The 57,049-nt window shown below is 38.3% G+C and carries 59 protein-coding genes, 3 tRNA genes and 1 pseudogene (2 of these 63 only partly in view); 44 read left to right on the forward strand and 19 right to left on the reverse strand.

Annotated features, from left to right (window positions below):
• A protein-coding gene (locus MSG95_RS00655; RefSeq protein WP_001197739.1) for a Cro/CI family transcriptional regulator crosses the window boundary here: on the reverse strand, positions 1-20 show its 5' end (the start). 163 nt of this gene lie to the left of the window's left edge; the window shows 20 of its 183 coding nt (coding positions 1-20); the start codon lies at positions 18-20; its stop codon lies beyond the left edge, outside the window.
• 111 nt (positions 21-131) lie between these two features.
• Here MSG95_RS00655 and MSG95_RS00660 point away from each other — a divergent pair, with 111 nt between their 5' ends.
• The 15 genes from MSG95_RS00660 to MSG95_RS00730 all read left to right on the forward strand — a co-directional run bounded on the left by MSG95_RS00660 (position 132) and on the right by MSG95_RS00730 (position 6,802).
• Complete coding sequence (locus MSG95_RS00660; RefSeq protein ID WP_000096815.1) at positions 132-815, forward strand: S24 family peptidase; 684 nt, start codon at positions 132-134, stop codon at positions 813-815.
• Positions 812-1,453, forward strand: coding sequence for a hypothetical protein (locus MSG95_RS00665; RefSeq protein WP_001013793.1), 642 nt, complete (start codon positions 812-814; stop codon positions 1,451-1,453). The genes MSG95_RS00660 and MSG95_RS00665 overlap by 4 nt, the downstream gene beginning before the upstream one ends.
• A 200-nt stretch (positions 1,454-1,653) precedes the next feature.
• Positions 1,654-1,845, forward strand: coding sequence for a hypothetical protein (locus MSG95_RS00670; protein WP_057690512.1), 192 nt, complete (start codon positions 1,654-1,656; stop codon positions 1,843-1,845).
• Positions 1,845-2,138 carry a hypothetical protein gene (locus MSG95_RS00675; RefSeq protein ID WP_324644917.1) on the forward strand — a complete coding sequence of 98 codons (294 nt, stop codon included), beginning with the start codon at positions 1,845-1,847 and terminating at the stop codon, positions 2,136-2,138. The genes MSG95_RS00670 and MSG95_RS00675 overlap by 1 nt, the downstream gene beginning before the upstream one ends.
• Positions 2,131-2,367: a hypothetical protein gene (locus MSG95_RS00680; RefSeq protein ID WP_212259737.1), complete on the forward strand. Its 237-nt coding sequence runs from the start codon at positions 2,131-2,133 to the stop codon at positions 2,365-2,367. Before MSG95_RS00675 ends, MSG95_RS00680 begins: the two co-directional genes overlap by 8 nt.
• Positions 2,364-2,744 (forward strand): hypothetical protein, encoded by a 381-nt coding sequence (locus tag MSG95_RS00685; protein WP_309004351.1) that lies wholly within the window; start codon positions 2,364-2,366, stop codon positions 2,742-2,744. Before MSG95_RS00680 ends, MSG95_RS00685 begins: the two co-directional genes overlap by 4 nt.
• A complete protein-coding gene (locus MSG95_RS00690) occupies positions 2,744-2,926 on the forward strand; it encodes a hypothetical protein (protein ID WP_324644935.1) in 183 nt (60 codons plus the stop codon). The genes MSG95_RS00685 and MSG95_RS00690 overlap by 1 nt, the downstream gene beginning before the upstream one ends.
• 16 nt (positions 2,927-2,942) lie before the next feature.
• Positions 2,943-4,001 (forward strand): hypothetical protein, encoded by a 1,059-nt coding sequence (locus tag MSG95_RS00695; protein WP_324644921.1) that lies wholly within the window; start codon positions 2,943-2,945, stop codon positions 3,999-4,001.
• Between the two features lie 10 nt (positions 4,002-4,011).
• A complete protein-coding gene (locus tag MSG95_RS00700; protein WP_324644923.1) occupies positions 4,012-4,809 on the forward strand; it encodes a RecT family recombinase in 798 nt (265 codons plus the stop codon).
• Complete coding sequence (locus MSG95_RS00705; protein WP_324644924.1) at positions 4,796-5,434, forward strand: hypothetical protein; 639 nt, start codon at positions 4,796-4,798, stop codon at positions 5,432-5,434. Before MSG95_RS00700 ends, MSG95_RS00705 begins: the two co-directional genes overlap by 14 nt.
• Positions 5,431-5,688: a hypothetical protein gene (locus tag MSG95_RS00710; RefSeq protein WP_270916417.1), complete on the forward strand. Its 258-nt coding sequence runs from the start codon at positions 5,431-5,433 to the stop codon at positions 5,686-5,688. The genes MSG95_RS00705 and MSG95_RS00710 overlap by 4 nt, the downstream gene beginning before the upstream one ends.
• Positions 5,685-6,017, forward strand: coding sequence for a hypothetical protein (locus tag MSG95_RS00715; RefSeq protein WP_324644928.1), 333 nt, complete (start codon positions 5,685-5,687; stop codon positions 6,015-6,017). The genes MSG95_RS00710 and MSG95_RS00715 overlap by 4 nt, the downstream gene beginning before the upstream one ends.
• Positions 6,014-6,223 (forward strand): hypothetical protein, encoded by a 210-nt coding sequence (locus MSG95_RS00720; RefSeq protein WP_034120613.1) that lies wholly within the window; start codon positions 6,014-6,016, stop codon positions 6,221-6,223. The genes MSG95_RS00715 and MSG95_RS00720 overlap by 4 nt, the downstream gene beginning before the upstream one ends.
• On the forward strand, positions 6,220-6,531 hold the full coding sequence (locus MSG95_RS00725; RefSeq protein WP_324644930.1) for a hypothetical protein: 312 nt from the start codon (positions 6,220-6,222) through the stop codon (positions 6,529-6,531). Before MSG95_RS00720 ends, MSG95_RS00725 begins: the two co-directional genes overlap by 4 nt.
• A gap of 1 nt (position 6,532) precedes the next feature.
• Positions 6,533-6,802, forward strand: a complete 270-nt coding sequence (locus MSG95_RS00730) for a helix-turn-helix transcriptional regulator (protein WP_000123991.1) — start codon at positions 6,533-6,535, stop codon at positions 6,800-6,802.
• On the opposite strand, the gene MSG95_RS00735 is transcribed toward MSG95_RS00730, so the two are convergent.
• The gene (locus tag MSG95_RS00735; RefSeq protein ID WP_324624574.1) at positions 6,799-7,785 is read right to left on the reverse strand and encodes a tyrosine-type recombinase/integrase; all 987 of its coding nucleotides are present in this window, start codon (positions 7,783-7,785) and stop codon (positions 6,799-6,801) included. The genes MSG95_RS00730 and MSG95_RS00735 overlap by 4 nt on opposite strands.
• A 297-nt stretch (positions 7,786-8,082) precedes the next feature.
• Between MSG95_RS00735 and MSG95_RS00740 the strand changes: the two genes are divergently transcribed.
• The 8 genes from MSG95_RS00740 to MSG95_RS00775 all read left to right on the forward strand — a co-directional run bounded on the left by MSG95_RS00740 (position 8,083) and on the right by MSG95_RS00775 (position 15,508).
• A complete protein-coding gene (locus MSG95_RS00740) occupies positions 8,083-9,018 on the forward strand; it encodes an ABC transporter ATP-binding protein (RefSeq protein ID WP_004700452.1) in 936 nt (311 codons plus the stop codon).
• Positions 9,015-9,788 (forward strand): ABC transporter permease, encoded by a 774-nt coding sequence (locus MSG95_RS00745; protein ID WP_077165428.1) that lies wholly within the window; start codon positions 9,015-9,017, stop codon positions 9,786-9,788. Before MSG95_RS00740 ends, MSG95_RS00745 begins: the two co-directional genes overlap by 4 nt.
• On the forward strand, positions 9,785-10,597 hold the full coding sequence (queF, locus tag MSG95_RS00750) for an NADPH-dependent 7-cyano-7-deazaguanine reductase QueF (RefSeq protein ID WP_004700447.1): 813 nt from the start codon (positions 9,785-9,787) through the stop codon (positions 10,595-10,597). The genes MSG95_RS00745 and queF overlap by 4 nt, the downstream gene beginning before the upstream one ends.
• Before the next feature lie 23 nt (positions 10,598-10,620).
• On the forward strand, positions 10,621-11,271 hold the full coding sequence (locus MSG95_RS00755) for a hypothetical protein (protein ID WP_004700442.1): 651 nt from the start codon (positions 10,621-10,623) through the stop codon (positions 11,269-11,271).
• Between the two features lie 126 nt (positions 11,272-11,397).
• Complete coding sequence (gene rodA, locus MSG95_RS00760) at positions 11,398-12,540, forward strand: rod shape-determining protein RodA (RefSeq protein WP_004700437.1); 1,143 nt, start codon at positions 11,398-11,400, stop codon at positions 12,538-12,540.
• A 19-nt stretch (positions 12,541-12,559) separates the two neighbouring features.
• A complete protein-coding gene (mltB, locus tag MSG95_RS00765) occupies positions 12,560-13,561 on the forward strand; it encodes a lytic murein transglycosylase B (RefSeq protein ID WP_019457156.1) in 1,002 nt (333 codons plus the stop codon).
• Between the two features lie 290 nt (positions 13,562-13,851).
• Positions 13,852-14,469 (forward strand): septal ring lytic transglycosylase RlpA family protein, encoded by a 618-nt coding sequence (locus MSG95_RS00770; protein ID WP_002052473.1) that lies wholly within the window; start codon positions 13,852-13,854, stop codon positions 14,467-14,469.
• Positions 14,470-15,055: 586 nt separating this feature from the next.
• Positions 15,056-15,508: a DUF962 domain-containing protein gene (locus MSG95_RS00775; RefSeq protein WP_004700432.1), complete on the forward strand. Its 453-nt coding sequence runs from the start codon at positions 15,056-15,058 to the stop codon at positions 15,506-15,508.
• 38 nt (positions 15,509-15,546) lie between these two features.
• On the opposite strand, the gene MSG95_RS00780 is transcribed toward MSG95_RS00775, so the two are convergent.
• The 6 genes from MSG95_RS00780 to rpsB all read right to left on the reverse strand — a co-directional run bounded on the left by MSG95_RS00780 (position 15,547) and on the right by rpsB (position 19,912).
• Positions 15,547-15,864, reverse strand: coding sequence for an AzlD domain-containing protein (locus MSG95_RS00780; protein ID WP_004700429.1), 318 nt, complete (start codon positions 15,862-15,864; stop codon positions 15,547-15,549).
• A 1-nt stretch (position 15,865) separates the two neighbouring features.
• Positions 15,866-16,582, reverse strand: coding sequence for an AzlC family ABC transporter permease (locus MSG95_RS00785; protein ID WP_004700427.1), 717 nt, complete (start codon positions 16,580-16,582; stop codon positions 15,866-15,868).
• Between the two features lie 94 nt (positions 16,583-16,676).
• The gene (locus tag MSG95_RS00790) at positions 16,677-17,501 is read right to left on the reverse strand and encodes a helix-turn-helix transcriptional regulator (protein ID WP_004700426.1); all 825 of its coding nucleotides are present in this window, start codon (positions 17,499-17,501) and stop codon (positions 16,677-16,679) included.
• Between the two features lie 96 nt (positions 17,502-17,597).
• Positions 17,598-18,080, reverse strand: coding sequence for a DUF3465 domain-containing protein (locus MSG95_RS00795; protein WP_004700425.1), 483 nt, complete (start codon positions 18,078-18,080; stop codon positions 17,598-17,600).
• A 66-nt stretch (positions 18,081-18,146) separates the two neighbouring features.
• Complete coding sequence (gene tsf / locus MSG95_RS00800) at positions 18,147-19,022, reverse strand: translation elongation factor Ts (protein ID WP_019457162.1); 876 nt, start codon at positions 19,020-19,022, stop codon at positions 18,147-18,149.
• Between the two features lie 137 nt (positions 19,023-19,159).
• Positions 19,160-19,912 carry a 30S ribosomal protein S2 gene (rpsB, locus tag MSG95_RS00805; RefSeq protein ID WP_001982118.1) on the reverse strand — a complete coding sequence of 251 codons (753 nt, stop codon included), beginning with the start codon at positions 19,910-19,912 and terminating at the stop codon, positions 19,160-19,162.
• A 210-nt stretch (positions 19,913-20,122) separates the two neighbouring features.
• Between rpsB and map the strand changes: the two genes are divergently transcribed.
• The 4 genes from map to MSG95_RS00825 all read left to right on the forward strand — a co-directional run bounded on the left by map (position 20,123) and on the right by MSG95_RS00825 (position 25,349).
• Positions 20,123-20,947, forward strand: a complete 825-nt coding sequence (gene map, locus MSG95_RS00810; RefSeq protein ID WP_004700423.1) for a type I methionyl aminopeptidase — start codon at positions 20,123-20,125, stop codon at positions 20,945-20,947.
• 205 nt (positions 20,948-21,152) lie between these two features.
• A complete protein-coding gene (locus MSG95_RS00815; protein ID WP_004700422.1) occupies positions 21,153-22,208 on the forward strand; it encodes an OmpW/AlkL family protein in 1,056 nt (351 codons plus the stop codon).
• Positions 22,209-22,618: 410 nt separating this feature from the next.
• Positions 22,619-23,965, forward strand: a complete 1,347-nt coding sequence (locus tag MSG95_RS00820; RefSeq protein ID WP_004700421.1) for an MFS transporter — start codon at positions 22,619-22,621, stop codon at positions 23,963-23,965.
• A gap of 169 nt (positions 23,966-24,134) precedes the next feature.
• The gene (locus MSG95_RS00825; RefSeq protein ID WP_324624565.1) at positions 24,135-25,349 is read left to right on the forward strand and encodes an MFS transporter; all 1,215 of its coding nucleotides are present in this window, start codon (positions 24,135-24,137) and stop codon (positions 25,347-25,349) included.
• A gap of 243 nt (positions 25,350-25,592) precedes the next feature.
• Here MSG95_RS00825 and sthA read toward each other — a convergent pair whose 3' ends face one another.
• Positions 25,593-27,005 carry a Si-specific NAD(P)(+) transhydrogenase gene (gene sthA, locus MSG95_RS00830; RefSeq protein WP_004700414.1) on the reverse strand — a complete coding sequence of 471 codons (1,413 nt, stop codon included), beginning with the start codon at positions 27,003-27,005 and terminating at the stop codon, positions 25,593-25,595.
• Between the two features lie 202 nt (positions 27,006-27,207).
• Between sthA and lipA the strand changes: the two genes are divergently transcribed.
• The 3 genes from lipA to MSG95_RS00845 all read left to right on the forward strand — a co-directional run bounded on the left by lipA (position 27,208) and on the right by MSG95_RS00845 (position 31,453).
• Positions 27,208-28,221 (forward strand): lipoyl synthase, encoded by a 1,014-nt coding sequence (gene lipA / locus MSG95_RS00835; protein WP_004700412.1) that lies wholly within the window; start codon positions 27,208-27,210, stop codon positions 28,219-28,221.
• A 279-nt stretch (positions 28,222-28,500) separates the two neighbouring features.
• A complete protein-coding gene (locus MSG95_RS00840; protein ID WP_004700411.1) occupies positions 28,501-30,966 on the forward strand; it encodes an acyl-CoA dehydrogenase in 2,466 nt (821 codons plus the stop codon).
• Between the two features lie 103 nt (positions 30,967-31,069).
• Entirely contained in the window at positions 31,070-31,453 is a 384-nt protein-coding gene (locus MSG95_RS00845) for a carboxymuconolactone decarboxylase family protein (RefSeq protein WP_000043120.1), read from the forward strand.
• Positions 31,454-31,491: 38 nt separating this feature from the next.
• On the opposite strand, the gene MSG95_RS00850 is transcribed toward MSG95_RS00845, so the two are convergent.
• Positions 31,492-32,028, reverse strand: coding sequence for a cysteine peptidase family C39 domain-containing protein (locus MSG95_RS00850; protein WP_004700408.1), 537 nt, complete (start codon positions 32,026-32,028; stop codon positions 31,492-31,494).
• A gap of 221 nt (positions 32,029-32,249) precedes the next feature.
• On the opposite strand from MSG95_RS00850, the gene ahcY reads away from it, so the two are divergent.
• The 6 genes from ahcY to MSG95_RS00880 all read left to right on the forward strand — a co-directional run bounded on the left by ahcY (position 32,250) and on the right by MSG95_RS00880 (position 42,104).
• On the forward strand, positions 32,250-33,632 hold the full coding sequence (gene ahcY, locus MSG95_RS00855; protein WP_004700407.1) for an adenosylhomocysteinase: 1,383 nt from the start codon (positions 32,250-32,252) through the stop codon (positions 33,630-33,632).
• A 70-nt stretch (positions 33,633-33,702) separates the two neighbouring features.
• A complete protein-coding gene (metF, locus tag MSG95_RS00860) occupies positions 33,703-34,539 on the forward strand; it encodes a methylenetetrahydrofolate reductase [NAD(P)H] (RefSeq protein WP_004700404.1) in 837 nt (278 codons plus the stop codon).
• An 18-nt stretch (positions 34,540-34,557) separates the two neighbouring features.
• Entirely contained in the window at positions 34,558-35,280 is a 723-nt protein-coding gene (locus tag MSG95_RS00865) for a 16S rRNA (uracil(1498)-N(3))-methyltransferase (protein ID WP_004700403.1), read from the forward strand.
• A gap of 134 nt (positions 35,281-35,414) precedes the next feature.
• Positions 35,415-38,267, forward strand: a complete 2,853-nt coding sequence (locus tag MSG95_RS00870; protein ID WP_324624566.1) for a putative bifunctional diguanylate cyclase/phosphodiesterase — start codon at positions 35,415-35,417, stop codon at positions 38,265-38,267.
• A 236-nt stretch (positions 38,268-38,503) separates the two neighbouring features.
• Positions 38,504-40,774 carry an NADP-dependent malic enzyme gene (locus tag MSG95_RS00875; protein ID WP_004700400.1) on the forward strand — a complete coding sequence of 757 codons (2,271 nt, stop codon included), beginning with the start codon at positions 38,504-38,506 and terminating at the stop codon, positions 40,772-40,774.
• A gap of 91 nt (positions 40,775-40,865) precedes the next feature.
• Positions 40,866-42,104, forward strand: a complete 1,239-nt coding sequence (locus MSG95_RS00880; protein ID WP_004700397.1) for a multifunctional CCA addition/repair protein — start codon at positions 40,866-40,868, stop codon at positions 42,102-42,104.
• Positions 42,105-42,153: 49 nt separating this feature from the next.
• On the opposite strand, the gene MSG95_RS00885 is transcribed toward MSG95_RS00880, so the two are convergent.
• Positions 42,154-43,329, reverse strand: coding sequence for a S1C family serine protease (locus MSG95_RS00885; RefSeq protein WP_004700395.1), 1,176 nt, complete (start codon positions 43,327-43,329; stop codon positions 42,154-42,156).
• A 194-nt stretch (positions 43,330-43,523) separates the two neighbouring features.
• On the opposite strand from MSG95_RS00885, the gene MSG95_RS00890 reads away from it, so the two are divergent.
• From MSG95_RS00890 to MSG95_RS00915, 6 genes are all read left to right on the forward strand, one after another.
• On the forward strand, positions 43,524-44,282 hold the full coding sequence (locus MSG95_RS00890; RefSeq protein WP_004700393.1) for a Nif3-like dinuclear metal center hexameric protein: 759 nt from the start codon (positions 43,524-43,526) through the stop codon (positions 44,280-44,282).
• A 145-nt stretch (positions 44,283-44,427) separates the two neighbouring features.
• The gene (locus MSG95_RS00895; protein ID WP_004700390.1) at positions 44,428-45,054 is read left to right on the forward strand and encodes a superoxide dismutase; all 627 of its coding nucleotides are present in this window, start codon (positions 44,428-44,430) and stop codon (positions 45,052-45,054) included.
• Between the two features lie 146 nt (positions 45,055-45,200).
• Positions 45,201-45,276: transfer RNA gene (locus tag MSG95_RS00900), tRNA-Asn, on the forward strand.
• An 8-nt stretch (positions 45,277-45,284) separates the two neighbouring features.
• Positions 45,285-45,360 (forward strand) — tRNA-Asn (locus MSG95_RS00905).
• A 181-nt stretch (positions 45,361-45,541) separates the two neighbouring features.
• Positions 45,542-45,617: transfer RNA gene (locus tag MSG95_RS00910), tRNA-Asn, on the forward strand.
• Positions 45,618-45,673: 56 nt separating this feature from the next.
• Positions 45,674-46,117 carry a DUF2726 domain-containing protein gene (locus tag MSG95_RS00915; RefSeq protein ID WP_004700388.1) on the forward strand — a complete coding sequence of 148 codons (444 nt, stop codon included), beginning with the start codon at positions 45,674-45,676 and terminating at the stop codon, positions 46,115-46,117.
• A gap of 11 nt (positions 46,118-46,128) precedes the next feature.
• Here MSG95_RS00915 and MSG95_RS00920 read toward each other — a convergent pair whose 3' ends face one another.
• From MSG95_RS00920 to glnA, 5 genes are all read right to left on the reverse strand, one after another.
• Entirely contained in the window at positions 46,129-46,329 is a 201-nt protein-coding gene (locus tag MSG95_RS00920) for a hypothetical protein (protein ID WP_004700385.1), read from the reverse strand.
• Between the two features lie 103 nt (positions 46,330-46,432).
• Positions 46,433-47,740 carry an alpha/beta hydrolase family protein gene (locus MSG95_RS00925; RefSeq protein ID WP_324624567.1) on the reverse strand — a complete coding sequence of 436 codons (1,308 nt, stop codon included), beginning with the start codon at positions 47,738-47,740 and terminating at the stop codon, positions 46,433-46,435.
• Positions 47,741-47,850: 110 nt separating this feature from the next.
• Positions 47,851-48,729 (reverse strand): 4-hydroxybenzoate octaprenyltransferase, encoded by an 879-nt coding sequence (gene ubiA / locus MSG95_RS00930; protein WP_004700380.1) that lies wholly within the window; start codon positions 48,727-48,729, stop codon positions 47,851-47,853.
• On the reverse strand, positions 48,726-49,235 hold the full coding sequence (locus MSG95_RS00935) for a chorismate--pyruvate lyase family protein (protein ID WP_004700378.1): 510 nt from the start codon (positions 49,233-49,235) through the stop codon (positions 48,726-48,728). The genes ubiA and MSG95_RS00935 overlap by 4 nt, the downstream gene beginning before the upstream one ends.
• 125 nt (positions 49,236-49,360) lie before the next feature.
• The gene (gene glnA / locus MSG95_RS00940; protein ID WP_171057781.1) at positions 49,361-50,776 is read right to left on the reverse strand and encodes a type I glutamate--ammonia ligase; all 1,416 of its coding nucleotides are present in this window, start codon (positions 50,774-50,776) and stop codon (positions 49,361-49,363) included.
• 702 nt (positions 50,777-51,478) lie between these two features.
• Between glnA and MSG95_RS00945 the strand changes: the two are divergent.
• Positions 51,479-53,040: pseudogene (locus MSG95_RS00945) on the forward strand (peptide MFS transporter).
• Positions 53,037-54,839 (forward strand): aminopeptidase P family protein, encoded by a 1,803-nt coding sequence (locus tag MSG95_RS00950; RefSeq protein WP_004700372.1) that lies wholly within the window; start codon positions 53,037-53,039, stop codon positions 54,837-54,839. Before MSG95_RS00945 ends, MSG95_RS00950 begins: the two are co-directional and overlap by 4 nt.
• 127 nt (positions 54,840-54,966) lie before the next feature.
• On the opposite strand, the gene MSG95_RS00955 is transcribed toward MSG95_RS00950, so the two are convergent.
• The 3 genes in view from MSG95_RS00955 to MSG95_RS00965 are tightly spaced (at most 2 nt apart) and all read right to left on the reverse strand, a layout consistent with a single transcriptional unit that may run on beyond the window.
• The gene (locus tag MSG95_RS00955; protein ID WP_004700369.1) at positions 54,967-55,446 is read right to left on the reverse strand and encodes a hypothetical protein; all 480 of its coding nucleotides are present in this window, start codon (positions 55,444-55,446) and stop codon (positions 54,967-54,969) included.
• Positions 55,436-56,752 (reverse strand): LysM peptidoglycan-binding domain-containing protein, encoded by a 1,317-nt coding sequence (locus MSG95_RS00960; protein WP_004700368.1) that lies wholly within the window; start codon positions 56,750-56,752, stop codon positions 55,436-55,438. Before MSG95_RS00960 ends, MSG95_RS00955 begins: the two co-directional genes overlap by 11 nt.
• A 2-nt stretch (positions 56,753-56,754) precedes the next feature.
• Positions 56,755-57,049 carry the 3' portion of a hypothetical protein gene (locus tag MSG95_RS00965; protein ID WP_004700366.1) on the reverse strand. The gene runs 146 nt beyond the window's last position, so the window shows 295 of its 441 coding nt (coding positions 147-441); the start codon falls outside the window, past its right edge; its stop codon occupies positions 56,755-56,757.

A 57,049-nucleotide genomic window follows, 5' to 3' on the forward strand; every position in this document is an offset into this window, starting at 1 on the left:
TTCTTCATCAGTACTTGCACTTTCTTTACTCCAGTAAACAAAGACAAGTAAAGCATACTTTACTTAACGAAATCAAGCAAACTTTACTTATAAAAAGTTAAGCTAGCTTTACTAATTTGGGAATTTTTATTATGTCTTCGCTTCAAGAACGCATGCATCAAGCCAAAAAACACTACGAATCAACTCGTAATAAAAAACTAAAAAACACAGAAATGGCTGAATTCTGTAAAGTAAGTAAAGCAAGTGTTGGTCAGTGGTTTAATGGACCAACAAAAGAACTGGATGGCAGTAACTTGACTCTTGCAGCAGAATTCTTAGGTGTTAACCATAAATGGCTTGCTGGCGAACGTGCCCCAATGCTGCTAGATAAAAAATCAGATGCGAATGTAGTATTTAATAATGATGAAATTAGCAAAATTCCTGTACTAGATTATGTACAAGCTGGCCTTTTTAACTCTGTTGGTTACGATGGGGTAAATCCAATAGGTGAAACTTATACGACTTATAAATCAGCAAAAGAAAAAAGTGTATTTAGTCTTACCGTTCAGGGTGACAGTATGTTGCCAGACTTTAAACCAGGTGATCTTTTAACAATCGACACAGCATTAATGCCTCAGCCCGGTTCTTTTGTGGTAGCTCAAAACGGTGATTACGAGGCAACTTTCAAGAAGTATCGAGTAATTGGATATGATGATTTTGGAAGGGAAATTTTTGAATTAGTTCCTTTAAATCCAGACTACCCAACACTTTCATCACTTAATCACAATATATCAATTATAGGTGTGATGGTCTTACACATGAGGAAATATAAGTGAATGGATTAAATAAAATATGGGAATTTGGCTCGAAAGAGCCAATTCAGAGGATAGGCATCTTATTTTTAACAGTAGGGATTATTTCTTTATTATCGTGGGTTTATAAAGAGAACTTAGATTTAAACCAAATACTAAATCCTGAATATTTTCCTCAAAAAAGAGATGGCTTTTTCTTTCATTTATTTTTGTATTTTCTACCGATTGGCTTTCTGCTTTCTTGGGGGTATTTCTTATTATTAAAAATTAAAAGGTGGGTCTTTTATAAAAAACCATCTGGGGAAAAATTAATTTTTAAGGACAATCTGTCAGCCTTTTCTTTTGCAACTACCATCCACAAGCCTTTATTTGAAAAAAATCAAATGAGTTTCGGGATAATTCAAGAAGTTATTCATAATAATAACTCTATCCAAGGTTTTTTAGTTCAATTGGCAAATAGTGAAGGTACAACTTTAGTTGCTGGAATTAATGATAAGTATCAAAACTCATTAGGTAAAAATGACTTAGTTTATTGGGGGTTTGTCAGTCCATCAAAAGAACATTTTAAATTTGAGGCGTCAGGTTATATTTTGGCTTTATTAGAGCCTGAATATGATGTAGATAAAAAAGAATGGTTAATTGCAAAAGACTTAACTAAATAAATTCTAAATCGCTTCGTCCGAACCACTATGCATATAGTGGTTTTTTATTGCCCATACAAAAAAGTAAAGTGTACTTAAAAATAATTAGTAAAGTAGGCTTTACAATGTCTACAAGGTAAAGTATGCTTTACTAACCTTATAAACAAAAACCGCCATAGGGGTCAGAGTCTAGGCGGTTTGCATCTAATGCGGAGATAAGTATGAATCAAAGAATTGAAAAGTACAAGTTTAGCCAAGCCTTCCGGGATGGCTCGAAAGCATTCATAGCTTTCTGGGTTATCACCTTCATTGTATTTGCATTCCTAAAAGGCTGTGCCGACGAGCAATACGCCAACGAACTCAAAGCAAAACAGAACATGTATGTGCGTGTGCAGGTTGAGGGGGTGAAGTGATGGAAATTCGTATCGGTAAAGAATGGGTTATTCAGTCTTCTGGAAATGCAATGAATATCATTCTTGCAAAAGTTCCTAAGGACTTGCAGGACAGTACAGATCCAATTGACCCTATCCGTCTAAGTCAGAAGTTTTACTATTCAACCATTTTTGGCGCTATTACAGGTGTTTTTAAACTTGGCATAGCTGACTCAGAAGCTCGCACATTCCAAGACTTAGAGAAAGAAATACATCGCATAGCAAAGGAATGTCAGAAGGCATTTGACGCAGCTAAGGAGCCCTCTCATGGATAACTTCCACGAAATTATTGATAAATTGGTAGAAGAAAGTCGTGTTCAGATTGCTCACACAGCTGGTCATCTTGCTGTGGCTCATCAATCACTTGCAAATGACTATCTTCTTAATGTCGCTAATCAAGCTTTATTCATGCTTGGCACCACGCTTACTGCTGAAGAATTTGAGACGGAAATTGATGGCTTGAGAAAGCATTTGGTTGAGTCTCTGAGAGGTACTAACTCATGAATATGTTAGCCCTTAAACCCGAGCTGCTATGCCCTTCTTTCCCTTACTTAGACATGTCTACTGACATTCAAGTTGAAGGCGAAACGGTCTATTTCGATCTAACTTACGGCTGCAATGTTCTTAACTGCCAGATTAAAGCTGAAACGACTCATGACACTCGTGAAGTAACTGATCAGTCCAGTGGTTGTGCCCGTGACCAAGAATATGAAGTGCTTGTAGTAGATACAAAAACTCATGCTGTAGTGACTGATAAAGACGGTATTGAGTCACCGATTGGCTTACGTTTCAAGCTTACAGACGCACAAGCACACAGCTTAAACGAGCAGCTTAAATACTACGCCGAAGAATTGGCAGATGAAGAAGCGGGAGTGGTGTGATGCATGTACATGAGAAAAGAAAACTACTTGAAGCCATTGATGTGCTTATTCGTCGTCCTGCTTCAGCAACAGAGACAACAATTGCTGAGGCAATGGCCTACTTCAAGATGCTAATTGAGGAGTCTACACAAGGACAAATTGAAGTCCGGTATTCAGACACTACTCAGCAGTTGCTATTTTAAAAATTAGGAGAAGATTATGAATGCGCCAGTAAATACACAAGTTAATGAATTACAAGTATTAGAACAAAACGTAATTGTAGCGGCTTTCGCTAAACATGGTGGTACAGATGAATTGTATGAACGTATTGCTCAAGAAGTTCGTTCTCATGTGCCAGATGTAAGCACTAAGAAAGGCCGTGATGCGATTGGTTCGCTTGCTTTGAAAATCAGTAAGTCAAAAACTCTTATTGAGAAATGTGGAAAAGAATTAGTAGCTGAACAAAAAGCTCAAATCAAAGTGATTGATGATGATCGAATCTCAATTGTTAAGAAGTTTGATTTATTACGTGATGAGGTTTTAGCGCCTCGTGATGCTTGGGAGCAAGCTGAGAAAGACCGTGTAGCGAAGCATAGCCAGTTTATTTCAAATATCAAAGTTATGTATGGTCTTTGTTTTGATCTTCCATCACTGGAAATCAAAAAAGCTATCGACTCCCTAGAGAGTTTAGTTGTTGACTCATCTCTTGATGAATATGAGCAGGAAGCAAAACTTGCAAAGCTTGAAACATTAGAAAAGTTACGCGCTGCCCTTTCTACACGTGAAAAATATGAAGCTGAACAGTCTGAATTGGAACGTTTACGCAAAGCTGAACACGAACGTTTACAACGCGAACATGAAGAACGCATTGCACATGAAGCTGCTGAAAAAGCCCGTCTTGAAGCTGAGCGTAAAGCTAAAGAAGAAGCTGAACGTGTAGAGCGTGAAAAACAAGAAGCTATTGCAAAAGCAGAGTGCGAAAAACGTGAAGCTGCTGAGCGTGAAGCTCGTTTAGTTGCTGAAAAAGAAGCTGCTGAATTACGTGCGCAACATGCAGCCGAAGCAGAACGTAAACGTATTGAAGCCGAACAAGCTGTGAAGCTAGAAGCAGAACGCAAGACTGAGGAAGCGCGCCAAGCAAACCAAGCACATCGTAAAAAAATCTGTAATGAAGCTCTAAAAGGCTTATTGGCTTTAGGTATTGATAAAGCAAAAGGAAAAGAGATTTTGCAAGCAATCAATAAGGGCTTAGTTCCACACGTATCTATTAAGTTTTGAGGATTAGAAGATGAACGCATTAGTAGAAAACCAACCAAACTTACCAATGAATGCTCAGACATCTTCATTGATTCTTGACCCTCAAGCAATGCAAAACATGGTGGCATTTGCTGACTTCATGTGTAAGGCAGTTATCACTGTACCAAAGCATTTACAGGGTAATTCTGGTGACTGTTTGGCAGTAACTATGCAAGCAATGCAATGGGGTATGAACCCTTTTGCAGTTGCTCAAAAGACTCACTTAGTAAATGGCAACTTAGGTTACGAAGCTCAGCTAGTTAATGCTGTGATTATTGCTCGCGCCCCTATCGTTGGTCGTCCTAACTTTGAATGGTATGGCGACTGGTCGAAAGTGGATGGTAAAACCTGCAAAGCTCACGATGTTGGTGTGCGTGTATGGGTAACTATTAAAGGTGAATCAGAGCCACGCATCCATGATGTATCGTTTGCCCAAGTTGGTACGACTCGCAATTCGCCTAACTGGGTAAACGATCCTAAACAGCAAATTGCATACTTGGCTACTAAAAAATTAGCTCGCCTTCACTTCCCTGATGTGATTTTAGGTGTCTATACAGAAGACGAACTATTAGACACTGATGGCGCAGTGGGCTTGCCTCCTAAAGATATTAATGAAACACCAGTAGACACACGACCAGTTCTAACTGAGAAACAGGCAGAAGCTGCTATTAAAAAGCTAAATGCTAAACAGGTAGAGCTTCACCAAATCACTGAACACTACAACGTTTCAGATGAATTATTAAATTACATCAAAGCGAAAACGGAGGTCTTAGAACATGATCCCGTTTAGAGCATCGGGTGTGGGTAAGCTTATGGCTTACCCTGAAAAGGACACCATACCAGAAGGCGCACTATCACATATTTATGAGATAGCAAGCCAGATCCTTTTAGACTGGCAACCTGAATTAAGTACGCCAGAAATTGAGAAAGGGAAAGTTGTAGAAGACCAGAGCATTGCCCTACTTAACCAAGTTACTGGCAACTTCTATGTGAAGAATAAGACGCGTATTACAACCGATTTATTCACAGGGGAATGGGACATAGACGAGCAAGAGGAAGACATCATTATTGATATCAAATCGGCTTATTCAAAAAAGACATTCCCTATTGAGATTAAAGCTGGTGATAAGAAGTTGTATGAGTGGCAATTAGATAACTACATGTTAATCCGAGATCTGAATAGATCAGCAATTGCTTACACACTGGTTGATACACCTGATTATCTGATTAAGAAATACGAGAAGATTGACTGGCACGTTGTTGGTCATATTCCACCAGAAAGACGAGTAACCATGTTTTACAAAGAACGTGATGCAACTCGTGAAAAACAATTAATTAGACGCGCTGAGATTTGCCAAGAATTACTTTGTGAAATCTTAGACAAGAAAGGCTTTAAGTTTGAGGTGGCAGCATGAACGACTGGCAAATATTAAGAAGTCGCTACGGCAGCAACCGAAGTTATAAGAATCGCCTAGCCCTTCTGCCATCTAAGTTTGAGGATTTCTCTAACTGGCTAGTTGACCAAGGTGCTGATGTTTTCAGTAGAACAGAACAAAACGAACTTTTGAGATTTAGATATAAAGGCCAATTAGGTATTTGGTATGAGTCAGGTTCAGGAAACCTACTAATGCATGATTTGGCAGACAAGTATTTGGAGACAGCAGCATGACAGATTTGAATAAGGAAAGAGAGGCTTTTGAGAAGCTTTCAGAAATTGCAGAAATACTGAATGAGGAAAAATCTCATTTTAATGGTGATTTTTACGACTTACCATTCAACTCATGTGCAGAATCATTTATCAATGGAGCTTGGTATGCATGGCAAGAAAAAGCCAAAGCTCAGGCGGTGCCAGAGGGTTATGTTTTGGTGCCGAAAGTTGCAAATAAGAAAATGGTCAATGCTGGATATGAAGCACATGACGGATTCTATACAAATGGTCAGGTGCAAGATGTTTATCAAGCAATGATTAAAGCAATCGAATCGGGAGCTGAACAATGAGCATAACACTTAGCGGTCATCAACTAAAAAGCCTTCTCGAATTTGTAAATCCAGATGGTGAAAATGATTTAGATCAACTTGAAACTGAACTAACTATTAAATTCTTTGAAGATGGGCACAGCGGCAAAGGCTATTACTTTTGGATGAGCGAATATCCAGAGGAAGGCAGCATGTTGTTGGATGTTGAATCGGGAGCTGAGGGATGAGTGAACCAATTCCAAAAGAAGTGATTCGTGAAGAATTGCTTGAGAACTTTAGAAACTTAGCAAGATACTGGGCACAAAGTAAAGGCACTGATTTAGAAAAATGTGAAGGTCTGGTTCATTCGATCTTAACAACTTTTGATGGTCTTTCTGCTTTCCCAGCTATCGATCTGGTTATGCGCCCTCATCCAGATGATAAGCAGTACTTTATAAATAATGGCTGTGACTATATCGAGGATGGAACTGTAATTAATGATGATGTGGTGTTGAACGATTTGTTTTTTAGAAAAGCGGAAAGTATGGAGGGGTGAAATGACAGCAATTGCGAATATAGGTAGTAACTTTGTTGTAGCGTTACCACCTTCGGACATCTGGCTTAATGACTCCCAAGCTGCTGAGTTCTTGGGATATCGAGATGTACATTTTAAGGCAGCAGTTTGCTGCCTGCCAACCTTCCCTAAACCGCGCTATGTTATTAAGTGCGGTCAAGGAAGACGCTGGAACTTGGCAGAGCTATCAAACTGGTTGAATGAACAATCGGATGATGAGCCAAAGAAAGGAAGACCACGCAAACGGGGCTAATCTAGCCTCGTTGCAATTTCACTTGCAGTAGCATTGTAGTAAATCATCAAACTTCTTAAATCTTTGTGCCCAATCATCCGGGCTAAGTCTAAAACTTCTAATTTCCTTGCAAGGCGTGTGCAAGCTTCATGCCGTGTGTCATGAAAGTGCAAGTCAGTGATTTGACATCTATCTCTCAATTTACGCCAAAGCGTATCAAAGCTTTGGGAATTACAAGTAAAGACCTGCTTTTTATCAAGACCTTTTAATAAAGTAAGCAACTCAACTGCACGCTTAGATAGTGGTACATTTCGTTTAGTACCATTCTTTGTTTCATTTAAAACTAAATATCTATCTTTTAAATAAACACGATCCCAAGTCAAGCCAACAATCTCACCAGCGCGCATAGCTGTCTCAATCGCAAAGAGAAAGGCAATTATAATTTGCTGAGTTGAATTTACTGGAACATTATTATCCCAATTTGCTGCAAGACATAATCTATCAATCTCATCTTGAGCAATTCGCCTATCCCGGTGTTTAGAAGGTGGCGGCAAAGTTAAGTCAGCCATTGGAGACTCTTTAATCCATTTCCATTCTTTCCGGGCAACAGTAAATAAAGAAGCTAAAATATTTGCTTCACGTCTGACAGTAGCGCCCTGCACTTCTTTTAAACGAGAATCACGCCATTGCACTAAATCGTCAGTTGTGACTTTGGCCAATTGTTTTTGACATAGCTTTTTATACTCACGCTTAAAGAAAGCCATTCTTTTGACTTCATTCTCATGAGTTTTCTTTTTTATGCTTACTTCATTTAAGTAGCGTTCTATAGCTTCTAAAAAAGAGTGATCTGGTAATTTGCCATGCGATTGTTCGCGTAACTGAGTCTCGCGTTTAGATGCCCAAGCTCTTGCTTGGGCTTTTGTATCAAAGGTTGCACTTTCGCGAATTCCGTTTACACTTATCTCGGCTCGCCATGTATTGTTGCGCTGTCTAAATGAAGCCATAATTTTGTGGCGTAATCTTGGCGTAATTGTGATAACCGAAATAATAGGAAAAAATAAGAAATAATAGAAGTACAGATTATTGACCAATTTGGCATTTGATTGTTTTGTATGAAATAATAAGAAAAGATAAAAAAACCTAAGAAGTTGTTATTTTTGATCAAGTGCCCGCCGGGCGCACCAATTTATATATAATAACTTCATAATTTTATCTCAATTTCATAAAATTCCGACTATTTTACTTGGTTTATTAATCATTATCGCTCAAAATATACCCCTCTTTCATAATGTGAGAATTTCATGACTGATGCTTTGGTATTAAAAGATTTGTCCAAAACATATCGTAATGGTTTTCAGGCGTTAAAAGGTATTAACCTCACTGTGCCTGAAGGTGAATTTTATGCGTTGTTAGGCCCAAATGGTGCCGGCAAATCAACAACCATTGGTATTATCAGTTCCCTCACAAAAAAGACCTCAGGAACAGTTGAGATTTTTGGGCATAATCTCGACACTCACCCATCCTTGGCAAAACAACAGCTTGGCGTTGTCCCTCAAGAATTTAACTTCGGGCAATTTGAAAAAGCCTTCGATATTTTAGTCACTCAAGCTGGCTATTACGGCATTCACAAAAAGATTGCCGAAAAACGTGCCGAACATTATTTAGAAAAACTTGGCTTGTGGGAAAAACGCAATATACAAGCCCGCATGCTATCTGGTGGTATGAAACGCCGTCTAATGATAGCCCGTGCCATGATGCATGAGCCTAAGCTTCTTATTTTAGATGAACCTACTGCGGGTGTAGATATTGAATTACGCCGTTCTATGTGGGATTTTCTAACGGAAATGAACGAAAGTGGCACTTCTATTATTTTAACGACACACTATTTAGAAGAAGCGGAAATGCTCTGTCGTCAAATTGCCATCATTGACCGCGGTGTCATCAAAGAAGACACCAGTATGAAAAGTTTCTTAAACCAGTTGAGTGAAGAATCTTTTATTTTCGATTTAGCAGAACCGATTGCCCCACTCCAGTTAAACATTATTGGAGTGAAGTTCAACTTAATTGATAGTAGCACTTTAGAAGTAACCATGGATAAAGCACATACATTAAATGACTTATTCCAACTTTTAGAGTCACAAGGTATTCGTGTCCGTAGTATGCGAAACAAATCGAATCGCCTTGAAGAGCTATTTGTCAAAATGGTTGAGAAAAATCTTGAAGGAGAGGCAAAATGAACTTTAACCAACTGCAAATTGCCCTCTGGACTTTAGTTCGTAAAGAAGTACGCCGATTTCTTCGCATTTGGCCCCAAACCTTATTACCACCTGCGATTACCATGAGCTTGTATTTTGTCATTTTTGGTAATTTGGTTGGCTCACGTATTGGACAAATGGGCGGCGTAAGCTACATGCAGTTTATTGTGCCTGGCCTAATCATGATGGCTGTTATTACCAACAGTTATGCGAACGTTTCTTCCAGTTTCTTTAGTGTGAAATTCCAAAAAAGCATTGAAGAGCTCATTATGAGCCCTGTGCCATTACATATTATTTTATGGGGCTATGTCATTGGTGGTATTTGTCGTGGTGTTCTAGTTGGGGCCATTGTTACCGCGATGAGTATGTTCTTTACTGACCTTTTTATACATAACTGGTTCGTAACTATATATACAGTCTTAATTACATCTGTTTTATTTTCCTTAGGCGGCTTTATTAATGCGGTCTATGCAAAATCTTTTGATGATATTTCTATTATTCCAACATTTGTACTTACTCCACTCACCTACTTAGGTGGTGTGTTTTATGCCATTAGTGCACTTGGTCCTTTTTGGCAAAAACTTTCTTTAATTAATCCTATTGTGTATATGGTTAATGCTTTCCGTTTCGGCATTTTAGGTCATAGCGACGTGAACGTTACGTTCTCTTTAATCGTTGTGACATTATGTTGTGTTGTACTTTACGGAGTTGCTTACTATTTACTTGCTCGTGGTTCAGGAATGCGTGAATGAGTGTCGAACAGTCTTTATTGGGTAAAGAAACCCAGTATCCAACCAGCTATCAACCCGATGTGTTATTTCCAATCGCACGTGCTCAATCTCGTGAAAACTATTCACATATTGAAGGCATTACCCAAGGTAAAGATTGGTGGCATGTTTTTGAAATCTCTTGGTTAAATTCGCACGGTATTCCACAGGTTGCCATTGGCAGAATTACCCTGCCAGCGTCTTCACCAAATTTGATCGAATCAAAGTCATTAAAACTTTACTTCAATAGTCTTAACTTCACTCAGTTTGACTCTAAAGCGTTATTTATTGAAACAGTTGAAAAAGATTTATCGGCTGCGGCAGGTGCAAAAGTTGAGCTAACGCTATTTCAAGTAGATGATCTCGATATTTCCAAGCCACAAGGCATTTGTATTGATGATCTAACACCTGAACGTTTAGAACAACATCCCGATGCATCGCTTTTAAAACTAGATGAGTCTGACGAAGAAGTTGAAATTGAACTGTATTCTCATCTTTTGAGAAGTAACTGCCCAGTCACGGGACAACCAGATTGGGGGACAGTTTTTATCCGTTTTAAGGGCAAAAAACCTTGTTATCGTAGTGTTTTAGCTTATATTATCTCGTACCGTCAGCATAACGGTTTCCACGAACAGTGTGTTGAGCAAATCTTTGCAGATGTTTGGCAAAATTTGCAGCCTGAAAAGCTGATGGTTTATGCAACTTATACTCGCCGCGGTGGACTTGATATCAATCCTTGCCGAGTATCGGATCTATCATGGATGCCAAAACCGATTCGATTGGCACGACAATAAAACGAATAATTTGAGGATACACCATGCCGTTTTTTGGTTTTACCCCTTCTGAAGGCTTATTGAACGATATGCAGACTGGAATTGCGAATAAAAATTCTAGTGAACCGCTATATCCACTTCGAGACAAAATTGCTTTACAACTCAATGAAGAAATTATTGATAATGTACTGATTCAGTTAGTACAACATTTCCCAGCGAGTGAAAAAAGAGATACTGCCGAAAAACTTGCTGGTTATGTCAAATCTACAGTTGCCGTACTTTTAAAGCAATTACTCAGTAAAGCACCAAATGACGTTGTTAAGCAGTCAGTTGAGTTTTCAGAGAAAAGCTTATTTAAAGATCCACAAGGTCAATATAAAGTTGGCGTAGCTTTAGATGCTAGCTTAGTGACTAATTTGAAGCATAATTTTGCTGAGCTTCAAGCAGGTAATGACATTAATAAAGCAGCATTAGCAGAACTCTATAAACAGTTTGGCGATGCTATGGTTAGACACTTTATGTCTGATTTTAACAAGACATTAGATTTAGGCATGATTAAGCGTAAAGCAGCCGATATTGGCGCTGCTGCTGTGACTAAAGCGGTTCATATCGCGATCGATAAACTCATTCCAAGTTTAAATCGCACTGAATTGAAAGCGATGGCTGAATATCATGATGGTCTATTCTTTAACTAATAAAAAGTAGACTATCGGAAACCTGGCAAACGCCAGGTTTTTTTATTGCAAAATATTGATATACATTGCCATAAATCACGTTTATGTTAGCATGCGCCAAGCACTGATTGACCTAGTTAAAGCCGCATGTCTCCTAGTCCACAATATAAATTTTTACGCCAAGCTCCTCGAGATGGTCTTAGTACTGCCATGCAACCTTCACGTTGGCAGCAACTCCATATTGACCCTTGGTTATGCCTATTTTTATTCCTAAATGCTCTGTTAGGTTTAACGGTACTATATAGTGCATCTGCACAAGATGTCGGCTTAGTCAGTAAACAGGCTATGAGCTTTGGTATTGGCTTTTTAGTCATGATTGGTCTGGCTCAAATTCCTCCAAAGGTTTATCAAGCTTTTTCACCCTACTTTTATTTATTTGCACTATTTTCCTTAATTGGAGTTATGGTCTTTGGTGAAGTTCGTATGGGGGCTAAACGCTGGATTGATATTCCCGGTTTCGGAAGTGTGCAACCCAGTGAGTTCATGAAAATTGGCATGCCAATGATGATTTCATGGTTTTTAGCACGCAAACCACTTCCCCCTAGCTTTTCTCAAGTTATTTTATCATTAATGTTAATTGGTGTTCCTTTTTTACTCATTGCGGAACAACCTGACTTAGGAACATCTCTACTCGTATTAGCCAGTGGTATTTTCGTACTATTTTTAAGTGGTCTATCTTGGCGTATGATCGGCGCAGCAGCAGCCTGTGCCGCTATTGTTATTCCAATTGCATGGGAATTCCTTTTACACGACTATCAACGTCAACGTGTTCTAACGCTACTTGACCCAGAAGCAGATGCATTAGGAACAGGCTGGAACATTATTCAATCTAAAACAGCTATTGGTTCTGGCGGCTTCTCAGGTAAAGGTTTTCTTGAAGGTACACAGTCACATTTACACTTTTTACCAGAAGGTCATACTGACTTTATTATTGCGGCTTATTCCGAAGAATTTGGCCTGATTGGCGTGCTTATATTAGTTATTCTTTATTCAGCTATTATTTTTAGAACATTCCAAATTGGTTTACAGAGCTTTCATAATTATGGACGCTTGGTTGCTGGCGCCTTTGGTTTGTCTTTTTTTGTTTATGTATTTGTAAACGCAGGAATGGTCAGTGGTATTTTACCTGTAGTGGGTGTTCCTTTGCCTTTTATGAGTTATGGCGGTACAGCTATTATTACTTTAATGGCCACTTTTGGTTTAGTCATGTCTATTCATACACATCGATAATTTGGAATTTTAAAAAGATATGTTGTCTCAATTTGTTAATAAAACTTTAAAAGTACTCGCTTTGTGTACTGGTCTAGTGAGCACAAGTCATTTTGCTCAGGCCAATGATTTTGTAAATGATCCTAATTATTTAAATTTTAAACAAAAAGCCATGAATACTTATGGTTTAAGCAGTGTACAAGTAGATGCCGCGATGAGCGGTGCAAAAAATTTACCAAACATTATAAATATTATGACTCGCCCAGGTGAAAGTAAGCCTTGGTATGATTATCGCTCTATGTTTTTGGTTGAAGGCACTATTCAGCGTGGTGTCCGCTTTAAAAACCAATATGCAGATGCACTTAACCGAGCTGAACAGCAATTTGGTGTCTCTCAAGCTGTCATTTTAGGTATTTTAGGTGTTGAAACAGGATATGGAGCCAATAAAGGTTCTTTCATCACTCGTGACGCGCTCGCGACATTAGCATTTGGTTACCCGCGCCGTGCTGATTATTTCAGTGATGAGTTAGCTGCTCTGATTGCATGGACCTATAAAGAAGGCTATCCAACCAATAGTATTGTTGGCTCTTATGCTGGAGCAATTGGCTACCCACAGTTTATGCCAAGCAATATCAGTAAGTATGGAGTCGATTTTGACGGTAATGGACACATTGATCTTCGTAACTCTGCGGAAGATGCAATTGGCTCAATCGCAAACTACTTAGCAAAACAAGGATGGCAACGCGATCAACCGATTGGCTTCATGGCTCGTTATGTTGGCTCAAATCCAGAAAATATCATTGCTAAAGACCTAACTCAGCCCTCTCCATATGGCGTACTCAAAACTCAAGGGATTTCACCATTAAACCCTTTAGTTAAAATTGATGACCTAGATATGGTAAATGTTATTCAATTACAAGACTATAACGGTCCGATTTACTATTTAACCTATCCAAATTTTCAAGTGATTACGACTTATAACAAAAGCCGAATGTATGCGACTGCAGTATGGTTGTTAGGCACAGAAGTAGCTAGCCGATAGGCTAGCTTTTTGATGGGTTTTTGTAAAAGTCAATAAATATTTTTGTTAAATCGATCACAATACACACATTTTAAATATCCTGTTACATATTTGATTATTTTTTAATCTAAAACTGTAAGTTTTTGCCCTTTTTGTAACTATTTCTCGTTAAAGACTAGACACTCTCCGTAAGCGATGAATATTATCCACCCCAATCAAGCAATTGCAAAAGTGAATAATTAGGCATGTTCACTTCAATTTTTAGTCTGCCGGCTAAAAGAAAAAGAGCATGTTCTCAGGAGTTTATATAAATGCAGTTATCGCTGAAATACATTCTTGCACTGACGGCTAGTTTAAGTATGGCCCCGCTGCACGCTGAAATGATGCAGTCATCATCATTAAACAGTGATGTAGATGGTCCAAATGCAAATTTAGCAGCACGTGTATTGAGTAAAGATACTCAAAGCTTTAATTCTCGTTTTTCTAACATTAACAGTCTTTCAATCACTGAACGTTCTGGCGATCAAATTCGCCGTCAAGCTATCGCAGCTAAAATTGAAATCCCTGAAGATGAGCCTTCAGTGATTGAAAAACTTAACACAGTAGCTTCAAATACTGTTCGTAAGTTTAGCCAAACTGGTATGGCATCTTGGTATGGTCGTCAATTTCATGGCCGTAAAACTGCAAGTGGTGAAACATTCGACATGAATGCACTTACTGCTGCTCATCGCAGTCTGCCATTGAACTGTTATATCCGTGTGACAAACAAAGACAATGGTAAAAGTGTGGTAGTAAAAGTAAACGACCGTGGTCCATTCCATGCAAATCGTGTACTTGATTTATCATACGGTGCAGCAAAACGCCTTGGTATTACCAATGCTGGTACTGCAAAAGTAAGTATTGAACGTGTAGACGGTCCTACTTCATAAGCGATTACTCCTAGAGTTCATGAAAAAGCCACAATTTAATTTGTGGCTTTTTAATTTTTAGCCCCCCAATATAAAAATCATGCTCAAAATTTTATGTTTTCACTCTTTTTTTAATTACAAAATTGATTAATTTTTAACCCAAAAACACATCTTTTTAATACCTCTCATTTTTTTCTTCTATTTTTCGATTAGAGCCATTTTAAAAAAATTACGCTACCCTAGTACCACTTTAGTCTAAAAAGGGCTATTTATCGCCTTTTAAGAGCAGTTGAGTTGAGTATTTTTCTGTTATTTTCCGGCTTTTCATAAAAAAGTGCTTTTTTGGGTCATTTCCTGACTTCAAAACCCGCAAATAAGTAGTTCGAGTTTTTTTAAGTACATCTCACTCTTTCTAAGTTCATCTTTTAATTTTTCAAACCTATTTTTATAGATGGTCAGATCTTAAATTTATGCTTATAAGAATATTCAGAATAAATGAATAAACGATAAGGAACATGTACAACTTGTCTTGTCTACTCAGATAACAACAGGCTAAAATATAGGCATAAAAAGAATGATTCAAAATTAGACATGGAGAAAAAGGTCTATGAAATCTATTGGTGAATGGTTTGATGAATACAGTCAAAGCCATCAAAATCCAAAAAACAAGAAAATCCACTGGGTATGCGTCCCAGCTATTTTATTTTCTATTATCGGAATCATTGCCCACTTTAGCGCCTTACTCACTGCTTTACTCATTGTACTGACTCTAATTTTCTATGCTCGACTCGATCTTGTACTTGCAGTAGCAATGGCTGCACTTCTCGTTGTAATGGCTTGGCTTATTTATGTCCTACCTGTTGGTGTCGGGTTTTATATTGCTCTTTTTGTTATTGCTTGGATTGGACAATTTTACGGACATAAAGTTGAAGGGAAAAAACCTTCCTTCTTTAAAGATTTACAATTTTTATTGATTGGTCCAGTTTGGTGTATGGATGCGTATCTTGGAAAAATGTTGCCAAAGTGGAAAAGTCGGCAGAACAAATTGATTACTCAATAATTTATTAAAAAGCTGAATCTTTTAGATTCAGCTTAAATTTACTGATTTATTAGAAAATTTATAAAATAGAAAAATGCTAGGCTGAGTAGAACACTGGGTAAAACTTTTTTTAAATAGAAAGCAATTACAATACAAAATATTGTCGTGTATAAGTAAGGATTATCAAAAATACCTCTTAGTTCATTTCCCTCAAAAAAGATTACTGGTATACAAATAGCAGTTAATAAGCAAGGTGCTGAATAATTTAGCATTTTATTCATCAATACGGGTAATTTTACTTTTACATTGGGTTCTAAAAAATAATAACGATTAAAAAACACAATAGCAGCCAATCCTAAAATCATGAGCCATGACATATTATTTTTCTCCTGTTCTATTTTCTGCAAAAACCGCAATAAGCATTCCCAATAAACCAGAAATTAGAATACCTCCTTCCAAGTTTAAAAATTTGAAAAAAAAGCCAGTAATGCAAGTTGTTAAAACTCCAGCTATGACAGGCTTTTCCTTACACATAGGAATAATCATGGCCACAAAAATAGCAATAATCGAAAAATCTAAATGGTAGGACAATAAATCTGGAATCGCCGTAGCCAATAAAATTCCGGCTAAACTAAAAACCACCCAGAATAAATAAAAACATATACCCGCCCCTAACAAATAATGAGGATGCCTTTTTTCGTTCGGAGCACTTAAAGCAAACAATTCATCTGTTAGCAAAAAACCTAAACTTAATCGCTTTGGCAAAGACAAAATAGAAATGTTATTTCTTAAAGTTAATGCATAAATAAAATGCTGTGCAGTAAGAAAGAAAATCGTGATATAGATTGTTAATAATGATGCACCTTCCATCACCATACTCAAACTGACCAATTGTGCAGCACCAGCAAACACAATTCCTGACATTGCTAATGCTTTATAAAATGATAAACCTGCATGAATTGCCATTGAACCAGCCAAAATAGCCCACGGAATAACCGAAATAGACAATGGCAATATATCTACCGCCCCTCGTAAAAAAAGATAAGGTGGTTGGCCTTTAGAAAATCTTACAGATTGATTTAAGTGAGCATTCATCTCTAGACATCTATAACATTAGGTATTTATAGAGCTTCTTGTATTTCGCCCAAACTCTCTTGAACAAAATTGCGGTTAGAAATGAAAATAAATTTTAGAGATTAAGGCTTGCTACATACTGGGTAGGTGTAACGCCCATTGCCTTTTTAAAGTGACGGTTAAAATGACTTTGATCAGAAAACCCACATTGCTGTGCAACCATCACAATTTGATCACCTTGCTTTAATAGCTGTCTCGCTTTTTGCAAACGTGCCTGTACCAACCACGCATGAGGTGGTAAACCCACATATTTTTTAAATTGTCTTAAAAAATGCCAAGCGCTTAATCCAACCATATCAGCCAATTCCTGCAAAGAAAAATTCTTTTCAGGCATATCTACCAACAAATCTTTAACTTTTAAGATTTTCGAATAAGCTTCTGGTAGCTCACAAAAGGTATGCCGTGATTTACCATGACGCATCATTAAACAAGCCAATGTCGACAGATACATGGTTTCTTTCAGCAAAAAATTATCTTTTTGTTCTAATAAATCAAATAACAAGCAAAGTTGTTGAGACAAACCCAGATCTTGAATAACTGCTTGAGGAAACCAAGGTGCGCCATGACCATTCTCAAAAAAATCCTGGCTCACTTCAGCAAGCATATCTGGTGTGGGATAAATTGCTCTATAACGCCAACCCGATTCGACAGCAGATGAACCTGTATGAATTTCATCTGCATTCACCAAAATAATGTCGCCTTTAGGGGCTACATGTAGCTGTCCCGTCCTAAAAAAAGACTGTGCACCTTCTTCAATCACACCAATACAATACCCTTCGTGGGTATGCTTTGAAAATTGCGTTTGGTGGTAATGTGCTTTTAATAGTTCTAAACCGCCCAACTCTCGCAAATGCAAGTAGTCAGCCTGTTCGCGGTACATATATACATCTCATCTACTTATCTAGAAAAAACATAGCATGTTTTAAAAAGATGCATAGAACAAAATTGCTGTTAGATAGAAATGTATATCCGTTTTCTATTGGTAAATACGCCCATTATGTTTTAGCCAACCATTTTCATGTCGATTTTGTGGATCATGGTGCGTCCAATGCAATACACCACCTTTTTCGTTATATTCATATTCACCATTAAATTCGACAATATCCCCTTTTTGCAAATCTTCAATTTTTGGTGCTAAATCAATATTATGTGCGACCAAAATTGAAAGACCATTTTTTAATACAAGAATAAATTTCTGGTGTCTTGTCCCATCATTATCTTCTCTTAAAATTGCTTTTACTCGACCACTTCCCTGCACTTGAACATTACTTTGTTTACGATCATAAGCAGTTTTTATGGTATCCGCACCATCATTTGAAAGCGCCGTTTCAGTATGCTGAGTGATCGGAGTGGGTGATGATGTTTGATTCTTCTTATGCCCAGATGAATCTAGACCGAAATATGCAGCAATCAATAAGACAATAATGCCGCCAATACTTAGATTTTTTTTATTTGTCATCTTTATATTCCGATTTCAATAGGGATAAAAAAAGCCCCATAGGGGCTTTTTTTATTGTGATACGAATTACTTCGCAGCAGCTTGAGCAGCAGCAACTTCTTCAGCGAAGCTCATTTCTGCTTTTTTCTCGATACCTTCACCAACTTCGAAACGTACGAAGTTAGCAACAGTTGTACCAGTCGCTTTTAATACGTCAGCAACTTTTTTGTCGTTGTCGATAACGTACATTTGACGGTCAAGAGCAACTTCGTTTAAGTATTTCTCAACAGAACCAGTTACCATTTTCTCAACGATGTTTGCTGGCTTACCAGATTCTAACGCTTTCGCTTCAGCAATTTCTTTCTCTTTAGCGATAAGGTCAGCTGGAACAGCTTCAGCGCTTACTGCTACTGGGTTGAATGCAGCAACGTGCATTGCAATACCTTTACCAGTGTCAGCATCACCTGTGTAAGAAACTACAACACCGATTTTTAAACCGTGTTTGTAGATAGCCAAGTTTTCGCCTTCAACGATTTTCGCGCGACGAACTTGGATGTTTTCACCGATTTTTTGAACAAGCGCAATACGAGCTTCTTCAACTGATTGGCCATCAGCCAATTTTAATTCAGCGATTTTAGCAGCATCAGTTTCGCCAGCAGCTAAAGCAGCAGCAGCAACTGCGTGTGCAAAGTTAGAGAAGTTTTCGTCTTTAGCAACGAAGTCAGTTTGACAGTTTACTTCAACTAAGATCGCTTTCTTACCGTCTTGAACGATAGTGATTGCACCGTCAGCAGCAATGTTGCCAGCTTTTTTAGCAGCTTTAGCTTGACCAGATTTACGAAGGTTATCAATAGCAAGTTCGATGTCACCGTTCGCTTCTGTTAATGCTTTTTTGCATTCCATCATTGCAAGACCAGTACGGTCACGTAATTCTTTTACCATGCTTGCAGTAATTGCAGTCATGTTGATCTCCTAAAATCGGTAGAAAATAAATCTTTTCAACAAAAACGGCCCAAAGAAACTCTGGGCCGTTTGCACTCTCGACGCTTAATTTGCCACCATTACATGTCGCAAAAATGACAAGCCTGCGTCAAAACGCATTAAGCCTCAGAAGCGTCTTTCGCAGCGTCATCGCCTTTTGCTTGAGCGTTCGCTTGAGATTGAGCGTATTCTTTACCAGCAAGAATTGCGTCAGCCATAGCTGAAGCATATAAAGTTACTGCACGGATCGCATCGTCGTTACCAGGAATAACGTAATCAACGTTGTCTGGGTTAGAGTTTGTATCAACGATACCGATAACAGGAATACCTAAGTTCTTAGCTTCTTTAATTGCAATCGCTTCGTGATCAACGTCGATTACAAATAATGCGTCAGGTAAACCACCCATGTTTTTAACGCCGCCTAAAGAACGCTCAAGTTTTTCCATCTCACGAGTACGTTCTAAAGCTTCACGTTTAGTAAGCTTAGCAAAAGTACCGTCTTGAGATTGAGTTTGAAGATCTTTTAAACGGTTGATAGATTGGCGAAGTGTTTTCCAGTTCGTCAACATACCACCTAACCAACGGTGGTCTACATATGGTTGACCAGCACGTTGAGCTTGTTCACGGATGATGTTAGAAGCAGCACGTTTTGTACCAACGAACAAAACTTTATTCTTTTTGCTTGCTAATTGGTTAGCGAAGTTCAAAGCATCATTTAACGCAGGAACAGTGTGCTCAAGGTTGATGATGTGAATTTTGTTGCGCGCGCCAAAAATGTATTGACGCATTTTTGGGTTCCAGAAACGAGTTTGGTGACCAAAGTGCGCACCTGCTTGAAGAAGGTCGCGCATGCTTACGTTGTAATCTGCCATTTTCTTTACCTTAAAAGTTGGGTTAGGCCTCCATATATCCGCATTCTCCACCTTTTTACGGGCACCCAGAGTAATGTGACGATATATGTGCGGATTTTTTACTCCATCTATCAAAATTCTTCGTAAAAGATATTCACGAAAAGCATTTGATAAAATGGGCGGCTATTTATACCATAGACGCTTGTAAATTACCAAAAGTTTTTAGAGATCATGAACAGTACTTATACAGCTCCACGTCGATTAATCAAAACTCCAGATGAAATTGAAAAAATGCGCATTGCAGGACGACTGGCGGCTGAAGTTCTAGAGATGATCAAGCCGTATATTAAGGCCGGTGTAAGCACCCTCGAACTTGATACGATTTGCCGTAATCATATTGAAAATGTACAACACGCTATCCCAGCTTGTGTGGGTTATGGCGGTGCTCCAGGACGCCCTGCTTTTCAACATTCTATTTGTACTTCGGTTAACCATGTCGTGTGTCATGGTATTCCTTCTGAAAATAAAATCTTAAAAAACGGCGATATCCTTAACATTGATGTGACCGTAATTAAAGATGGTTATCACGGCGACACCAACATGATGTATGTCGTAGGAGGTGAAACTTCTATTTTGGCAAACCGTTTATGTAAAGTTGCTCAAGAAGCAATGTACCGTGGAATGGCAACAGTTAAAGACGGTTCATACCTAGGTGACATTGGCCATGCTATCCAGAAATATGTTGAGTCAGAACGTTTTAGCGTAGTACGTGAATATTGTGGTCATGGTATTGGTACCGTTTTCCATGACGAACCTCAAGTGTTGCATTATGGACAAGCTGGCACTGGTATGCGCTTAGAAGCAGGTATGACCTTTACGATTGAACCAATGGTCAATGCTGGTGTTTGGCAGACTAAATTACTTGGTGACAAATGGACTGTTGTAACGAAAGACCATAAACTTTCTGCTCAATATGAACACACTATTTTAGTGACTCAAACAGGTATCGAAGTGTTAACTGCTCGTCCTGAAGAAGACCTTTCTCGCTTCAACTAATAATTTAATAAGCATTAACAAAAGGCTACTTTGAGTAGCCTTTTGTTTTTTATTTTGTATTTTTTATTAATAATTCTTTCCAAATATAAACAAATATTTCAAAACAATTACAATTATTAATTTTTATTAAACAATCAATTTAATAAAACGCGCTATGGTGGGCTCAATAAAAATCAGTAAACAAATGTCGGACATGGAGTCCTTTATGATGAAAAAGTCATTATTTTGTATGACAGCTGCCTTTTTTGCTCTGCCAACAGTCACTTTCGCCGCTTCTCCATATTTTAGCTTAAAAGATGGTGATGGTTTTAAACGCTTTTCAGTCTCTGCCGGCTGGTTACATGCAATGCCACAAGGAAGCGCAAATCCAGTCAACATTAATACCAGTGTCGCTGAAGGAACCAGTTCTAAAGTAGGTTCTGTATCAAAACAATCCGTCTTAAATGCGGCGGATCGGAATTCCAATCCCCTCTTATACGATGCAATTAAAATTCTACCTACAGATACATTACCATCCATTCTTACAGGTACTGCAAAAGTAAATGGATTATCAAATTGGCAAAGTGAAGGTACAGGCTTAGAAGCTCAAAGTGTTGATACTCTAGGTATCATGGCAAATTATAATTTTACAGATAATTTATCTCTGGAAATTAAAGCTGGCGTTCCTCCAAAGGTAGATATAAAAGGTAAAGGAAATATTTATGCACCATTATCTGGTTCAGCAAACACAGCTCTTGGTTCAATCGGTCTAAAAGAAGATATTCATATCACTGATCTTACTCAAGGCGGTAAAGCTGCCACAGCACGAGCTTGGTTACCAGCAGTTGAACTGCATTACCAATTTGGTAAATCTGGTGTAAATAAATTTCGTCCATACATTGGTGCAGGTGTGATGTATGCCTATTTTAATGACTTAAAAATGAATTCAGGGATTGAATCAGATTTAATTAAAGCAGGCCATATGATTCAAAATATTCATGATGGTCAAGCGGGTGCAGCATTAGACGGTAAAACGTCTTCAGCTAACCCTATTGTTAAACTTGAAGCGACCGATACTTTCGCACCGATTCTTACGGTTGGAGCGACCTATGACTTCAATCCGAACTGGTTCGCCGTCGGCTCAGTTTCTTATTCAAAAATGAATAATGAGGCAAAAATTTATGTCACAGATCAAAATACAGGTAAAGAGCTAATTAAAGCGAATACCAAAATTGATATCGACCCACTTATTACTTATGTAGGTGTAGGCTACCGTTTCTAATTTTTTAAAACACTCAAGCTATAAAAGCCTTACTGAAGCTTTTATAGCTTTTTACTGGTAAGTTGAATCCTGCTTCTTTTTAAACCAATATGCTAAAAAAATGAGCATTTCTTATTAAATTATTAGGAAAAACTCATGTCCTACCTCCGTAGTTTCCTTTTTTCTTAATTTTATTTTGTTAATTAATTTTATTAAATTCCAACTAACTGAATAAAATTAAAAACTAACATTTTCCTTTTAGTAAAAATTATTTTTTGGCACATCCTTTGCTTTATCTAAAGCATGATGAATCAATGGCGATTCAATGGATAAACCAAGACGGCCAAAGACGTCCGCTCTGATCGGTATGCAAATAGACAATTTATTTTGTCGTGCAAATTAAAAATTCGTTCAGTTCAGAGGGACGGCGTATGTCTTCAAATATCAATCTAGATGCAAAAAAAGCAACTGAGATTAAATTATTCAGCTTCTCAACTCCAGCAATGCGTGCCTTTCACATGTCTTGGCTCGCTTTCTTTGTCTGCTTCTTCGCATGGTTTGCCTGTGCACCTTTAATGCCTGTTATTAAAGGTGAGTTCGGTTTAACTAAAGACCAGATTGCCAATATTAATATTGCCGCCGTTGCAATTACAATTTTAGTGCGACTCGCTGTCGGTCCCCTTTGCGATAAATATGGTCCACGTATTACCTACACAGCCCTTCTCTTACTAGGCAGTATTCCAGTATTTGGTGTTGCTGCTGCCAACAGTTATGAATCATTTCTATTCTTCCGCTTACTGATTGGTGCAATTGGCGCAAGCTTCGTTATTACGCAATATCATACAAGTATTATGTTTGCACCTAATGTTGTAGGTACAGCAAACGCAGCGGCGGCTGGTTGGGGTAATGCTGGCGGCGGTGCAACTCAAGCCTTAATGCCTTTATTACTCGGTGCAATTGTCATGTTCGGTGTTGAGCAAACTATGGGCTGGCGTATTGCTCTTATCGTACCGGGTGTGATGATGGTGATTGTGGGAGTCCTTTACTGGAAGTTAACTCAAGATTGTCCTCAAGGTGATTTTAAAGAAGTTCGTGCACAAGGCATTGATGTTGGCAGCGGCAAAAAAGGTGGTATGGCAATTTTAATGCAGGCTGCGCGTAACTACCGTGTCTGGATTTTATTTCTGGCTTATGGTGCATGCTTTGGTATAGAAATTTTTATTCATAACGTAGCAGCCATGTACTATGTTGATCAATTCAAAATGGATTTAAAAACTGCGGGTTTAACGGCAGGAATATTTGGTCTTCTTGCATTATTTGCACGTGCACTAGGGGGCATTATTTCCGATAAAGTCGCACTTACTAAAGGACTAGATGGACGTACGAAAGTACTTGTACTCATGATTTTAGGCGAAGGTTTATTCTTAGTCCTTTTCTCTCAAATGAATGGTGTCGCCCTCGCTATTCTTTCAATGACTATTTTTGCACTATTTACACACATGGCCTGCGGCGCAACATATGCTCTTGTGCCATTTATTGACCGTAATGCATTAGGCGGTGTAGCAGGAATTATTGGTGCGGGTGGTAATGCAGGTGCAGTTGCAGCTGGCTTTTTATTAAAAGGTGTACTTGATATTCAAACTTGCTTATTTATTTTAGGTGGACTGGTTATGGTTGCAGGTTGTAGCGTGATTTTGATTCGCTTCACAACCGAACACAAAGAAAAAGAACAAGTCCTTTTTGAAGAAGCGCTACTTGAGCGTAATTCTGCAACTTAATTTTTTATAATCAGCAGAAATTAAAATGATTTCTGCTGATTTGCTTTTGTTATAAAGAGACTAGCGTTGTTACCTTTTAATTTTTCTTAAATATTCCACCATCTATATCGATATCTTTCGATACATCTTCTACAATAACTCATCACTTTCCTATAATTTTCCAATCACAATGACTAAAACAGGCAATCAGTTCTCACAGCCACTTATATACATTTTAATTGGTAGCGCTCTTATCTTGGCTCTTTCATTAGGTGTTCGTCATGGTTTCGGCCTTTATTTAGTTCCAATGAGTCATGATTTTGGTTGGGGGCAACATGTTTTTAGTCTTGCAATCGCAATGCAAAATTTAATATGGGGAGCCGTTCAACCTTTTACAGGTGCAATTGCAGATAAATATGGCAGTAAAATTGTGGTTGCTGTTGGTGGGCTGCTTTATACCCTTGGCCTACTGTTAATGGCCTTTAGTTCAAGTGTACTCATTTTGAATTTAAGCTTAGGTCTTATTATTGGTTTAGCTTTATCAGCAACTTCTTTCACAGTTTTACTCAGTGCCGTAGGCCGAGCTGCTCCACCAGAAAAAAGAAGTATGGCAATGGGCATTGCCAGTGCGGCAGGCTCTTTCGGTCAGTTTATTATGCTGCCTTCCACCCTTCTCTTACTTAAAACAGTAGGATGGTCCGCAGCTTTAATGGTGAGTGCTCTCCTTATTGCTCTAATTATTCCTCTAGCATGGATGTTAAAAGGGCCAAGCAACCAAGCCCCAAAAGCAATCGCTCAACCTCAGCTCACCTTTAAACAAGTACTAAATATTGCTAGAAAACATAAGCCGTTCTGGTGGTTAGCTTTAGGTTTTTTAGTATGCGGGTTCCAAGTTGTATTTTTAGGGGTACATTTACCAGGCTATTTAATCGACCATGGCTTTGATGCGGCGACAGGTACAGTGTTTCTGGCTTTAATTGGCTTATTTAATATTGTGGGAACTTATGGGGCGGGTTGGCTGGGAGATCGTTTCTCAAAACCTAAATTATTAATGGCACTTTATGGTAGCAGAGGGATCGCGATCATTGCCTTTCTACTATTACCTTTAAGCACTTATACAGTATATGCTTTTGGCGTCGTTATGGGTCTTCTATGGCTCTCTACTGTTCCCCTCACCAATGGCATTGTCGCAAATATGTTTGGTGTTAAATACCTTTCAATGCTGAGCGGTATTGTGTTTTTCACCCATCAAGTTGGTTCTTTCTTTGGTGGTTGGCTTGGCGGCGTTAACCATGACTTAACAGGTAATTACAATGCGATTTGGCTATGTTCAATAGCTTTGAGTATATTAGGGGTAATTGTACATTTCTTTGTAAATGAGGAGGCTGTTATTCATGACGCATAATGCCTTACTTTTGAAAACAATTATGACTTTCTTCATTGTCGCTCTTTTGGTTCTTTCCATCATTTTATGGAAACAGACACCTGATTTATTTGAATATTTTAATCAAGCATTTTGTGCACACTAGAAAGATGAGGCGCTGAAATCACTCTGTAGATTGTCATAAAAATATAAAAAACGTATGGTCTAATGAAAATAAAAAAGCCCGCAAATTTGCGGGCTTTTTTATTGAAAAATTATTTAAAATCAAAACAAGCGATTCATACCGTTAAGTGCAGCTACACGGTAAGCTTCAGCCATGGTTGGATAGTTAAACGTTGTTTCGACAAAATATTTCAAAGTATTGTTTGGGCTGTGCATAACTGCTTGCCCAATGTGGATAATTTCGGCAGCGTTATTACCAAAACAATGAATACCTAAAATTTCTAAAGTGTCACGATGGAAAAGAATCTTCAATTCACCTACTGTATCACCCGTAATTTGTGCACGAGCTAAATGACGGAAAGAAGCTTGACCTACTTCATACGGAATTTTCTCTTCCGTTAATTCCTGTTCATTTTTACCAATAGATGAAATTTCCGGAATGGTGTAAATACCCGTTGGGATATCACGTACTGGCTTCGCATCTTCACCACTCATGTTTGCACCAGCACAGCGCCCTTGGTCATAAGCAGCAGAAGCAAGTGATGGCCAACCAATCACGTCACCAGCAGCATAGATATTTTCAACTTCAGTTTGATACTGATCATTTACAGAAAGTTGACCACGGTTGTTTGGTACTAACCCAACATTCTCAAGACCTAAGCCTTCTGTATTACCTGAACGGCCATTACACCAAAGGATCGCATCGGCTTTAATCTTTTTACCACTTTGTAAATGTAGTACAACATGGTCATCAAATGTTTCAAGATGATCCATTTGCTCGTTGTGACGAATTAGCACACCCTGTTCACGTAAGTGATAAGACAAAGCATCAGCAATTTCATCATCTAGATAACTTAATAGTTTTTGCTGAGTATTAATCAAGTCAACTTTATGATCTAAACCAATAAAGATCGAAGCATATTCACAGCCAATAACGCCTGCACCGTAAATAATGATTTTTTGAATTGAGTAATCGAGATCAAGAATTTTGTCTGAATCAAATACACGAGGATGGTCAAAGTCGAGACCTTGTGGATGATAAGGACGACTACCTGTCGCAATCACGATTTGCTTACAAATGATTGTTTCTTTAATGCCTTCATGGCTAAAAACTAAAACTGTATTTTTATCTTGAATATATGCACGGCCATGAAATACGCCGATTTTGTTTCGGTCATAAAAGCGTGTATGTGTATCAACCTGTTGTTGAATCACTTTGTGTGCGTTACGCAACACCTGTTTCATGGTGAACTGTTTCCATTCACCTACTTTTTGAAACATCGGGTCACGTTGATAGCGAATAATACTAGAAACTGTTTGACGTAATGCTTTACTTGGAATAGTCCCTACGTGAGCACAGTTACCACCCAGTTGATCACGTACATCTACAATTGCAACACGCTTACCCGCTTTTGCAAGCTTCATTGCCGCGCCTTCACCTGCAGGTCCAGAACCGAGAACTACCGCATCGTACTTAACGAAATTCCCACTAACGACCTCTTTTTTACGTGGCATTGAAAGCTCCTTCCTCTCTTGAATGACCATATTTTATAATAGATTATGACTAATATGCGGTGAATTTATGTATTTCTCAACCCTATATTTCTGAATAACCACATTTATTATATGAATAGTTATTTTCCGCTATTAACCAAAGAACTCGGCTATAATACAATGTCAATGTCAATGTCTCTATAAACGAGTGGAAAAGTTAAATATGTCAGAACACCGTAAACCTGAACAGGGTGTAAAACTTCGTGGCGCAGAAAAAGTCGCAAGAATTCCTGTAAAAGTTGTACCTACGGTTGAAGTGCCGCGTAAACCTGACTGGATTCGTGTCAAGATGACGGCACCAGAAGAAGTTCAGCGTATTAAAACCACTTTACGTGCTCAAAAACTCCATACCGTTTGTGAAGAAGCAGCTTGTCCTAACCTACCAGAATGCTTTGGTGGTGGTACAGCAACATTCATGATTATGGGTGATATTTGTACACGTCGTTGCCCGTTCTGTGATGTCGCACATGGTCGACCAAATGCATTAGACCCTGATGAACCTCGTCACATGGCAGAGACTATTGCCAATCTTAAACTCAAATATGCAGTAATTACTTCGGTTGACCGTGATGACTTACTTGACGGCGGTGCACAACATTTTGTGGACTGTATTAAGGAAGCTCGTGCGCTTAGTCCAAGCACATTACTTGAAATTTTAGTTCCAGACTTCCGTGGACGTATGGATATTGCTTTACGCATTATGACTGAATGTCCGCCAGATGTTTTCAACCATAATATTGAGACTGTACCTCGTCTCTATAAAGCGATGCGTCCAGGTTCAGATTACCAACATTCTTTAAACTTATTGAAAATGTTTAAAGAATACTGCCCTGACATCCCGACAAAATGTGGTTTGATGGTAGGTATTGGTGAAACTGAAGAAGAAGTCATTGCATTGCTTGATGACTTACGTGCTCACGATGTCGACTATGTGACTATTGGTCAATACTTGCAACCTTCAAAACAACACGCACCAATTGACCGCTTTGTAACACCAGAAGAGTTTGAGCGTTATGCAGAGCATGGCCGTAAACTTGGTTTTAGAAACATCTGGTCTGCGCCAATGGTTCGTTCGAGTTACTTTGCTGACCGTCAATATCACGGTGAGCCAGTACCAGAAGTTCGTCGTAAAGTAGATCCAGCTAAAAAAATCGCTGTTCAAGTCGTCGAAGCTTAAAAATTAAATTTCTATAAAAAGCCCTCTAATACTGAGGGCTTTTTATTTGTATAAGAAAATCAATAACATTTCTTGACAAATAGATAAAACAAGCTATTACACTTTCACTCAAAAATATCTTATACCTAAAAGTACGATATATCCCTGCTCTAGCATATAGATCAATTGCGACATAAAAAATCAAATTTAAACAGCATTAAAAATGAGCTAGTTAAGCCTTAAATCTCTCCTCGCCTTTTGTAACGTCTAACTTGAGGGCTTATCTAGCAAGGAGCAAGTATGATTTTCCTACTCTTTGTTTTAAGTATTGTCATTCAGCTTATTGCAATATGGGCAATTTTCTTTTTTAACCTAAATAGAGTCATTGGTAGTGTTATTACGATTGCTGTAGCCATCCTTACTGCACTCATTTTAACGCCATGGTCACTGCTTTTAGGGATTCCTGTTATTGCTCTTAGCATTATTATTTTGTTTAAGCCTTTACGGTTTAGCTTAATTACAAAACCTGCATATAAAACTTTGGCAAACTCAATGCCGAGCATCAGTACCACTGAGCAAGAGGCTTTAGAAGCAGGAACAAGTTGGTGGGAAAAAGAATTATTTATGGGTGCTCCAGATTGGTCGCAATTTGAGAAGTATCCTTACCCGACACTTTCATCAGAAGAACAAAGTTTTATTGATAATGAAGTTGAAGTGCTATGTAGCATGCTCAATGAATGGGAAATTCATCATCAATTAAAAGACCTTCCACCTGAAGTTTGGCAGTTCATTAAAGATAAAGGTTTCTTAGGCCTAATTATTCCAAAATCATTTGGTGGTAAAGAATTTAGCTCATTTGCTCAAAGCCGCATTATGAGCAAAATTGCGTCACGCTCATTAACTGCTGCGGTAAGCTGCATGGTTCCTAATTCCCTAGGACCCGGTGAGCTACTCATGCACTACGGTACAGATGCTCAAAAGCAGCAATATCTACCGGGTCTTGCCAAAGGTGAAGAAATTCCATGCTTTGGTTTAACTAGTCCTGAAGCTGGTTCAGATGCAGGCGCCATTCCAGATTCGGGTGTGGTGTGCTACGGCGAATATGAAGGTGCTCAAGTCCTTGGCCTGCGTATGAATTTCTCTAAACGCTGGATTACACTTGCTCCGATTGCCACAGTAGTTGGCTTAGCATTTAAGCTTTATGATCCTGAAGGTCTACTCGGCGATAAAAATAAAACCGAATACGGTATTACCTGTGCCCTCATTCCTGCAAGCCACGCAGGTGTAAAAATAGGAGCACGCCATTATCCAGGCTCTCCATTTATGAATGGAACAGTTGAGGGGGAAGATGTTTTCATTCCTATCGACTGGATTATTGGTGGACAGGAAAATGCGGGTAAAGGCTGGCGTATGCTGATGGAGTGTTTAGGTGTTGGGCGTGGTATCTCCCTTCCAGCATTAGCTACAGCCGCAGGTGAAATGAGCTATTTAACTGTAGGTGCTTTTGCGAGAATTCGTCAACAGTTCAATATTTCTGTTGGTAAATTTGAAGGTGTGCAAGAAGCAAGCAGTGAAATTGCCAGTGATGCCTATATGCTTGAAGCATTTCGTTATTTAGTAACATGTGGCCTAAATCAAGGTGGAACTCCTGCCGTGATGACTGCCATGGCAAAATACTATGCAACAGAAACTATGCGTAAAGTCATTAATCACGGTATGGATATTGCCGGTGGACGTGCTATTCAGCTTGGACCTCGTAACTTCCTTGCACTCACCTATCAAGCCATTCCTATTGCAATTACGGTCGAAGGTGCAAACATTTTAACCCGCTCACTCATGATCTTTGGTCAGGGTTCAATGCGCTGTCACCCTTATCTTTTTGAAGAGCTACAATTACTTCAGTCTGACGACAAAGCCAATGCAGTTCAAAAATTCGATGACCTGTTATTTAAACACTTAGCGTATACCTTTAATCGCGGCGCAAAATCATTTGCTTATGGTTGGACAGGTGGTTCAAGTGATGCACCTCAATCATCAGATCAATTCACGGCAAGTTACTATAAAACCATTAACCGTTTTAGTGCCAACTTCGCCCTTGTTTCTGATATGTCACTAGGTTTACTTGCAGGAGATTTAAAACGCAAAGAAATGCTCTCAGGACGTTTAGCTGATATTCATGCACACTTGTTTATTGCCACTGCAATTTTAAAGTTTTATGAAGCTGGGCAAAAAACTGAAGCTGAACAACTGCATGCAAAACTAGCATTACAAAAAGCGTTCTTAAATATTCAGGAAGCATTTTGGGGATTATTTGACAACTTCCCAGCCAAGCTTCCAGCAGCCTTAGTGAAATGGATTTGTTTCCCGTTAGGTCGTGTGATTGCAAAACCTGATGATGAGTTAAAACAGCAAGTTGCTGAACTCATGATGGAAGAACATCCGTTTAGAGAGCAACTCAAACGCCATGTGTACTATTCAACTGAACCTAACGATGTTACTGGCCGTCTAGAGCACACGTTCCAGATTTTAAGAACCCTTGAACCGCTTTGGGATAAGTTTAAGAAAGCTGAATCCAAAGGCAAGTTTACTGGTCTTACTTTTGAAGAGAATATTGCACAAGCGATAAAAGAAGGCTTTATTTCTGAAAACGAAGCTCAACAATTATTGCAATACAACGCAATTCGATTTGACAGCATGCTTACCGATGTTTTTGATGAAAAACTCGATAAGGACCTACCTTTGTCAAACCCTCATCAAATAGTGTGACTGATGCCTCCACCAATTCACTATTGCAATCATTTTTGATTCGCATTAATTAATAAATAGCCATAAAAGCGTCACACGACGCTTTTATTTTTAGGAGAAATTAATGTCTAAGCAAGATTACGAAAATGGATTAAAAGTACGTACAGAAGTGATGGGAGAAGCTTTTGTAAAACGTGCCCAAGAAAATACCGTACCCTTTACTCAACCTTTACAAGACTGGATTAATGAACATGCATGGGGATCAACTTGGCAACGTGAAGGTGTGCTTCCACGTAAATATCGCTCATTAATTACTTTAGCAATGCTCACAGCACTTAAATCGCCAACTGAACTTAAAGGCCATGTTCGTGGCGCACTCAACAATGGTTGTACAGTTGAAGAGATTCAAGAAACTTTATTGCATAGTCTGCCATATTGCGGCGCGCCTGCTACTCAAGAAGCCTTTCGTGCTGCTTTAGAAGTCATTCAAGAATATCAACAAAAATAACTTCAATCTGAGCCAGCACTCTACTGGCTCACTTTGACCTAATTTAACGTAGTCGAATAAATATTTAAATTACGATCACCAATTACAATAGCCTGACGACAAATCCCTTCTGCTTTACGCTGGTTCTCAAAAACTGTTGCTGACATCGGCTCAAAACTATCGAAAAAGCAAATTTCTTTTGAATCTACAGAATAAACGAGCGACTGATTTCCAACACCATCTAAAGTGTCGTAGTACACGATTACCATTTGCCCATCTTGAATTGCGTCTTGAATGTCTTGATAGCTCAAAGCAGGCCCTGTCGATATGTTCAATACCATTGCCTCTTTATAACTCATACGTTCGCTGGGGCTAATGTTAGGGTCTTTATCTGAATAAAATGAAACATCAAAGCCAAACTTTTTTAAAGCAACAGCTAAAGCAATGGTATAGGTACCATCTTGCTCATATCGGCAAACTTTAATCAACTCAGCAACATCAACTTGAACCCCATAATGCTTTAGCACCATCCAAACTGCAAAAACACCACTGTTTGCCTCGAGGTTTGCCAAAGATTCGGGAATATTTAAGGCCATAATTTAAATCTAAAGTCGTAATTAAGCAGATAATAAACAAAACTGGATTGGCACTAAAAGCTTTTCCAAGTACAATGTTTCGCTAGTCGAGGGATGCTGCGACAAATGATCGGCACTAAAGATCAATTTGCCAGGCTCGACGATCGGTTAAACACTCGTTTTAACCAACAACGGCATCCGCGAACAGAATGATCAATACTATTTTTTCCTAGGAGATCCTGATGAACGCGGTTAATGCTTCATTTACAGATTACAAAGTTGCTGACATCTCACTTGCTGACTACGGTCGTAAAGAAATCAAACTTGCTGAAGCAGAAATGCCAGCTTTGATTGGCTTACGTAAACGCTATGCAGCATCTAAACCACTTGCTGGCGCAAAAATTCTTGGTTGTATCCACATGACCATTCAAACAGCGGTTCTTATTGAAACGCTTGTTGAATTAGGTGCTGAAGTTCGCTGGACTTCATGTAACATTTTCTCTACTCAAGACCACGCTGCTGCTGCAATTGCTGCTCGCGGTATTCCAGTTTTTGCTTGGAAAGGTGAAACTGAAGAAGAATATGTATGGTGCTTAGAACAACAGATCAATGTAAATGGCCAACCTTGGGATGCCAACATGATTTTGGACGATGGCGGTGACTTAACTGCTCTTGTTCATGAAAAATACCCTGCTCTTTTAGAACGTATTCACGGTATTACCGAAGAAACAACTACAGGTGTTCAACGTCTTATCGAAATGTGGAAAGACGGCACTTTAAAAGTACCTGCAATTAACGTAAATGACTCTGTTACTAAGTCTAAAAACGACAACAAATATGGCTGCCGTCATTCATTAAATGATGCAATCAAACGTGCTACAGATATGTTGTTATCTGGCCGCCGTGCACTTGTGATTGGTTACGGTGACGTAGGTAAAGGTTCTGCTCAATCTTTACGTCAAGAAGGCATGATTGTTCGTGTAACAGAAGTTGACCCGATTTGTGCAATGCAAGCATGTATGGACGGCTATGAAGTTGTATCTCCATACAAAAACGGCGTACAAACAGGTAAAAAAGAAGATGTTAACCAAGACCTTCTTGGCAACACTGACCTTGTTGTAACGACTACTGGTAACTACCACGTATGTGATGCTGCAATGTTAGATAGCTTAAAAGCTGGTGCAGTTGTATGTAACATCGGTCACTTCGATACAGAAATCGACACAGCTTATTTACGTGGTTACAAGTGGGTTGAAGTTAAGCCACAAGTTCACCAAGTTTATCGTTCAGAAGACGAAAATAACTACCTTATCCTTCTCTCTGAAGGTCGCCTTGTAAACCTAGGTAATGCAACTGGTCACCCATCACGCGTGATGGACGGTTCTTTTGCTAACCAAGTTTTAGGTCAAATTCACTTATTCCAAGAGAAATTTGCTGACCTTCCTGCAAACGAAAAAGCTGCAAAAATTCGTGTAGAAGTTCTTCCTAAGAAACTTGACGAAGAAGTTGCTGCAGCAATGGTTGCAGGTTTCGGTGGTGTACTTACCCAGTTAACTCAAAAGCAAGCCGATTACTTAGGCGTTGCTGTTGAGGGACCATTCAAGTCTGACGCTTACAAATACTAAGAACTTAAGGGCAGACGGTGAACCGACTGCCCTTTTTTCTAAAATGTTTCGCTGTTTACAAGGATTTGACATGACTAAACGTACACCTATTTCTTTTGAGTTTTTCCCGCCAAAAACCGATGCCGGTGCTGAAAAACTGCGTATTGTTCACCAAGAACTACAGCTATTAAACCCTGAGTTTTTCTCGATTACTTATGGAGCTGGTGGCTCTACTCGCGAACGCACGCTTGCTGCTATTGATGATTTCAATGGCAAAGGTACACCGGTTGCCCCTCACCTTTCTTGTATTGGTGATGATAAAGCGCGTATTGCTGAACTACTCAATTTATACAAGGCACAAGGTATTGACCGTATTGTCGCTTTACGTGGCGACTTACCATCTGGTCAAGTTGGACTTGGCGAGCTTCCTTATGCTCAAGATTTAGTACGTTTTATTCGTGAGCACTCAGGTGATCATTTTCATATTGAAGTTGCAGCTTATCCAGAAATGCATCCTCAAGCTGAAAATCTTGATTCAGATATTCAACGTTTTATTGAAAAAGTACAAGCTGGTGCTAATGCAGGAATTACCCAATTCTTTTTTAATCCAGATTCGTACTTTTACTTTATAGAGCGCTTGGAAAGTGCAGGAATTAACATTCCAGTGGCTCCTGGTATTATGCCAATTACTAATGCAAGTAACTTAATTCGCTTTGCAGATGGTACTGGTGCTGAAATTCCTCGTTGGATTCGTAAGCAATTACAAGCCTATGGCGATGACAGTGAAAGTATTAAAGCTTTCGGTCATGAAGTTGTTGTTAAGCTATGCGAGCGCCTGATTGCAGGTGGTGCACCAAGCTTACACTTCTATTCAATGAATCAAGTCGAACCAACCCGTCAACTTGTTGTTGATCTTGGTTTAAATTAATTTTGTAAGGCGTACCCAATGAATCGTTTTTTTATCGAAACTGAACTTACAGTTGGCTCAACAATTCAACTGACTGAATCGGTATTTCATCATTGGGTGCGTGTTTTACGCGCACAACTACAAGAACAAGCGACTCTATTTAATGGACAAGGTGGCGAATATCTTGCGACACTCACCGAAATTAATAAAAAAAATGCATTTGTCGCCATTGAGAATTTTAATCCTGCCAACCGTAATGCCCCTTTTAAAGCTGTTCTTGGTCAGGTCATGAGTAAAGGCGACCGAATGGATTATGCCATTCAAAAAGCCACCGAACTTGGTGTAAGCAAAATTCAGCTTTTAACCAGTGAACGCTGTGAAATGCGTTTAAAATACGACCGCGACCAAAAAAAATTAGATCATTGGCAAGCTGTTGCAATTGCAGCCTGTGAACAATGCGGGCTTAACTTTGTCCCAGAAGTTTTAGCACCCGTCCCTCTTCATGAATGGCTAAAATCTTCTGATCTTCCTGCATCTAAATTTGTTTTGGCTCCTGAAAAAGAACAAAAAGATGTATTAGCAGGGATCCAACCAGAACTCGCTCTCTTAATTGGTCCTGAGGGTGGTTTAAGTGAAAATGAAATTACACAAGCTAATCAAGCAGGATTTATGAACTGGTGTATTGGAGATCGTGTTTTACGCACCGAAACTGCGCCTGTTGTTGCATTATCTATTTTAAATTATCGGTTTTTATCCATATAAGCTAATTGAACATTGATTAAATCAACAATTAAAGTTAACTTACTTTTAATGTATGAATATTAATTTAAATTCTTTTCCACTGATAAATCAGATTCTTTCTGTATAAATGTAAAAAAATAGGATAGAAAAATCTTATGTCTGGCCTTCAGGAAGAATATTTACAGCATCAAACAAGGATTGAGCAGCTCCGACTCTCAATTCAATATATTCGCTTGTATCTGATTAGCTTAATATTACTTTGCTTAATTTCGGCCATTATTTTCACTTGTTACTTTACTTCTTACATCACAAATTTTATTTGGTCAATTGGTTTCACTATTTTATGTCTTGGTTGTCTATTATTTATCCCAAAGTTTTTAACACGTTATCGTGACATTAATTTCATTAGAAAAACTGATTTAACATTACAAGCTATTTGTTTGGTATCAGGGATATTAATGGGATTAAATATAATTGTTCTGCATTTCTCTCTTCCTTCTACAATTATATCTATCTCTGATGTTCATATTCTAATTGGATTATTTATTAGTTCATCTCATATTATCGGTCTTACCTTTCTAACTCAGCAACCCCGATATTTTTATTTACTTTTTATTCCAAGCACTGTTCCACTTATTATTAGCCAGTTTACACATGTACAGACATCGCAACTTCCCTTTTACTTTGCGTATAATTTAGCCTTCTTAGCTACCCTACTTTGTGCTTACGCAACTCAACGCAACTACCAAAAAATTTCTCAGCTCCTATTTAAAAATAAACAACTCGTACAAGTTGCGGAACAACATACGCAATGGGCTGAAGAATTATGTATACAACTTCAACAAGAAGTAAATAAATTAAAAGATATTGAAGCACAGCTTCAATTTAATAATCATTTGCTCGAACAGAAAGTACGTGAAAGGACCTATGATTTAACCAAAATGAATGAGAAGCTTGAAAGCCATCATCATAATTTAGCATTTGCTCATGAAACTGCTGGTATTCGTCCGTGGGATTGGGACATTGAAAAACAAAAATTAGAAATTACTTTTTTTGATCGACAAAAGCAGACTCAAAGTACATCTTTACACCTCAATACAATTTTAGAACGTATCCATCCTAATGATCGAAAGTTATTTGATGAGCGCCTAAAAGAGCATTTAGATGGAAAATCTGATCACTTCAATATTACCTTTCGTATTCTACGGCGTAATGGTTCTTGGCGCTGGATTCACGATGTAGGCCGTGTCATTAGCCGTGACCCTAAATCCAATAAAGCTTTACGCATGGTGGGAATGACCAGAGATATTCATCAAGAAAAAAAAGATCAAGAACATTTGAGACTTTGCGCTATTGTGCTTGAACAAGCAGCAGAAGGAATTTTTATTTTAGATGATAAACTGAATTATATTGATGTTAATCCCTATTATGAAAAATTAACTGGTTTCTCGAAATCTGAATTGTTAAATCAACAACTATTCAATATCACAATAAATCAGAAATTACAGCAACAAGAGTTTCATGACTCCATTACCCAGCAACTACTTAAAACTGGCGAATATATGGGTCAATTTGATGAAAAGTTTGTATCAGGTAAAAGTGTTCACTTATGGCTCCATATTAATGCTGTGAAAGATGAACATAATCAAGTTATTAATTATATTGGTTTTGCACGTGATTTAACCGAACAAAAGCGGCAAGAGCAACATTTATCTTATTTAAAAAATTATGACAGCTTAACTCATCTTCCTAATCGTTTTTATTATTACAATCAATTACACCAGTATTTAATTAATCCATCTTATAGCTTTAAAAATCTTGCATTAATACGTATTAATATTGATAGGTTTAGAGCGTTTAATGAGTTTTTAAATAATGATAGTGGTGATGAATTACTAAAACAGTTTGCACAGCGTCTACGCCTCACCAACATTAATGCCATTTTAGTGGCTTACTTAAATGGTGATGATTTTGCAATTATTTATGAAATATCACCAATTCATCCTAATATTGAGCAATATTGTCAAAATATTTTACAAGCATTAAATGCTCCATTTTATATTGATCAACAAGAGTATTTTATTACCGCCTCTATTGGAGTTGCCTGCTTTCCAGAGCATGGTAGACAAATTGACCATCTCAATAACCATGCCGAACAAGCACTATCTGAAGCAAAACGTTTAGGTGGTAACACCATTTGCTACTATTTCAATAAAGCAACCAATCCGTATAAAACCGCAGATTTAGAGCAAGAATTACGCAAAGCCATCCAAAATGATGAATTTATTGTTTATTACCAACCAAAAATTAATTTAAATGACAAATCTCTTAAAGGTTTTGAAGCCTTAATTCGCTGGCAACATCCTGACAAGGAATTAGTCATGCCGAATATGTTCATTCCTTTTGCCGAACGTAGTAGCCTTATTTCCGATATTGGTAAAGTGGTTTTAGATAAGGTTGGCAAACAATTACAAGAGTGGAAAAACTTAGGTTATTCAGATATTCAAGTCTCTGTAAATATTGTTGCCCAACAAATTCATCGTGGACTTTTACTGAATGATCTAGATGAAGTTTTAGAGAAATATCAACTCGATGGATCAAATCTAGAACTCGAAATTACTGAATCGGCTTTATTAGACAATACTGATAATGTGAAAAAATTATTGCATTCAATTAAAGAACGCAATATTTCGATTGCACTCGATGACTTTGGTACAGGCTATTCATCTTTAGCTTACCTGACAGAATATCCAATCGATGTTTTAAAAATTGATCGAGCCTTTATTTCGAAAATCGGCGATCAAAAACAAGAAGCTATTGTCAATGCCATGATTGCGATGGGCAAAAGTATGGGGTTAAAACTGGTGGCTGAAGGTGTTGAAACCGAAGAGCAAGTTATTTATCTACAAAAACAACAATGTGATTTTTTACAAGGCTATTTCTTTAGTCGCCCACTTCATCCAAATCAGATTAAGCAATATCTTCAATCAAATACACATATTTCATAATTGTTTTAACAGTCTATTTTACATGCACTGGTTTTTCCAAAAATGAGCGTTTTTGACTGTGAGAAATAGAGAAGTAGTGTTATATTCTTTAGCATTTAGCTCACTATGGGGCTATTGGCAATTCGTCTACTATTCTCTTAATTGGTAAAAATTAAAGCATAGTAAGAGCGTCACATTGCCTCCCCCTAAATGAGTGATTTGACTAGTTTGCTTTTTTGTATCAAATAGAGACTCAGATGGACGATCAATCTTTAAAACAGGCCGCTTTAAATTACCACGAATATCCAAATCCAGGGAAAATCAGCGTCACGCCTAGTAAGCAGCTCGTCAACCAACGAGATTTAGCTCTAGCTTATTCACCAGGGGTTGCTGCTCCATGTTTAGAGATTGAACGTGATCCTTCAGCTGCTGCAAAATATACTGCACGTGGCAACTTAGTTGCTGTTGTAAGTAACGGTACTGCGGTTCTTGGTTTAGGTAATATTGGTCCATTAGCTTCTAAACCAGTAATGGAAGGTAAAGGCGTTCTTTTCAAAAAGTTCGCTGGTGTTGACGTATTTGATATTGAAATTGCTGAAAACGATCCAGATAAAATCGTTGATATTGTTGCTTCATTAGAACCAACTTTCGGCGGTATTAACCTTGAAGATATCAAAGCGCCAGAATGTTTCTATATCGAGAAGAAACTTCGTGAACGCATGAAAATTCCTGTGTTCCATGATGACCAACACGGTACAAGTATTATTGTAGGTTCAGCATTATTAAATGCTCTACAACTGGTTAACAAGAAAATTGAAGAAATCAAAATTGTTGCTTCAGGTGCAGGTGCTGCTGCCCTTTCTTGTTTAGATTTACTTTGCGCTTTGGGCGTAAATAAAGAAAATATCATTGTAGCCGACTCTCGTGGTCTTCTTACGACTTCACGTGAAGGCTTAGATGAATCTAAAAAACGTTATGTACAAGACATTAAAGCGACTCAATTACATGAAGTAATGGCTGGCGCAGATATGTTCTTGGGCCTTTCAGCTGCTGGCATTCTCACCAAAGACATGGTGAAACTAATGGCTGAAAATCCAATTATCTTTGCTTTGGCAAACCCAGATCCAGAAATTTTACCTGAACACGCGCATGAAGTACGTCCTGATGTCATTATGGCAACTGGTCGTTCGGACTACCCGAACCAAGTAAACAACGCTTTATGTTTCCCTTATATCTTCCGTGGTGCACTTGACGTAGGTGCTACAACAATTAATGAAGATATGAAAATTGCTTGTGTACATGCAATCGCACGTATGGCTCACGTAGAAGCTGATGCTGCTACTTATGGCGAAAAATCTGCTTCATTTGGTCGTGACTACTTAATTCCACGTCCACTTGATCAACGCTTAATTTTAGAAATCGCACCTGCTGTTGCTAAAGCTGCAATGGATTCAGGTGTGGCAACTCGTCCTATCGAAGACTTTGCTGCATATCGTCAAAAACTGTCTGAGTTTGTTTATAACTCTGCATTCTTGATGAAACCAATCTTCGCTCAAGCAAAAACAGATCCTAAACGTATTGCATACGCTGAAGGTGAAGATGAACGCGTATTACGTGCTGTTCAAATTGCAGTTGATGAAGATTTAGCTAAACCAATTTTAGTTGGTCGTACTGCAGTCATTGAAGCAAACATCAAAAAATTAGGTCTACGTTTACAACATGGCGTGAACATTGAGATTGTAGATCAAGAACAAAACCCGATGTACGAAGAGTTTTGGAAAGACTACTACCAAACAATGCAACGTAAAGGCATTACTGTTGAATATGCTCAACGTGAAGCTCGCCGTCGCTCAACTTTAATCGCATCGCTTCTGGTTAAATTTGGTAAAGCTGATGGTATGTTATGTGGTACTTACAGTAGCTATAACATTCACCTAGACTTCGTACGCAACGTTATTGGCCTTAAAGAAGGTATGAACAACTTCTTCACGCTCAATGCATTAATGCTTGAAGACCGTAACTTGTTTATTGCTGATACCTATGTAAACACTAACCCGACTGCTGAACAACTTGCTGAAATGACAATTTTAGCAGCTGAAGAAGTACGTCGCTTTGGTATTACACCACGTGTAGCTTTACTTTCTCACTCAAGTTTCGGTAGCGACCAGACTGATTCAAGCGCTCAAAAAATGCGTGAAGTTTATCGTATTTTATCTGAGCAAGCTCCAGAGCTTGAAGTTGAAGGTGAAATGCATGGTGATGCAGCATTAGATGAAAGCATTCGTCAATTTGCATTCCCAGGTTCACGCTTCAAAGGCTCGGCAAACTTGCTCATTATGCCGAACCTAGATGCAGCAAACATTTCATTTAACTTGCTAAAAGCAACTTCTGGTAACAACGTTACCATTGGTCCAATTTTGCTAGGTGCTGCTAAACCAGTTCATATTTTGACACCTACAGCGACGACTCGCCGCCTTATCAATATGACTGCTTTAACTGTTGCTGAAATTCAACAACAAGAAAAGTAATTTAGAAACTGCTTTTTACGAAAAGCGTTTCTAATGACTTGAGAAAACCTCTATTCTGTAGCATGATTGCTTGAAGAATAGAGGTTTTTTCATGCAAGTGTATTTAGTAGGCGGTGCTGTTCGAGATTATTTACTTGGGCATCCCTATCAAGAAAAGGACTATGTTGTGGTCGGTGCAACGCCGGAACACATGCTCGCCCAAGGTTTCCAACCTGTAGGCAAAGATTTCCCTGTGTTTCTTCATCCCCAAACCAAAGAAGAATATGCACTTGCACGAACCGAACGGAAGTCAGGTCAGGGATATCACGGATTTCAATTCTTTACTGATACCACCGTAAGCTTAGAAGATGACTTAATTCGTCGTGATTTAACCATTAATGCAATAGCCATGGATCAAGACGGCAAAATATACGATCCATATGGTGGGCAAAGCGACTTAGAGAATAAAACTCTACGTCATGTTTCAGAAGCTTTTGCTGAAGACCCTTTAAGAGTTTTACGTGTGGCTCGTTTTGCAGCACGATACTTCCCATATGGTTTTCAAATTGCTCCTGAGACTTTGCAGCTTATGCAAACTATGGCAGAGTCAGGTGAACTAGATGCATTAACACCAGAACGTGTTTGGAAGGAAACTTCTCGCGCTTTAATGGAAACTCATGCAGACATTTACTTCCAAACTCTGCGTGATTGTGGGGCGTTAAAACATCTTTTCCCTGAAATTGATGCTTTATTTGGTGTACCTCAACGTCCTGAATATCACCCAGAAGTAGATTGTGGCATTCATACTCTTATGTCATTACAACAAGCTTGTAAATCGAATTATTCACTCGATGTACGTTTTGCTGTTTTAGTGCATGATCTTGGTAAAGCATTGACCCCTGCTGATGAGCTTCCTCGCCATATCATGCATGAAGAGCGTGGTATTAAACCAGTTACTGAGTTGTGTGAACGTTTACGAGTTCCAACTCAGACCAAGCAGTTGGCATTATCAGTGTGCAAAGAACATTTAAAATGCCACCAGATTATGTCCTTAAAACCAGGCACTTTATGGCGTCTATTACAACGCCTAGATGTTTTACGTCGTCCTGAAAGAGTAGAAGCTTTTGTACAAGCGTGTGAATGTGATGCAAAAGGAAGATTAGGATTAGAAGATCGTCCTTATCCTCAAGCTCAATATATGCTTGAAGCCATGCAGATTGTTCGCTCTATTAAAGTTCAAAATTTACCTGAAAATATTAAAGGTGCTGAAATTGGTGAGATGCTCATTCAATATCGAATTGAAGCTTTAACTGAATTTAAAAATCAGCATCAAAGTGTTAGTCATTCCTAATGAGTAATCATAAAAAAAGCCTCTTTACGAGGCTTTTTTTATTTAGATTTTAACGCTTTGGAAGCGGAATATACTGAGATTGGGTATTTTGCGCTTTACGCTCCCCTACAGTCACAACAAAGTGTTGTTGTTTACCGTCTCGTTCAACCAGTACATTAATTTCGCTATTTGGTGCTTGTAAAGCCACATAGTTAATTAAGTGAGAAGCTGAAGTGATCTGTTCATTATTTACTTGAACAATCTTATCACCAACTTTAATACCAGCTGAAGCTGCTGGACCATTTTTCAATACATCAGCAACTACAACTCCGACCTGTTGTTTTGGTGCTAATACATCATCTTGCGTAGGTGGAAGTAAACTAATACCTAACCAACCACGGACTACACGACCATCTTTTAAAATAGAGTTGAGTACTTGTTGGCAAACTTTAGCAGGGATCGCAAAACCAATACCTAATGAACCACCAGATTGCGAGAAAATAGCAGTATTTACACCAATCAAGTTACCTGCGACATCAATTAACGCACCACCCGAGTTACCTGGGTTAATTGCAGCATCTGTTTGAATAAAGTCTTCGTAAGTATTGATACCTAAATCTGAGCGACCAGTTGCGGAAACAATTCCCTGAGTTACTGTTTGACCCACACCAAATGGATTACCAATTGCTAAGACAACATCACCAACTTCATTACCACTCAATTTAAATGGCAATACTGGTAACTTATCTAAATCAATTTTAATCACTGCTAAATCTGTATCAGGATCTGTCCCGACAATTGTAGCTACGGCACGACGTCCGTCATGTAAAGCAACTACAATCTGGTCGGCTTGAGCAATCACATGATTGTTCGTCAAGATATAACCATCGGCACGAACAATAACACCAGATCCTAAGCTATTTTCATTTTGCTGTTGTTGTTCAGGAACCTGATTTCCAAAAAATTCACGGAAGACAGGATCACTCAATAAAGGATGATTTTGTTTAACTTTCTGGGTCGTAAAAATATTCACAACTGCCGGCGCTGCAACTTTTACAGCAGCGCTATAGGACACCACCCCGCCCGTTCGAGAAGTATCCACCAGTGGTTCAACTTTCTCAGCAGGCATTTGCACACCATCAACTGCAACAGTTGGTTTCGGCCGATGGTATTTTTGCCATGCGATAAAACTGGCAATTACAATAATAAGTAACACCCAAGGTAACCATGTAAAGGTGCGGCGCACGTTCATATCCTCTACGAAAAGAAGTTTTTAATTAAATTAATATATTGAACAAAAAGAGTTTTCAATTACGCATTTTAAATTAAATATGTCGATATACATAAAAAAGTCAAAAAAGATTTGTCTAGCTTTAGTTACACAACAAAATATGTTTCTATAGCTTTAGCAATTATTTACTACTCAATTCAGGAAATATCATGGCGAATTTGCATGAAATTATTCAGTGGTGTGATCAAACCTTAAAAGCGGCAGAATTTAAAGATTACGCACCAAATGGCCTGCAAATTGAAGGTTCAACTGAAGTAAAGCATATCGTTTGTGCCGTTACTGCTTCCGAAGATGCTATTGATGCAGCAATTGCTCAAAATGCAGACTTACTACTCGTACACCACGGTTATTTTTGGAAAGGCGAACCGTACCCAATTACAGGAATGCGCGGTAATCGCATTAAAAAACTCATTCAAAATAATATTTCATTAGTCGCTTACCATCTGCCGTTAGATGCGCACCCAACTTTGGGCAACAATGTAGCGATTGCAGAGAAATTAAATTTACAGAATTTAGAACCTCTTGATTTAACCGAAAAACATCCGATTGGTAATATCGGTTATTTAGAACAAGCGCTTTCTGTAGAGGAATTTAAAACAAAACTACAAAATAGCTTTGATTTTAAAGTCATTCACTTACCAGCAGAAAAACAAACTATTCAAAAAATAGGCTTCTGTACAGGTGGTGCTCAAGATTATATTTCTAAAGCGGCTTTACAAAACTGTGATGCTTATATTTCTGGTGAAGTGAGTGAACGAACTTTTTACGAGGCTAAAGAATTAGGTGTTCATTATTTTGCCTGTGGTCACCATGCAACCGAACGTTATGGTGTTCAACGTTTGGCCCAAGCCATTTCAAAACAATTTGCAATTGAAGCTGAATATTTTGAATTGAATAATCCGATTTAATTAAGTTTTTTTTTCAATCTGTGTTATGCGTATTAATTAGATCTTTATTGTGTATAGTTCTTTAAAACGATGCCCTATTGTTACCAGAATCATTTACAATAGAGCCACTTAATTGTATAACCCAGCAAATGCAAGGAATAGGAACATGACAACCATTACTTTACCTGCACTTCCATATGGCTATGATGATTTAGCGCCACATATCAGTAAAGAAACTTTAGAATACCATCACGACAAACACCACAATACCTATGTTGTTAACTTAAACAACTTAATTAAAGGCACTGACCTTGAAGGTAAAACTTTAGAAGAAATCATTAAAGCAACTGCTGGTGATGCTTCGAAAGCTGGTATTTTCAACAATGCTGCTCAAGTTTGGAACCACACTTTCTACTGGAACAGCATGAAACCAAATGGTGGTGGTAAGCCTACTGGCGCAATCGCTGCTAAAATTGACGAAGCTTTCGGTAGCTACGAAAAATTTGCAGAAGAATTCGCTGCTGCTGCAACAACTCAGTTCGGTTCAGGTTGGGCTTGGTTAGTTGCTGATGAAGTAAACGGTAAACTTTCTATTACTAAAACTTCTAATGCAGACACTCCACTTGCACACGGCCAAATTGCTGTATTAACAATTGACGTATGGGAACATGCTTACTACATCGATTTCCGTAACTTACGTCCTAAATACATCTCAACTTTCTTAGAAAGCCTTGTGAACTGGGACTATGCAAATGCAAAACTTGCAGGTCAACCAGCTGGTGTAGAGAAATAATTTTATTTCTTTATAAAAAACCACCCTTTTTAGGGTGGTTTTTTTGTTTTTAGTGCAGTAAAAGCATATTAATCAAGCAAACGATTCATTTTCTTTAATATTCTTATTGACGCATTTAGATTTCATCCATAAAATGCGCATCAGATTCTCCAATAGCTCAGTCGGTAGAGCGACGGACTGTTAATCCGCAGGTCCCTGGTTCGAGCCCAGGTTGGAGAGCCATCTACTAATCTCCCATAGCTCAGTCGGTAGAGCGACGGACTGTTAATCCGCAGGTCCCTGGTTCGAGCCCAGGTGGGAGAGCCAAGATTCTAAAAGCCCACATTTATTGTGGGCTTTTTCTTTTCTAAGGATTTAATAATTTTCCATTATTTTGAATAAAATCAATGTTTCGTGTATTTTTAAACCAAACGATTAGATATTCTCTTTAATTCTCTTATTAGCCCTTGACCTAGCTCCCTTTCCTCCCTAAAATCCTTTTCCAGATTCTCCCATAGCTCAGTCGGTAGAGCGACGGACTGTTAATCCGCAGGTCCCTGGTTCGAGCCCAGGTGGGAGAGCCAAGATTCTTAAAAACCCACTCATTACGAGTGGGTTTTTATTTGTATGATGTTGTCACATGTTCGAATCGAGTCATTTATTTTTTATTATTTTAGGCTGCTTAAGCACCTGTATTTTTCTTGTCGTTTGTTTACGTCCCTATTTATTTCAAAAACAAAAATTCTTTGCCCGCCCTGTCATTACTAATTTTGAAACTCAGATGTTTATCCGTTTGAAACAGAGTTTCCCTAGTTACCATGTTTTAGCTCAAGTGGCCTTTAGCGCATTAATTACCAGTAATGATTATAAAGTTCGTAGTCAGTTCAACCGTAAAGTTACCGACTTTGTTGTGCTAAACGACAAAATGGAAGTCATCGCAATCATTGAGTTAGACGACCCTACCCATCTTGAGAAAGTAGAAGAAGACCGTATGCGTGATCAAATGCTTACAGAAGCAGGATATATCGTAAAACGTTATACAAGCATCCCTAGCGTACGCCAGCTACAAAAGGATATTCATTAACAGCACTGCTATTATTTCTTTTCAGAACTTGCAGCTTCTTTCTCAGCTATTCTTTTTTCCATTTCTAAACGTTGCTGCTCATACTGCTTTTTATTCTTAGCATCACTTTTTGCAGCAAAGAAAAGTATCCCAATAATCAAAAAAGGAATAAGCAAACCTAATCCCATTAATAACCACGGAACAGACTTTTTTTCAACAGGTTGCTGGCTCATAAGTGTTTTAAACTCGAACGGTATCAATTTTCAGAATGCGTAACAATATAACAAAAAGGGCCCACTTTTGGACCCTTTTAATTTGAATATTTTAAATACACATTTATTGTGCTAATCCTGTACATTCAACATTTTTACTAGCATCTATTACCGATGGATCAAGCACTATATTTGTTTTAGCTGGCATCTTAGATTGAACAAATTGATAAATTTCAGCATTTCTACATACAATCGCTTGAGTGTGAGCAGCCCCTAGAACAGGTACAAACGTCACATCAGTTCCCATTTTTTTAAGACCATTTTGCAAGGCATCTGTAACTGGATATGGTACAGCCATATCAGCAGTACCTTGAACGATCATGACAGGTGAATTAATTTTTTTAGTCGCAGGCTGGTTATCAGTCAAGAATTTTTTCACAGTTGGGTTTTCTTGGAAATTACCAGCTAAACCTGGATAATCTGTAACTACTTTACCAGCATTAGTCGCAAGATAATCACGGATATCAGCCGCAAATTTATTATGTAAATCGGTTAAGCACATACCATTTTCGCCTGTGGTACCCTCTGCGAACTCAGCTATACTTTGTGACCGTTGTTGGAAAATCTCACGATAATTAAATTTAGGTTCATAAGCCGTAATACCTACTGTGGTATATGCAGCATATGCAAGTAGCTCAGCATAAACTTCTACAGCCGTACCAATAGGTGCTGTACCGGCTTGCTCTTTTTTAAGAATATCTTGAATTGCTTGTGGTGCCACTACAGAAATAATATAGCCAAGACTAGAAGCTGGTGCCGTTGCAACTGCACCTTTATAGTTGGTGTCGTTATTTGCAAATTCCGCAGTACCTAGAGAAGCATGCCCACCTTGAGACTGCCCAATCGACATCCATGCACCGTTTAGCTGATTACCATAATGATCTTTTGCCGCTTTAACAGCTGCAATTGCAGATTTAGCTTCACTTCCCAAATTAAGGTATGGATGCATTCCACGCGTACCTAAACCTTCATAATCTGGGGCTATCACAACATAGCCTGCTGCCAATAATGTATCCGCTAAAATTTTGAAACGTGGATTAATTGTATTATTGCTTGGTGCGCAGCCATCTCCTACACCTACTGTTCCATGCTCCCATACCACCACCCGATAGCCATCTTTAGGTTGTGCAATTTTAGGGAACATAACAAGAGCTGTTGCTTGAGCAGTTTTGCCTTGTACATTCTCCATGTTATAAGTCATAACTTTAATAGATGCGGCACCGCTTAAACTATCTTGAGAATAAGTTTTCTCAGAAATATAGGTTTGATCAGGATTTACACCAATATAGTCATCATTATTGTCATTACACGCTGTAAGAAATAATGCTGAAACTGATAATGTTATAGCTAAAGCAATGTTTGACCGTTTCATAAAATATCCTTTTTATGTGTTATTTATTCCGCATATTTTTTATGCACAAATATTAAGACATAAAAAAAGTGCTCTGCATAGAACACTTTTCAACCTTACGGTCATTTTTACTATATGAAATTTAAAAATATTCCTAGAAAAATGATTAATCCAACCCAGCGATTGTGACGAAATGCCCAGAAACAAACCTGAGGATTGCGGTCTTTGGTTTTAATTGTTTGATATATAAAATCGAATGCCACTAAAACCAAAGCAATGGTCGCCCATGGAAATAAAATATTTTCTAAATATAATGCGCTTCCAATCAAAACAAGGCTGGTTACTTGTAAAAGTGCAATAATTTGGATGTCATAACGCCCAAAAAGAATAGCGGTAGATTTCACGCCAATTTTTAAATCATATTCACGGTCTGTAATTGCGTATTGAGTGTCATAAGCCACTGTCCAAGCCAAATTGCCAAAATAGAGCAACCAACAAGTTAAATCTAAAGGCTTACCCATTGCTGTAAAAGACATTGGAATGCCCCAAGAAAATGCCATACCTAATACGACTTGAGGTAAATGGGTATATCTTTTCATGAAAGGATATATAAATGCTAAAACCAACCCTCCTAACGCACAATAAAATGTCGCGATAGGTAAAAAGAAAAGCGTACAAGCACTTGCAAATACTAAAGCTAAAAATACATATATAGCTTCTCTTGGGCGAATTACACCAGTTGCCAAAGGACGAGTTTTTGTACGTTCTACATGACCATCCACTTTACGATCAGCAAAGTCATTAATAGCACATCCAGCAGCACGCATAAAAATTGTACCTAATACCATCGCTAAAAGAATATGTAGAGGTGGCATTCCCTCTGCTGCAACCCAAAGTGCCCACATGGTTGGCCAAAACACCAGCTCGGTTCCAATTGGCTTATCAAATCGACATAGATAATAATAAGCTTCTAAACGCTGACGCCATGTTGTACCTGTTGCAGTCGTCATAGTAATTCCTTGTCGTGCTGCTGATATAAAAAAGCTTCAAAAGCTGGTAAGAATGTTTCTTGAACAATAAATTTACACCCATGCCAAGTATAGCAACTTTGTCGCGTCCAGCCTTCTGGTAAGCGAATAACACGGCGATCACACAGTGGAGTTGTTCTTTGAAATAAAAAACGGCCTATCGGTTTAGAACCAATATGCTGAAATATACGGGCTTTTTTTTGTAAGCTTTGAATTGGAAAAATACTTTTTGCTTTAACCCACGGCTCTACTTCGCAACCATATAAATAAGTTTCCCTCACCCATGAAGTGTGGGTATGAGGCATATTCATCCATTGACTGTCTGCAAAAGTTAACCGTTGAAAATGTTCTTTGAAAGGTTTTACGCTGAACTGTCCACTGCCAAGTTCAGTCAATTGTTGTGTCAGAGAACCAGACGCATACAACCATGTTTTCAATGCAGGATTTAAAACTTGTTCCTGTTTAAGTACTGGTTGACGTTTACGCATAATCTGCTCACATGAAAACTCGCACCTAGTTTACCCCAATTTTTTGATAAAAAACGTAGAGAATTCAATCAACATTCCAAGCAATAAAAAAGCCTGCATAAGCAGGCTTTTTTATGAAATACGTATTACAAGCTGTAGTACATATCGAATTCAACTGGGTGAGTAGTCGTGTTAAGACGACGTACATCTTCAGTTTTAAGTTCGATGTATGCATCAAGCATTTCTTTAGTGAACACGCCGCCTTTTAACAAGAATTCGTGATCTGCTTGAAGTGCTTCAAGAGCCATATCTAAGCTATGAGCAACTGTTGGGATTTTTGCTTCTTCTTCTGGAGGAAGATCATACAAGTTCTTGTCAGCAGCTTCGCCCGGATGGATCTTGTTTTGGATACCGTCGATACCAGCCATTAACAATGCAGCGAAACCTAAGTACGGGTTCATCATTGGGTCTGGGAAACGAGCTTCGATACGCTTACCTTTAGGGCTTGAAACGTATGGAATACGGATAGACGCAGAACGGTTTCGTGCTGAGTAAGCAAGCATAATTGGTGCTTCGAAGTGAGGAACCAAACGCTTGTACGAGTTTGTAGATGGGTTTGTGATTGCATTCAATGCACGAGCATGCTTGATGATACCACCGATGAAGTACAACGCCATTTCTGAAAGGCCTGCATATTCATCACCAGCAAACAAGTTCTTGCCATCTTTAGAGATAGACATGTGAACATGCATACCAGAACCGTTATCACCTACCATTGGTTTAGGCATAAACGTAGCTGTTTTTGCATATTGATGTGCAACGTTCCAAACAGCATATTTAAACTGTTGAACTTCGTCAGCTTTACGAACAAGAGTATTGAAGCTCACACCAATTTCTAACTGGCAAGAAGCAACTTCGTGGTGATGTACTTCTACACGACCTGGACCCATGATGTCTTCGATTTTTGCACACATTTCTGCACGCATATCTTGTGAAGAATCAACTGGAGGAACTGGGAAGTAACCGCCTTTCACACGTGGACGGTGACCAGAGTTACCAGACTCATAGCTGTTACCAGTAGACCAAGCAGCTTCTTCAGCGATTAATGTATGACGAGCGCCAGACATATCGATGTCCCATTTCACTTCGTCAAATACAAAGAATTCTGGTTCTGGACCGAAGAATGCAGTATCACCGATACCTGTAGATTTTAAGTATTCTTCTGCACGGCGAGCAATCGAACGTGGGTCACGCTCATAACCTTGACCAGTTGAAGGTTCAATAACGTCACAAGTCACAACTACAGTTGGTTCAGCAAAGAACGGGTCGATGAAACCAGTTTCTGCATCTGGACGTAAGATCATGTCAGACGCTTCAATGCCTTTCCAACCAGCGATTGAAGAACCATCAAACATTTTACCGTCTTCAAAAGTATCTTCATCAATAGAATCAGCTGGGTAAGTTACGTGCTGTTCTTTACCCTTAGTATCAGTAAAGCGAAAATCGACCCATTTTGCGCCACTTTCTTGTATGAGTTGAAGGACCTTGTTCGCCATGCTCATTTTGCTCCAATGAAATTTTGTTGCACTTGTTGAGTGCGTGTTAGTTGCTGGTATTTATAAAGCAATTCTCATACCAACTTTATAAGACTTACCTAAAACATTGAATTACTTATATCTATTCATGATTTAGGCCCCTTGTCTTGAACCCATTATACTGTTTGAATGTGCAAATGCACCATATTCACACATTTTCAAATTATGGCATATTTAAACAGCTCATTATTGCCCTAATTTAGTGCAAAATTGTTGCACTGATATAACCCGCTGCATCAATTTCTAACAGTCATTTCTGATCATAATACTTTCTTATATATAATGTTGAGATTGTTATCAGATTACACAAAAAAATTTACGGGTCTTAAAGCCATAGATCTCACTCATTTTTACGATGCTTAAATGAGTCAAGCTAACTCATTAAGTAATCCAAATAATCTTTCTGTTGTTTACCTACAATCTTATAAATAGTTTTCATTTTTATGAATTCTTATCTTTCATTTCAGCACTATACAGTTCTTTGATTCAGCAAATGAACACTGATCATAATTAACACCTAATAACTAACTCCACTATTCATGTTCTTTTTCATTCACTTTTTTTATACAAGGTAAATTTGCTTTTATTATTAAAAATAACTAAAAAATAAAATATAAATTTTGGTTATAAATAATCAAACTAAAAGTTATGTTTATAAAAAAGCAGAAAATCATTCAAGGATTTGAATAATGAAACATGAACTTAAACAGCCAGATAAAGCATTTTTTGGTCATCCTAAACCGCTACAAGGTTTATTTTTTACAGAGCTTTGGGAAAGGTTTTCTTATTATGGTATTCAGCCTTTACTTATTCTCTACATGATTGCTATGGTCAATGAGGGTGGCCTAGCACTCGACCGACCAACGGCTGCCGCTATTGTTGGGTTATTTGCAGGTTCAATGTATTTAATGACCGTCTTTGGTGGATGGGTTGCAGATAACTGGTTAGGGCAAGCACGTGCTGTCTGGTATGGATCAATTATTATTGCCTTAGGTCATTTATCAATTGCCCTTAGCTCTCTGTTTAATCAGTCGTTCTTTTACTTAGGTTTAGTACTGATTGTTTTAGGTACCGGATTATTTAAAACCTGTATTTCGGTGATTGTAGGAACACTATATAAAACTCATGACGCAAGGCGTGATGCAGGTTTTTCTATTTTTTATATGGGAATTAACATGGGGTCTTTTATCGCCCCACTCATAACGGGACTGTTGGTACAAAATCATGGCTGGCATTTAGGCTTTGGTATTGGTGGCATCGGAATGTTAATTGCTTTATTAATTTTCCGCTTTTTTGCACTCCCGCAACTTCAAACTTTTAATGAGTTACGTCAGGAAACCAACACCTGTAATAAACCTGTTGTAGATAATAAAAATGCACCCAAAATTGTATTTAGTTTTTTATTCGTAGTTGCAATGATTATTGCGTTAACTTTGCTTGGGATTATCCACATTAACCCAGTCGTGGTAGCAACCTACTTAACCATAGGAATTGGCCTAGGAATTATTGCCTACTTTGCTTATTTATTGCTTTTCCTTAATTTAGATCAAAACGACAAATTTAAAATTATTATTTGTTTTGTGCTATTGATCACTTCCGCTCTTTTTTGGTCTGCTTTTGAACAAAAGCCAACATCTTTTAATTTATTTGCTCAGGACTATACAAACCGCAATGTTTTAGGCTTTGAAATTCCAACCGTATGGTTCCAGTCTATTAATGCCTTTTTTATCATTATTTTTGCCCCAATTGCCGCATGGCTGTGGGCCAAACTAGGCAAATCGAATAAAGACCCCAATTACATTTCAAAATTTATTATTGCGCTTTTACTTGCGGCAGGCGGATTTTTAGTAATGTCGTTTGCTAGCCGTTTTGCGATTAGTGATGGTTTGGTTTCGCCGTTTTGGATTGTAGGCAGTTTATTTTTACTTACACTAGGAGAACTCTGCCTAAGTCCAATTGGTTTATCGACCATGACCAAACTTGCACCAAATGTAATTCGTGGGCAAATTATGGGACTATGGTTTACAGGTACTGCTTTAGGTAACCTCATGGCAGGTCTAATTGGCGGACAAGTTTCAGCAGATGCGATCGAACATTTACCTAGTTTATTTATGCGCTGCGTATTGGCGTTGGTTATTGGCGCAATCGTGTTATTTTTATTAAAGAACCCCCTGAATAAATTAATGAATAAAACTAGCAACAAAGCTCAACCTAATTTGGAAACGATATGACCGACTTAACTGTTCCAGAAAAACTAGCAAAACTTCGTGAACTCATGACCACTCAACACGTTGATGCTTTGATTGTTATGAGTGCAGATCCTCATATGTCAGAGTATTTACCTGACTACTGGAAAGCAAGGCAGTGGTTAAGCGGTTTTAGTGGCTCTGTTGGCACCTTAGTTGTGACTCAAAACTTTGCGGGACTGTGGGCTGATGGTCGCTATTGGGTGCAAGCCGAACAACAACTCGCAGGAACTGGCTTTCAATTACAAAAGCTGACCAGTGATGAGTCTTCAACACATCTTGCATGGATTGAGAAAAACTTATCCGCTGGTTCGGTTATTTCAGTAAACGGTCAAACGCTTTCAATCCAGCAATTTAAGGCTTTAGAAGCTACAGCAAAACAACGCGGTTTTAAACTTGAAACACAACAAGATTTAATCGGTTCAATCTGGTTCAACCGCCCTAAACTTCCTTCAGAGCAGATTCATTTAATGTCCGAAGGCTTAAATGCACTATCTCGTAAAGAAAAAATTCAGGCGCTTCGTGAGACATTAGCTAACAAGAATATTACGGGTCATTTTATTTCATCTTTAGATGATATTGCATGGCTCCTAAATGCACGTGGGCAAGATGTAGAATATAACCCAGTATTCCTTTCGCATTTATATATCAGTGCTCAACAAGCTGTTTTATTCATTGATAGCATTAAAGTTGATTCAACCATTCAACAGGCTTTCAAAGCAGATGGCATTGAGATTCGTGACTACCAAGATACAGCTCAGTTTTTAGCGAATATTTCTGATGCTTCAGTACTTTTAGATCCAGCCAAAGTATCGGTTTTTCATGAACAAGCGATCGCAAAAGATATTCGGATTGTCTACGACATCAACCCAAGTACACTTTTTAAATCGCGTAAACATGAAAGTGAGATAGCTCATATCCGTCACGCCATGGTGAAAGATGGGGTTGCACTATGTCACTTTTTTCACTGGTTGGAAAAAGCACTTCATCATGGTGAAAGCATTTCAGAGTTGACTATTGATGAGAAAACTACAGCCTTCCGTGCTGAGCAAGAGGGTTTTATAGGCCCAAGTTTTTCAACGATTGCTGGCTTTAATGCCAATGGCGCTCTACCCCATTACCGTGCAACTGAAGAGCACTACTCGTTCATTGAAGATAATGGTCTGTTACTGATTGACTCAGGTGGACAATATGTAGATGGCACTACCGACATTACTCGTGTTGTTCCCGTCGGCACACCAACAGAGCAACAAAAACGTGACTACACCTTGGTTTTAAAATGTCACATAGCTTTGGCAAAAACGATTTATCCAGAAGGTTTAGCTGCTCCTCTACTCGATTCAATTTGTCGCAATACTTTATGGCAACATGGTTTAGATTATCGACATGGAACAGGCCACGGCGTCGGCTTTGCGCTTAATGTTCATGAAGGACCGCAAGTGCTTTCTTATTACGCGCCTATACATGCCTATAGCAAACTACGCGCGGGAATGATTATTTCTAACGAGCCAGGCTTATACCATGAGGGACAATACGGTATTCGTATTGAAAATCTGGTTGCAAACAAACTTCACTCAGGGTTTGAGAAAACTTATGGCGATTTCTTAGAGTTTGAAACGCTGACCCTTTGCCCGATTCATTTAGATTGTATTGTCGTTGACATGCTAACGAATGAAGAGAAAGACTGGTTAAATGGTTACCATCAAACTGTTCAAGAAAGACTGGCTGAACATTTATCTGGCGATGTTCTAGATTGGCTGATTTATAACACACGTAAGATTTAAATATTTAATAGCATTAAACCAAATCAAAGCCTTGAAAGAGCCAAGGCTTTGATTTAAATCCTATAAGATATGTAAAGAATCAAAAACCATACTAAATACTTATTCTAATCCGTTTATTATTTTTTATTTAGTTACAGTTTCTGTCTAATAGAATTTTAGGAACTTTTTTCTTATAGAGTTCAAATTTTTTTGTAATTTGTCTATCTTTGTTTCCAACAAATGACTTATTTGCTATTAATTCCATAGCACCTTTATTTGATTTTTTACTATCATCAGCAATAAGGTCATCTAAGTCATTATTAGCTTCTATCAAACCATTCTTATATCTATATTTTAGGTAATTTGTATTAATCAAATTATCCTTCTTAAAATTGAACTTATATTTTTCTTGTCCCGATTCTCCATAAAGACTCAATATAAGAGAACAATAATTTTTCTCTTTTTTCAATTCGATCCCGCCACCTTCAGGACTAATTCCCTGATCAGTTAAATCTAGCTCATAGATTTTCTTTGGAGACATGTTAGTTTTAGCGGATAAGTTACATCCTGTTAAGAGAAAGAAAAAACTAATAATAAGTTTTATTATCGTGCCTTGTTTATTTAACATTATATACTACCTTTAATGGATCACCGCCTGCATCTTTAGTTAGTTGTCTAAGCTGCGACATAGTTTTTCCAGTTTTTAGTTGGAAGTGAGGATTATCAACTATTGATTTCCAATCTCCACCCCACTCTAATCCAATACTTTTCCCGACAGGGGCGACTTTTCTCAGTATTTGAATATTTTTAGCATCCGACTTTGCATCCATGTGAAGTTTACCATCTTCCCATAATGGAAAAACATCAACAGCCAAAGCAAAGTTATGGTTACTTTGACCACCTCGTGCTCTTGTTACAATACTTCCAGGTGTTGTACGTCCTTTGGCGTACAAAGCATCTTGCTGTGCATAGGTACGATAATCTTGAACAATAACAAGTTGTACCTGGTGCTTTGCATACACTTCATTGATGAACTTTCTGATTAAGTCCCTTACTTGTGGATGTAATCTAGCTATAGCTCTCTCATTCTTTGCAGAAACTTTTGAAGATGCAGAGGTTGACGATGATACCTTTGCAACTGGTGTCTTTTCCTTATTTTGTGAGGCATCCTGAACAACTTTAGGTGGTGTTACAGGCCGATTCTCGTCTTTTTTCTTCTCAGTATGTGGTTTAGGCACAGTAGACTTAATTTGACGATCATAGACTTTTATCGTTTGGTTTTGTGAGATTTTACCGTCACTTAATCCATTAAGTTTCTTAATTTCGTCAATGCTATTACCAGTAAGTTTAGCAATTAAAGGCAAAGTATCGGTTCGCTGAGCTACGATAATCTTAGTTTTCTCTGCCTGATATTGCTGTGGTACAGGGGGTTTTGGCTTGTTTTCAGGCGCAGGCGAAGAAGCCTCAGTTTTATTGGTAGGTATCTTTAAGACTTGCCCAGCATGAATATCTTGGTCATTTTTTAAGTTGTTGATTCTTATTAACTCATCCGTAGTTGTATTGTTGTCTTTCGCGATTCGAGATAAATAATCTCCTTCAGCAACAATATAAGTTGATCTAACATATCCTCCCTGTGCTACTTCTTTAGTAGTTAGCTTTAAACCTTTAAGCAAGACTTTAGGGCTAGGTATAGTAAAAATAGTCTTTTCGCCAATTAGTTGTATTTTAACTTTAGAGTTGTACTCTCCAGTGGCTATACTTCTAACTCGAACATCAATAACTGTTCCAACTGGACGTTTAATCCATACTGATTCGCCATTGGCAGTAGTAACAAACTCAGAAATTAATGAGGAACCAACCCAAAGTTGATGAGCTAACCCATTTATTGGTTGGCCCAGGGCATCTAAGAATTTTATATTGGCTAGACAATCCATGATTATATCTCACCCCCATATTCATGATTTTCGTGTGAACCACATTTACATTCATAATCATGTTCATCATCTTCATTGCCAGTTTCAACTGAAACAGTCCAACCCTCATCTATACCAATCAGCATATCGTAACTTTCACTAGTAGAAGTATTTATACGTTGAGTTCGACCATGTTCATCTAGCGTTCCTGAAATATAAGTATTGTTTTTATTATTAATTAATTTGTATTTCACATTTGAGAAATTAGATTCATAAAATAAATCATAAAAATCCCATTTATTTGTATAATTATTAATC

Source organism: Acinetobacter sp. IK23 (assembly GCF_035615275.1).
Taxonomy (GTDB): Bacteria; Pseudomonadota; Gammaproteobacteria; order Pseudomonadales; family Moraxellaceae; genus Acinetobacter; species Acinetobacter seifertii.

Excerpts from the sequence above, each read along its gene's own strand:
- MSG95_RS00960 (WP_004700368.1), bottom strand. The coding sequence starts at position 56,752 with ATGGATTGTCTAGCCAATATAAAATTCTTAGATGCCCTGGGCCAACCA.
- MSG95_RS00840 (WP_004700411.1), top strand. The coding sequence starts at position 28,501 with ATGATTTTCCTACTCTTTGTTTTAAGTATTGTCATTCAGCTTATTGCA.
- MSG95_RS00660 (WP_000096815.1), top strand. The coding sequence starts at position 132 with ATGTCTTCGCTTCAAGAACGCATGCATCAAGCCAAAAAACACTACGAA.
- MSG95_RS00710 (WP_270916417.1), top strand. The coding sequence starts at position 5,431 with ATGAACGACTGGCAAATATTAAGAAGTCGCTACGGCAGCAACCGAAGT.
- MSG95_RS00730 (WP_000123991.1), top strand. The coding sequence starts at position 6,533 with ATGACAGCAATTGCGAATATAGGTAGTAACTTTGTTGTAGCGTTACCA.
- MSG95_RS00865 (WP_004700403.1), top strand. The coding sequence starts at position 34,558 with ATGAATCGTTTTTTTATCGAAACTGAACTTACAGTTGGCTCAACAATT.
- rodA (WP_004700437.1), top strand. The coding sequence starts at position 11,398 with ATGTCTCCTAGTCCACAATATAAATTTTTACGCCAAGCTCCTCGAGAT.
- MSG95_RS00920 (WP_004700385.1), bottom strand. The coding sequence starts at position 46,329 with ATGAGCCAGCAACCTGTTGAAAAAAAGTCTGTTCCGTGGTTATTAATG.
- MSG95_RS00670 (WP_057690512.1), top strand. The coding sequence starts at position 1,654 with ATGAATCAAAGAATTGAAAAGTACAAGTTTAGCCAAGCCTTCCGGGAT.
- MSG95_RS00740 (WP_004700452.1), top strand. The coding sequence starts at position 8,083 with ATGACTGATGCTTTGGTATTAAAAGATTTGTCCAAAACATATCGTAAT.
- sthA (WP_004700414.1), bottom strand. The coding sequence starts at position 27,005 with ATGCCACGTAAAAAAGAGGTCGTTAGTGGGAATTTCGTTAAGTACGAT.
- MSG95_RS00745 (WP_077165428.1), top strand. The coding sequence starts at position 9,015 with ATGAACTTTAACCAACTGCAAATTGCCCTCTGGACTTTAGTTCGTAAA.
- MSG95_RS00895 (WP_004700390.1), top strand. The coding sequence starts at position 44,428 with ATGACAACCATTACTTTACCTGCACTTCCATATGGCTATGATGATTTA.
- lipA (WP_004700412.1), top strand. The coding sequence starts at position 27,208 with ATGTCAGAACACCGTAAACCTGAACAGGGTGTAAAACTTCGTGGCGCA.
- MSG95_RS00785 (WP_004700427.1), bottom strand. The coding sequence starts at position 16,582 with ATGAATGCTCACTTAAATCAATCTGTAAGATTTTCTAAAGGCCAACCA.
- mltB (WP_019457156.1), top strand. The coding sequence starts at position 12,560 with ATGTTGTCTCAATTTGTTAATAAAACTTTAAAAGTACTCGCTTTGTGT.
- MSG95_RS00915 (WP_004700388.1), top strand. The coding sequence starts at position 45,674 with ATGTTCGAATCGAGTCATTTATTTTTTATTATTTTAGGCTGCTTAAGC.
- MSG95_RS00720 (WP_034120613.1), top strand. The coding sequence starts at position 6,014 with ATGAGCATAACACTTAGCGGTCATCAACTAAAAAGCCTTCTCGAATTT.
- MSG95_RS00775 (WP_004700432.1), top strand. The coding sequence starts at position 15,056 with ATGAAATCTATTGGTGAATGGTTTGATGAATACAGTCAAAGCCATCAA.
- MSG95_RS00680 (WP_212259737.1), top strand. The coding sequence starts at position 2,131 with ATGGATAACTTCCACGAAATTATTGATAAATTGGTAGAAGAAAGTCGT.
- MSG95_RS00790 (WP_004700426.1), bottom strand. The coding sequence starts at position 17,501 with ATGTACCGCGAACAGGCTGACTACTTGCATTTGCGAGAGTTGGGCGGT.
- glnA (WP_171057781.1), bottom strand. The coding sequence starts at position 50,776 with ATGAGCATGGCGAACAAGGTCCTTCAACTCATACAAGAAAGTGGCGCA.
- MSG95_RS00875 (WP_004700400.1), top strand. The coding sequence starts at position 38,504 with ATGGACGATCAATCTTTAAAACAGGCCGCTTTAAATTACCACGAATAT.
- tsf (WP_019457162.1), bottom strand. The coding sequence starts at position 19,022 with ATGACTGCAATTACTGCAAGCATGGTAAAAGAATTACGTGACCGTACT.
- MSG95_RS00700 (WP_324644923.1), top strand. The coding sequence starts at position 4,012 with ATGAACGCATTAGTAGAAAACCAACCAAACTTACCAATGAATGCTCAG.
- MSG95_RS00950 (WP_004700372.1), top strand. The coding sequence starts at position 53,037 with ATGACCGACTTAACTGTTCCAGAAAAACTAGCAAAACTTCGTGAACTC.
- MSG95_RS00705 (WP_324644924.1), top strand. The coding sequence starts at position 4,796 with ATGATCCCGTTTAGAGCATCGGGTGTGGGTAAGCTTATGGCTTACCCT.
- MSG95_RS00955 (WP_004700369.1), bottom strand. The coding sequence starts at position 55,446 with ATGTTAAATAAACAAGGCACGATAATAAAACTTATTATTAGTTTTTTC.
- MSG95_RS00825 (WP_324624565.1), top strand. The coding sequence starts at position 24,135 with ATGACTAAAACAGGCAATCAGTTCTCACAGCCACTTATATACATTTTA.
- queF (WP_004700447.1), top strand. The coding sequence starts at position 9,785 with ATGAGTGTCGAACAGTCTTTATTGGGTAAAGAAACCCAGTATCCAACC.
- ahcY (WP_004700407.1), top strand. The coding sequence starts at position 32,250 with ATGAACGCGGTTAATGCTTCATTTACAGATTACAAAGTTGCTGACATC.
- MSG95_RS00685 (WP_309004351.1), top strand. The coding sequence starts at position 2,364 with ATGAATATGTTAGCCCTTAAACCCGAGCTGCTATGCCCTTCTTTCCCT.
- MSG95_RS00820 (WP_004700421.1), top strand. The coding sequence starts at position 22,619 with ATGTCTTCAAATATCAATCTAGATGCAAAAAAAGCAACTGAGATTAAA.
- MSG95_RS00925 (WP_324624567.1), bottom strand. The coding sequence starts at position 47,740 with ATGAAACGGTCAAACATTGCTTTAGCTATAACATTATCAGTTTCAGCA.
- MSG95_RS00735 (WP_324624574.1), bottom strand. The coding sequence starts at position 7,785 with ATGGCTTCATTTAGACAGCGCAACAATACATGGCGAGCCGAGATAAGT.
- MSG95_RS00715 (WP_324644928.1), top strand. The coding sequence starts at position 5,685 with ATGACAGATTTGAATAAGGAAAGAGAGGCTTTTGAGAAGCTTTCAGAA.
- MSG95_RS00695 (WP_324644921.1), top strand. The coding sequence starts at position 2,943 with ATGAATGCGCCAGTAAATACACAAGTTAATGAATTACAAGTATTAGAA.
- MSG95_RS00725 (WP_324644930.1), top strand. The coding sequence starts at position 6,220 with ATGAGTGAACCAATTCCAAAAGAAGTGATTCGTGAAGAATTGCTTGAG.
- MSG95_RS00795 (WP_004700425.1), bottom strand. The coding sequence starts at position 18,080 with ATGACAAATAAAAAAAATCTAAGTATTGGCGGCATTATTGTCTTATTG.
- map (WP_004700423.1), top strand. The coding sequence starts at position 20,123 with ATGAACAGTACTTATACAGCTCCACGTCGATTAATCAAAACTCCAGAT.
- MSG95_RS00755 (WP_004700442.1), top strand. The coding sequence starts at position 10,621 with ATGCCGTTTTTTGGTTTTACCCCTTCTGAAGGCTTATTGAACGATATG.
- MSG95_RS00890 (WP_004700393.1), top strand. The coding sequence starts at position 43,524 with ATGGCGAATTTGCATGAAATTATTCAGTGGTGTGATCAAACCTTAAAA.
- MSG95_RS00870 (WP_324624566.1), top strand. The coding sequence starts at position 35,415 with ATGTCTGGCCTTCAGGAAGAATATTTACAGCATCAAACAAGGATTGAG.
- MSG95_RS00770 (WP_002052473.1), top strand. The coding sequence starts at position 13,852 with ATGCAGTTATCGCTGAAATACATTCTTGCACTGACGGCTAGTTTAAGT.
- MSG95_RS00780 (WP_004700429.1), bottom strand. The coding sequence starts at position 15,864 with ATGTCATGGCTCATGATTTTAGGATTGGCTGCTATTGTGTTTTTTAAT.
- MSG95_RS00845 (WP_000043120.1), top strand. The coding sequence starts at position 31,070 with ATGTCTAAGCAAGATTACGAAAATGGATTAAAAGTACGTACAGAAGTG.
- MSG95_RS00815 (WP_004700422.1), top strand. The coding sequence starts at position 21,153 with ATGATGAAAAAGTCATTATTTTGTATGACAGCTGCCTTTTTTGCTCTG.
- ubiA (WP_004700380.1), bottom strand. The coding sequence starts at position 48,729 with ATGACGACTGCAACAGGTACAACATGGCGTCAGCGTTTAGAAGCTTAT.
- MSG95_RS00675 (WP_324644917.1), top strand. The coding sequence starts at position 1,845 with ATGGAAATTCGTATCGGTAAAGAATGGGTTATTCAGTCTTCTGGAAAT.
- MSG95_RS00690 (WP_324644935.1), top strand. The coding sequence starts at position 2,744 with ATGCATGTACATGAGAAAAGAAAACTACTTGAAGCCATTGATGTGCTT.
- rpsB (WP_001982118.1), bottom strand. The coding sequence starts at position 19,912 with ATGGCAGATTACAACGTAAGCATGCGCGACCTTCTTCAAGCAGGTGCG.
- MSG95_RS00935 (WP_004700378.1), bottom strand. The coding sequence starts at position 49,235 with ATGCGTAAACGTCAACCAGTACTTAAACAGGAACAAGTTTTAAATCCT.
- MSG95_RS00880 (WP_004700397.1), top strand. The coding sequence starts at position 40,866 with ATGCAAGTGTATTTAGTAGGCGGTGCTGTTCGAGATTATTTACTTGGG.
- metF (WP_004700404.1), top strand. The coding sequence starts at position 33,703 with ATGACTAAACGTACACCTATTTCTTTTGAGTTTTTCCCGCCAAAAACC.
- MSG95_RS00850 (WP_004700408.1), bottom strand. The coding sequence starts at position 32,028 with ATGGCCTTAAATATTCCCGAATCTTTGGCAAACCTCGAGGCAAACAGT.